General features: G+C 66.7%; 57 protein-coding genes (2 of these 57 only partly in view). 39 read left to right on the plus strand and 18 right to left on the minus strand.

Going from position 1 to position 56,619, the window contains the following annotated elements:
* On the minus strand, positions 1-1,306 hold the 5' portion of the coding sequence (locus tag HNO80_RS09600) for an MFS transporter (protein WP_175322622.1). It extends 20 nt beyond the left edge of the window; 1,306 of the gene's 1,326 nt are visible here — the first part of the coding sequence; it begins with the start codon at positions 1,304-1,306; its stop codon lies beyond the left edge, outside the window.
* 48 nt (positions 1,307-1,354) lie between these two features.
* Between HNO80_RS09600 and HNO80_RS18155 the strand changes: the two genes are divergently transcribed.
* The 4 genes from HNO80_RS18155 (at position 1,355) to HNO80_RS09620 (ending at position 5,017) form a co-directional block, all read left to right on the plus strand.
* The gene (locus HNO80_RS18155; RefSeq protein WP_175322623.1) at positions 1,355-2,176 is read left to right on the plus strand and encodes an IclR family transcriptional regulator; all 822 of its coding nucleotides are present in this window, start codon (positions 1,355-1,357) and stop codon (positions 2,174-2,176) included.
* Positions 2,177-2,304: 128 nt separating this feature from the next.
* Positions 2,305-3,438, plus strand: a complete 1,134-nt coding sequence (locus HNO80_RS09610) for a cupin domain-containing protein (RefSeq protein ID WP_175322624.1) — start codon at positions 2,305-2,307, stop codon at positions 3,436-3,438.
* Positions 3,435-4,265, plus strand: a complete 831-nt coding sequence (locus HNO80_RS09615) for a fumarylacetoacetate hydrolase family protein (protein WP_175322625.1) — start codon at positions 3,435-3,437, stop codon at positions 4,263-4,265. Before HNO80_RS09610 ends, HNO80_RS09615 begins: the two co-directional genes overlap by 4 nt.
* Positions 4,265-5,017 (plus strand): maleylpyruvate isomerase family mycothiol-dependent enzyme, encoded by a 753-nt coding sequence (locus HNO80_RS09620; RefSeq protein ID WP_175322626.1) that lies wholly within the window; start codon positions 4,265-4,267, stop codon positions 5,015-5,017. The genes HNO80_RS09615 and HNO80_RS09620 overlap by 1 nt, the downstream gene beginning before the upstream one ends.
* Positions 5,018-5,239: 222 nt before the next feature.
* On the opposite strand, the gene HNO80_RS09625 is transcribed toward HNO80_RS09620, so the two are convergent.
* Genes HNO80_RS09625 through HNO80_RS09645 form a run of 5 tightly spaced genes read right to left on the minus strand, consistent with a single transcriptional unit; the run spans position 5,240 to position 10,222 of the window.
* On the minus strand, positions 5,240-5,854 hold the full coding sequence (locus HNO80_RS09625; RefSeq protein ID WP_175322627.1) for a TetR/AcrR family transcriptional regulator: 615 nt from the start codon (positions 5,852-5,854) through the stop codon (positions 5,240-5,242).
* Between the two features lie 25 nt (positions 5,855-5,879).
* Complete coding sequence (locus HNO80_RS09630) at positions 5,880-7,091, minus strand: NAD(P)/FAD-dependent oxidoreductase (protein ID WP_249777265.1); 1,212 nt, start codon at positions 7,089-7,091, stop codon at positions 5,880-5,882.
* Complete coding sequence (locus HNO80_RS09635) at positions 7,091-7,285, minus strand: ferredoxin (protein WP_175322628.1); 195 nt, start codon at positions 7,283-7,285, stop codon at positions 7,091-7,093. The genes HNO80_RS09630 and HNO80_RS09635 overlap by 1 nt, the downstream gene beginning before the upstream one ends.
* The gene (locus HNO80_RS09640) at positions 7,282-8,454 is read right to left on the minus strand and encodes a cytochrome P450 (RefSeq protein ID WP_175322629.1); all 1,173 of its coding nucleotides are present in this window, start codon (positions 8,452-8,454) and stop codon (positions 7,282-7,284) included. The genes HNO80_RS09635 and HNO80_RS09640 overlap by 4 nt, the downstream gene beginning before the upstream one ends.
* 46 nt (positions 8,455-8,500) lie before the next feature.
* Positions 8,501-10,222 (minus strand): MFS transporter, encoded by a 1,722-nt coding sequence (locus HNO80_RS09645; protein ID WP_175322630.1) that lies wholly within the window; start codon positions 10,220-10,222, stop codon positions 8,501-8,503.
* A 260-nt stretch (positions 10,223-10,482) separates the two neighbouring features.
* On the opposite strand from HNO80_RS09645, the gene HNO80_RS09650 reads away from it, so the two are divergent.
* From HNO80_RS09650 to HNO80_RS09695, 10 genes are all read left to right on the plus strand, one after another.
* On the plus strand, positions 10,483-11,493 hold the full coding sequence (locus tag HNO80_RS09650) for a phosphotriesterase family protein (protein WP_175322631.1): 1,011 nt from the start codon (positions 10,483-10,485) through the stop codon (positions 11,491-11,493).
* 50 nt (positions 11,494-11,543) lie between these two features.
* Positions 11,544-12,497, plus strand: coding sequence for a phosphotriesterase family protein (locus HNO80_RS09655; protein ID WP_175322632.1), 954 nt, complete (start codon positions 11,544-11,546; stop codon positions 12,495-12,497).
* 92 nt (positions 12,498-12,589) lie between these two features.
* Positions 12,590-13,732, plus strand: a complete 1,143-nt coding sequence (locus tag HNO80_RS09660) for an FAD-dependent oxidoreductase (protein ID WP_175322633.1) — start codon at positions 12,590-12,592, stop codon at positions 13,730-13,732.
* A gap of 5 nt (positions 13,733-13,737) precedes the next feature.
* Positions 13,738-14,688 (plus strand): alpha/beta hydrolase, encoded by a 951-nt coding sequence (locus tag HNO80_RS09665; RefSeq protein WP_175322634.1) that lies wholly within the window; start codon positions 13,738-13,740, stop codon positions 14,686-14,688.
* Positions 14,685-15,653 carry an MBL fold metallo-hydrolase gene (locus HNO80_RS09670; RefSeq protein WP_175322635.1) on the plus strand — a complete coding sequence of 323 codons (969 nt, stop codon included), beginning with the start codon at positions 14,685-14,687 and terminating at the stop codon, positions 15,651-15,653. The genes HNO80_RS09665 and HNO80_RS09670 overlap by 4 nt, the downstream gene beginning before the upstream one ends.
* The gene (locus HNO80_RS09675; RefSeq protein WP_175322636.1) at positions 15,646-17,385 is read left to right on the plus strand and encodes a CocE/NonD family hydrolase; all 1,740 of its coding nucleotides are present in this window, start codon (positions 15,646-15,648) and stop codon (positions 17,383-17,385) included. The genes HNO80_RS09670 and HNO80_RS09675 overlap by 8 nt, the downstream gene beginning before the upstream one ends.
* Before the next feature lie 152 nt (positions 17,386-17,537).
* On the plus strand, positions 17,538-18,242 hold the full coding sequence (locus HNO80_RS09680; protein WP_175322637.1) for a TetR/AcrR family transcriptional regulator: 705 nt from the start codon (positions 17,538-17,540) through the stop codon (positions 18,240-18,242).
* A gap of 129 nt (positions 18,243-18,371) precedes the next feature.
* Positions 18,372-19,628, plus strand: coding sequence for an acyl-CoA dehydrogenase family protein (locus HNO80_RS09685; protein ID WP_175322638.1), 1,257 nt, complete (start codon positions 18,372-18,374; stop codon positions 19,626-19,628).
* 34 nt (positions 19,629-19,662) lie between these two features.
* Positions 19,663-20,859 (plus strand): acetyl-CoA C-acetyltransferase, encoded by a 1,197-nt coding sequence (locus HNO80_RS09690; RefSeq protein WP_175322639.1) that lies wholly within the window; start codon positions 19,663-19,665, stop codon positions 20,857-20,859.
* A 23-nt stretch (positions 20,860-20,882) separates the two neighbouring features.
* On the plus strand, positions 20,883-22,445 hold the full coding sequence (locus tag HNO80_RS09695) for a long-chain-fatty-acid--CoA ligase (protein ID WP_175322640.1): 1,563 nt from the start codon (positions 20,883-20,885) through the stop codon (positions 22,443-22,445).
* A 22-nt stretch (positions 22,446-22,467) separates the two neighbouring features.
* Here HNO80_RS09695 and HNO80_RS09700 read toward each other — a convergent pair whose 3' ends face one another.
* The 3 genes from HNO80_RS09700 to HNO80_RS09710 form a co-directional block, all read right to left on the minus strand.
* Entirely contained in the window at positions 22,468-22,701 is a 234-nt protein-coding gene (locus tag HNO80_RS09700; protein ID WP_175322641.1) for a hypothetical protein, read from the minus strand.
* A 76-nt stretch (positions 22,702-22,777) separates the two neighbouring features.
* Complete coding sequence (locus HNO80_RS09705; protein ID WP_349627318.1) at positions 22,778-23,302, minus strand: GNAT family N-acetyltransferase; 525 nt, start codon at positions 23,300-23,302, stop codon at positions 22,778-22,780.
* Positions 23,299-23,649 (minus strand): ArsR/SmtB family transcription factor, encoded by a 351-nt coding sequence (locus HNO80_RS09710; RefSeq protein ID WP_175322642.1) that lies wholly within the window; start codon positions 23,647-23,649, stop codon positions 23,299-23,301. Before HNO80_RS09710 ends, HNO80_RS09705 begins: the two co-directional genes overlap by 4 nt.
* 90 nt (positions 23,650-23,739) lie before the next feature.
* On the opposite strand from HNO80_RS09710, the gene arsB reads away from it, so the two are divergent.
* From arsB to HNO80_RS09770, 12 genes are all read left to right on the plus strand, one after another.
* On the plus strand, positions 23,740-24,873 hold the full coding sequence (gene arsB / locus HNO80_RS09715) for an ACR3 family arsenite efflux transporter (protein ID WP_283810478.1): 1,134 nt from the start codon (positions 23,740-23,742) through the stop codon (positions 24,871-24,873).
* A gap of 24 nt (positions 24,874-24,897) precedes the next feature.
* A complete protein-coding gene (locus HNO80_RS09720; RefSeq protein WP_175322644.1) occupies positions 24,898-25,317 on the plus strand; it encodes an arsenate reductase ArsC in 420 nt (139 codons plus the stop codon).
* A gap of 29 nt (positions 25,318-25,346) precedes the next feature.
* Positions 25,347-26,324, plus strand: a complete 978-nt coding sequence (gene trxB, locus HNO80_RS09725) for a thioredoxin-disulfide reductase (protein ID WP_175322645.1) — start codon at positions 25,347-25,349, stop codon at positions 26,322-26,324.
* Between the two features lie 120 nt (positions 26,325-26,444).
* Positions 26,445-27,830 carry an NAD(P)-binding domain-containing protein gene (locus HNO80_RS09730; protein WP_175322646.1) on the plus strand — a complete coding sequence of 462 codons (1,386 nt, stop codon included), beginning with the start codon at positions 26,445-26,447 and terminating at the stop codon, positions 27,828-27,830.
* 43 nt (positions 27,831-27,873) lie between these two features.
* Entirely contained in the window at positions 27,874-28,551 is a 678-nt protein-coding gene (locus HNO80_RS09735; RefSeq protein WP_175322647.1) for an arsenate reductase ArsC, read from the plus strand.
* On the plus strand, positions 28,548-28,970 hold the full coding sequence (locus HNO80_RS09740; RefSeq protein WP_175322648.1) for an arsenate-mycothiol transferase ArsC: 423 nt from the start codon (positions 28,548-28,550) through the stop codon (positions 28,968-28,970). The genes HNO80_RS09735 and HNO80_RS09740 overlap by 4 nt, the downstream gene beginning before the upstream one ends.
* A gap of 3 nt (positions 28,971-28,973) precedes the next feature.
* Positions 28,974-30,191, plus strand: a complete 1,218-nt coding sequence (locus HNO80_RS09745; RefSeq protein WP_175322649.1) for an MFS transporter — start codon at positions 28,974-28,976, stop codon at positions 30,189-30,191.
* A gap of 128 nt (positions 30,192-30,319) precedes the next feature.
* Entirely contained in the window at positions 30,320-30,862 is a 543-nt protein-coding gene (locus HNO80_RS09750; protein WP_175322650.1) for a DinB family protein, read from the plus strand.
* Positions 30,863-30,962: 100 nt separating this feature from the next.
* A complete protein-coding gene (locus HNO80_RS09755; protein WP_175322651.1) occupies positions 30,963-32,633 on the plus strand; it encodes a phosphodiester glycosidase family protein in 1,671 nt (556 codons plus the stop codon).
* Between the two features lie 29 nt (positions 32,634-32,662).
* A complete protein-coding gene (arfB, locus tag HNO80_RS09760; RefSeq protein ID WP_175322652.1) occupies positions 32,663-33,088 on the plus strand; it encodes an alternative ribosome rescue aminoacyl-tRNA hydrolase ArfB in 426 nt (141 codons plus the stop codon).
* A 137-nt stretch (positions 33,089-33,225) separates the two neighbouring features.
* Positions 33,226-34,392, plus strand: a complete 1,167-nt coding sequence (locus HNO80_RS09765) for a cytochrome P450 (RefSeq protein WP_175322653.1) — start codon at positions 33,226-33,228, stop codon at positions 34,390-34,392.
* A gap of 51 nt (positions 34,393-34,443) precedes the next feature.
* On the plus strand, positions 34,444-34,848 hold the full coding sequence (locus HNO80_RS09770; RefSeq protein WP_175322654.1) for a nuclear transport factor 2 family protein: 405 nt from the start codon (positions 34,444-34,446) through the stop codon (positions 34,846-34,848).
* A 57-nt stretch (positions 34,849-34,905) separates the two neighbouring features.
* On the opposite strand, the gene HNO80_RS09775 is transcribed toward HNO80_RS09770, so the two are convergent.
* Positions 34,906-35,709, minus strand: a complete 804-nt coding sequence (locus HNO80_RS09775; protein ID WP_175322655.1) for a chitosanase — start codon at positions 35,707-35,709, stop codon at positions 34,906-34,908.
* Positions 35,710-35,923: 214 nt separating this feature from the next.
* Here HNO80_RS09775 and HNO80_RS09780 point away from each other — a divergent pair, with 214 nt between their 5' ends.
* The gene (locus HNO80_RS09780; RefSeq protein ID WP_175322656.1) at positions 35,924-36,709 is read left to right on the plus strand and encodes an isocitrate lyase/PEP mutase family protein; all 786 of its coding nucleotides are present in this window, start codon (positions 35,924-35,926) and stop codon (positions 36,707-36,709) included.
* 30 nt (positions 36,710-36,739) lie between these two features.
* Here HNO80_RS09780 and HNO80_RS09785 read toward each other — a convergent pair whose 3' ends face one another.
* Both HNO80_RS09785 and HNO80_RS09790 read right to left on the minus strand, forming a co-directional pair.
* Positions 36,740-37,642, minus strand: a complete 903-nt coding sequence (locus HNO80_RS09785; protein ID WP_175322657.1) for an NAD(P)-dependent oxidoreductase — start codon at positions 37,640-37,642, stop codon at positions 36,740-36,742.
* Positions 37,643-38,082: 440 nt separating this feature from the next.
* Positions 38,083-39,003: a LysR family transcriptional regulator gene (locus tag HNO80_RS09790; RefSeq protein ID WP_175322658.1), complete on the minus strand. Its 921-nt coding sequence runs from the start codon at positions 39,001-39,003 to the stop codon at positions 38,083-38,085.
* 120 nt (positions 39,004-39,123) lie between these two features.
* On the opposite strand from HNO80_RS09790, the gene HNO80_RS09795 reads away from it, so the two are divergent.
* Both HNO80_RS09795 and HNO80_RS09800 read left to right on the plus strand, forming a co-directional pair.
* Positions 39,124-39,666, plus strand: a complete 543-nt coding sequence (locus HNO80_RS09795; RefSeq protein ID WP_175322659.1) for a PadR family transcriptional regulator — start codon at positions 39,124-39,126, stop codon at positions 39,664-39,666.
* Between the two features lie 5 nt (positions 39,667-39,671).
* Positions 39,672-41,393: an ABC1 kinase family protein gene (locus HNO80_RS09800; protein ID WP_175322660.1), complete on the plus strand. Its 1,722-nt coding sequence runs from the start codon at positions 39,672-39,674 to the stop codon at positions 41,391-41,393.
* 28 nt (positions 41,394-41,421) lie between these two features.
* On the opposite strand, the gene HNO80_RS09805 is transcribed toward HNO80_RS09800, so the two are convergent.
* Together HNO80_RS09805 and HNO80_RS09810 are read right to left on the minus strand one after the other, a co-directional pair.
* Complete coding sequence (locus HNO80_RS09805) at positions 41,422-41,949, minus strand: DUF427 domain-containing protein (protein WP_175322661.1); 528 nt, start codon at positions 41,947-41,949, stop codon at positions 41,422-41,424.
* 58 nt (positions 41,950-42,007) lie between these two features.
* On the minus strand, positions 42,008-42,472 hold the full coding sequence (locus HNO80_RS09810) for a DUF8821 family protein (RefSeq protein ID WP_175322662.1): 465 nt from the start codon (positions 42,470-42,472) through the stop codon (positions 42,008-42,010).
* A 523-nt stretch (positions 42,473-42,995) separates the two neighbouring features.
* Here HNO80_RS09810 and HNO80_RS09815 point away from each other — a divergent pair.
* Positions 42,996-43,250 carry a hypothetical protein gene (locus HNO80_RS09815; protein ID WP_175322663.1) on the plus strand — a complete coding sequence of 85 codons (255 nt, stop codon included), beginning with the start codon at positions 42,996-42,998 and terminating at the stop codon, positions 43,248-43,250.
* 387 nt (positions 43,251-43,637) lie between these two features.
* On the opposite strand, the gene HNO80_RS09820 is transcribed toward HNO80_RS09815, so the two are convergent.
* The 3 genes from HNO80_RS09820 to HNO80_RS09830 form a co-directional block, all read right to left on the minus strand.
* Positions 43,638-43,940, minus strand: coding sequence for a DUF4193 domain-containing protein (locus tag HNO80_RS09820; RefSeq protein ID WP_175322664.1), 303 nt, complete (start codon positions 43,938-43,940; stop codon positions 43,638-43,640).
* A 282-nt stretch (positions 43,941-44,222) separates the two neighbouring features.
* Positions 44,223-44,882: a dihydrofolate reductase family protein gene (locus HNO80_RS09825; RefSeq protein ID WP_175322665.1), complete on the minus strand. Its 660-nt coding sequence runs from the start codon at positions 44,880-44,882 to the stop codon at positions 44,223-44,225.
* Positions 44,883-44,940: 58 nt separating this feature from the next.
* Positions 44,941-45,690, minus strand: coding sequence for a lytic transglycosylase domain-containing protein (locus HNO80_RS09830; protein ID WP_175322666.1), 750 nt, complete (start codon positions 45,688-45,690; stop codon positions 44,941-44,943).
* 160 nt (positions 45,691-45,850) lie between these two features.
* On the opposite strand from HNO80_RS09830, the gene HNO80_RS09835 reads away from it, so the two are divergent.
* Together HNO80_RS09835 and HNO80_RS09840 are read left to right on the plus strand one after the other, a co-directional pair.
* On the plus strand, positions 45,851-46,069 hold the full coding sequence (locus tag HNO80_RS09835) for a three-helix bundle dimerization domain-containing protein (RefSeq protein WP_175322667.1): 219 nt from the start codon (positions 45,851-45,853) through the stop codon (positions 46,067-46,069).
* A 309-nt stretch (positions 46,070-46,378) separates the two neighbouring features.
* Positions 46,379-47,008 (plus strand): GNAT family N-acetyltransferase, encoded by a 630-nt coding sequence (locus tag HNO80_RS09840; protein ID WP_175322668.1) that lies wholly within the window; start codon positions 46,379-46,381, stop codon positions 47,006-47,008.
* A 746-nt stretch (positions 47,009-47,754) separates the two neighbouring features.
* On the opposite strand, the gene HNO80_RS09845 is transcribed toward HNO80_RS09840, so the two are convergent.
* A complete protein-coding gene (locus HNO80_RS09845; protein ID WP_175322669.1) occupies positions 47,755-49,305 on the minus strand; it encodes a phytoene desaturase family protein in 1,551 nt (516 codons plus the stop codon).
* Between the two features lie 993 nt (positions 49,306-50,298).
* Between HNO80_RS09845 and HNO80_RS09850 the strand changes: the two genes are divergently transcribed.
* The 7 genes from HNO80_RS09850 to fabG form a co-directional block, all read left to right on the plus strand.
* Positions 50,299-50,688, plus strand: coding sequence for a hypothetical protein (locus HNO80_RS09850; RefSeq protein WP_175322670.1), 390 nt, complete (start codon positions 50,299-50,301; stop codon positions 50,686-50,688).
* A gap of 157 nt (positions 50,689-50,845) precedes the next feature.
* Entirely contained in the window at positions 50,846-52,051 is a 1,206-nt protein-coding gene (locus HNO80_RS09855) for an acyl-CoA dehydrogenase family protein (protein ID WP_175322671.1), read from the plus strand.
* A gap of 65 nt (positions 52,052-52,116) precedes the next feature.
* Positions 52,117-53,340, plus strand: coding sequence for a thiolase family protein (locus tag HNO80_RS09860; RefSeq protein WP_175322672.1), 1,224 nt, complete (start codon positions 52,117-52,119; stop codon positions 53,338-53,340).
* A complete protein-coding gene (locus HNO80_RS09865) occupies positions 53,340-54,146 on the plus strand; it encodes an enoyl-CoA hydratase/isomerase family protein (RefSeq protein ID WP_249777266.1) in 807 nt (268 codons plus the stop codon). Before HNO80_RS09860 ends, HNO80_RS09865 begins: the two co-directional genes overlap by 1 nt.
* Positions 54,147-55,040 (plus strand): 3-hydroxyacyl-CoA dehydrogenase family protein, encoded by an 894-nt coding sequence (locus HNO80_RS09870; protein ID WP_175322673.1) that lies wholly within the window; start codon positions 54,147-54,149, stop codon positions 55,038-55,040. It begins immediately after the preceding gene.
* Positions 55,041-55,460: 420 nt separating this feature from the next.
* Complete coding sequence (locus HNO80_RS09875; RefSeq protein ID WP_175322674.1) at positions 55,461-56,228, plus strand: enoyl-CoA hydratase/isomerase family protein; 768 nt, start codon at positions 55,461-55,463, stop codon at positions 56,226-56,228.
* A gap of 27 nt (positions 56,229-56,255) precedes the next feature.
* Positions 56,256-56,619 carry the beginning of a 3-oxoacyl-ACP reductase FabG gene (gene fabG / locus HNO80_RS09880; protein WP_175322675.1) on the plus strand. 371 nt of this gene lie beyond the right edge of the window, so 364 of the gene's 735 nt are visible here — the first part of the coding sequence; the start codon lies at positions 56,256-56,258; the stop codon falls past the right edge of the window.

A 56,619-nucleotide genomic window follows, 5' to 3' on the forward strand; every position in this document is an offset into this window, starting at 1 on the left:
GCGGGATCGAGATTTTGGATTTGAGTTTGAGGCCGACGACGACCAGCAGGACCGCGGCAATGGCGGCTGCGCCGGCGAAGGCGAGGAAATTGGAATTGACGCCCAGCCCGGCGGCCAGCAGGAGGCCGCCGATCTGGGGTGCGGCGACGGCGCCGATGCGGCCCGTCCCCAGCGCCCAGCCCAGCGCGGTGCCGCGCAGGTGTCCGGGGTAGTGGCTCGCGACGGCGGCGATGATCAGGCACTGCGTGCCGTGGGTTCCGACGCCGGCGAGGACGAGCATGAGGTAGACGACGGTGACGGACGGTCCGGTGACCAGGACAACGAGGGCGCCGGCGGCGACGGCGGCCGCGGCGATCGCCGTCGGGATCGGACCGAAGCGGGTCCCGGCCCAGGCCGTGAGGACCGAGCCGGCCACCGCCCCGAGGTTGAGGGCGAGGGCGAAGGTCAGGGCGGACCCCAGGTTGTAGCCGGCCAGCTGCATCAGGTTCGGCAGCCAGGTGCCCAGCCCGTACCAGGCGAACAGGGTGGCGATCGTGGCCACGGCGAACAGCATGCTAATCCCCAGGTAGGGGGCGCGGAGCAGGGACGAGAAGCCGGCCGGCTCCTTGAGCGTGCGGCCCTTGCGGGCCGCCTTTTCGGCCGAGGTAGCCGGGGCGAGGGTCTCCGGCAGGTACTTCAGCCCCAGCGGCACGACGACCAGCAGGGCCAGCACGGCCACCAGGAACATGGATTCCCAGCCGAAGGCGGGGATCAGCTGGATTCCGACGAGGGCCGCGATGGAGCCGCCGATCGGGACGCCGGACATCATCAGGGTGGCGATGGTGGACCGCCACTTGGTGGGGACCAGCTCGGCCACGAGGGCGTTGGCCGAGGGCACCAGCCCGCCGAGGCCGATGCCGGCCAGGAGCCGAAGGGCGCCGAAGACGGGGGCGCTGGGAGCGAAGGCGCAGAGGATGGTGAAGACCGAGAAGACGATGGCGCAGCCAAGGATGGTTCGGCGGCGGCCCCAGGAATCGGCCATCCGGCCGGCGAAGATCGCGCCGATCATCATGCCGACGAAGGCCATCGAACCGATGGTGCCCGCGGTGGCCTTGCTCAGGCCCCACCCGGTCTCGGAGATCAGGGAGTACTGGACGGTGCCGTAGACGATCAGGTCGTAGCCGTCGAAGACGACGAGGAGCCAGCAGACGAGCACAGCCGCCGCCGAGGCCTTGGAAAACCGGGAGGCAGGACCGTCAGCGGCGGTGGGGCCGGGAGACACCGGCGCGGACCGTTGCGGCGCTGCAACAGATGATGTGTGATTCATGCCACTACTGTCCTAGCCGCCGCAGATGAACCACAATACAATTCTGATGTGCAGAACAAGCCATCATCCCCCTCCGCCCGGAAGCCCGTGCAGAAACGGCCTACCTATTCCATCGAGGCCGTCGACAACGCACTGCAGCTCCTGCAGCTGCTCCGCGACGGCGGGCCGCTGCGGCTCAAGGACGCCGCCGCGGAGCTCGGCGTCGCCCCTTCCACCGCCCATCGCCTGCTGGCAATGCTGGTTTACCGGGGTTTCGCCGTGCAGGATGAAACCCGCCGCTACGTCCCGGGCCCGGCGATGGGCGTCGGGCCGGCCGGGCTGGCGTGGACCAGGCTGCTCCGCACGCTCGCGCAGCCGCACATGGAACTGCTCTCCGCCCAGCTCAACGAGACAGTGAACCTGATGGTGCGGGTGGGCACGAAAGTCCGCTTCCTGGCCACGGTGGAGGGGAACAACGTCCTGCGGGTCGGCGACCGGCAGGGAACCGTCATGCCGGCCAACAAGACGTCCGGCGGCAAGGCCATGCTCGCCGAACTGGAACCCCCCATGATCGAACAGCTCTTCCGCAGCAACAATGCCGAGATTGGCGGGGACACCATCGCGGACGCGGAGTACCCGGCGTTCCTGCGCGAACTGGAGTCCATTCGCAGCAACGGCTTCGCCGCCAATTTCGAAGGCACCGAGGAAGGGGTCAGCGCCCTCGGGATGGCCCTGCACAACCGGCACGGGCACGTCGTTGGCGCGCTCAGCGTCGCGACTCCCGCCACCCGCTTCCGGCGGGTGTTCGACGCCGGCCTGGTCGCCGCCCTGCGGGAAACCTGCCGGCAGCTGGAGATCGACATCGCCGCCAATCCCGCAGAACCGGACTAAACACCCGGCACGGCACCCGGGGGACCGTCCGTCAATTCTGACTGGCAGAATATGTTGGAGGTCACACTGCGGGCTCCGTATGGTCGAACTACGCCAACGAACTGTTCTGACCTACCGAGGAGGCCCACGTGTCCATCAGCGCCGAGAACACGACCCATGAATCAGTGGCCGCGGGGCACACTGCACCGGAGCCCACGCCCGAAGAGGCCGCCCAGCTGCAGGAGCTCTACCGCGACTTTGACCGCGAGAACCTGATCCCGCTCTGGACCGAAATCGCGGACCTGATGCCGATGGTCCCGAGCCCGAAGGCGGTCCCCCACGTCTGGCGGTGGAGCGATCTCTACCCGCTGGCCGCCCGCGCCGGCGACCTCGTCCCGGTGGGCCGCGGCGGCGAACGCCGCGCCATTGCCCTGGCCAATCCCGGCCTGGCGGGCACCCCGTACGCCACGCCCACGCTGTGGGCGGCCATCCAGTACCTCGGTGCCCGGGAGACCGCCCCGGAGCACCGCCACTCGCAGAACGCCTTCCGCTTCGTCGTCGAGGGCGAAGGCGTCTGGACCGTCGTGAACGGCGACCCGGTCCGGATGTCCCGCGGCGACTTCCTGCTGACCCCGGGCTGGAACTTCCACGGCCACCACAACGACACTGACGAGCCGATGGCCTGGATCGACGGCCTGGACATCCCGTTCGTGCACTACGCCGACGCCGGTTTCTTCGAGTTCGGCACCGAGCGCGTCACCGACGAGGCCACCCCGGACATCTCCCGCTCCGAGCGGCTCTGGGCCCACCCGGGCCTGCGCCCGCTCTCCGGACTGGACGACACCACGAGCTCCCCCATCGCCGCCTACCGCTGGGAATACACGGACCGCGCGCTGCGCGAGCAGCTGCTGCTGGAGGACGAGGGCCACCCCGCCACCGTGTCCCAAGGCCACGCGGCCGTCCGCTACACCAACCCCACCACCGGCGGCGACGTGATGCCGACCATCCGCGCCGAATTCCACCGGCTGCGCGCCGGCGCCAGCACCGAAACCCTGCACGAGGTTGGCTCGAGCGTCTGGCAGGTCTTCGAAGGCCGCGGCTCCGTGGCCCTCAACGGCGAAACCCGGACCCTGGAAAAGGGCGACCTCTTCGTGGTCCCGTCCTGGGCTGCCTGGTCCCTGCAGGCGGACTCGGAATTCGATCTCTTCCGCTTCAGCGACGCCCCCATCTTCGAACGACTGAACTTCAACCGCACCTACACCGAAGGACGCAAGAACGCATGAGACTCCTCACCCTCCGCACCGGAAACGGCACTTCCACCGTGGCCGTCCGCCAGGACGGCGACACCCTGACCGAGATCGACGGCTTCGCCAACGTCGGAGAGCTGCTGAAGGATGCCGCTTGGGAGGCCAAGGCCAAGGCTGCGGCCGGCGCCACCCACCCGCTCGCCGGCGCCGACCTGGACGCCGTGGTCCCCTCCCCCGGCAAGATCATCTGCGTGGGCCACAACTACCGCAACCACATCAAGGAAATGGGCCGGGAAGTCCCCGAGTTCCCGACCCTGTTCGCCAAGTACGCCGAATCCCTGATCGGCCCGAACGATGACCTGGCCCTCCCGCAGGAATCCGACGCCGTGGACTGGGAAGCCGAACTCGCCGTCGTGATCGGCAAGGCCGGCCGCCGGATTTCCGAAGCCGACGCGAAGGACCACATCGCCGGCTACGCCGTGCTCAACGACGTGTCCATGCGCGACTACCAGTTCCGCACCATCCAGTGGCTGCAGGGCAAGACCTGGGAGAAGTCCACCCCGTTCGGTCCGGCCCTGGTCACCAGGGACGAATTCAGCGCCGGACCGCTGATGACCTCCGAGGTCGACGGCGAAGTCCAGCAGAGCACCCCCACGTCCGACCTGGTCTTCACCCCGGAGTTCCTGGTCTCCTACATCTCCACCATCATTACGCTGAACCCCGGTGACGTGATCGCTACCGGCACGCCCGGGGGCGTGGGCCATGCCCAGGATCCGAAGCGCTACCTGCAGGAGGGCCAGCTCCTGGTCACCACGATCGAGGGTCTGGGCCAGCTGAAAAACCGCGTGGTCAAGGAAGCCTGATGGTTGCCCGCCACGACCAGACGACGGACCCGGAGCTGCTGGCAGCCTTGCTGCAGGCGCGCCGGGGCACGGCGTTCTTCGCCCGCAAGCTCAACGAGCTCTCCGACGCGGAGCTCGACGGCGACTCGCTGCTGCCCGGCTGGACCCGCCGTCACATCACGGCGCACATCGGCTACAACGCCCGGGCCATCGCCCGGCTCATCGAGTGGGCGGCCACCGGGGTGGAAACCCCGATGTACCCCTCCACCGAGGTCCGCGACCACGAGATCGACTTCGGCGCCACGCTGAGCCCGATCGCGCTGCGGCACCTGTTCGACCACTCGGCCGTGCACCTTAATGTCGAATGGCGGGACCTCCCGGAGGACGCCTGGCACCACAAAGTGCGCACCATCCAGGGCCGGGAAGTGCCGGCCACGGAAACGGTCTGGATGCGCAGCCGGGAAGTCTGGATGCACGCCGTGGATCTGGACAACGGGGCCGTCTTCCGGGACATCCCCGTTCCCGTCCTGGAGCGGCTGCTCAAGGACATAACCGGCGCATGGAAGACCCGCGGCACCGACGCGGGACTGGTGGTCAAGGCCACGGACCGCGACCTCACCTTCGGGGACACGGCGTCGGCGACGCCCACGGTGGTCTCGGGGCCGCTACCCGCCGTCGTCGAATGGGCCGCCGGCCGCGGAAATGGCGGCGTCACCGCCACCGGGCCGCGTGCCGGGGACGGGACGGTTCCTGCCGCGCCGAAGTGGATCTGAGCGCCGGCTAAGCGGACGTAAAAGCTGTAGGCCCGCTCAGCGAGGGGGCCTACAGCTTCTCCGACGACCTGGCCTGACCGGCCGAATCGACGACGACGGGCGCGCTCCTGCCCAGTTGCAGGCCGGAAAGTCCCAACCGAGCAGGCGACACGCCGGCCGATTGCGCGTGGCGGGTCTGGTAACTGGGCTGGAGCGCAGCAGAGACGGCGGGCGGCAGCCGCTTCAGCCTTCGTCGCAGAGCAGGTGGTACCAGTTGTCGGCCAGTATCTCCAGTGCGTGTTCGCGGTTGGGTTCAAACTTGCGTCGTGTCCAGAGCGTGGCCACGTAGTCCAGGGAGGTGAAGGCGAGGGTCCCGCGGATGTGGCGCGTCTCCTCCGGGAAACGCCCGGCCAGCTCCATTCCCCGAACCAGGTCGGAAATGACCTCCTCGTGCCACCCCTCAACCATGGCGCGCACCTCACGGTCGACTGCGGCGGCCTCGTCGAGGACGTCGAGGTAGGGCCGGAAAACCGGCCAGAGCGCCGCCCGCGACTCGAGCCAGGCCAGGATGCCCGGCAACTTGCCTGCACGCACCACGTCAACCAGGTCGGCCGCGGTGGAACCGCTCTCCGGTCCGTCGGCACGGTCCAGCACAGCGTTGACGCGCGCCATGAAGTCCCGCATCAAATCGGCCCGTGAGGGGTAGTAGGCGTAGAAGGTCACCCTGGTGGTGCCGGCCGCCGCCGCGATCTCGTCGATGGTGGTCGCGGCGTAGCCCTTTTCGGTGAAGAGCTCAAGCGCCCGTTCCACGATCATGTCGCGGGTGAGCTTCTTCTGGGCTTCTCGCAACGACGACATGGATCAATCCTAACGGTGGCGGGCGTCAAACCCGGGCGGGCGACGCGGGTCGCAGCGCCGCCGGACCCGCGTCGGCCAGCCGGCGCAGTTTGGGGACCGGGATCCGGTAATTGAGCGCCGCGGCGGTCCCCGAACCGTCCGGGTTGTCCCAGCGCATCAGCGCCGAGCCGGGCTCCTGGCCGGGATCGCTATAGTCGGGAGCGCCTACTACCGGCGTGAAGCCGACCGCCTTGAGCGAGAGCCCAAAGCCCTCCGTCCAGAAATACGGCTGAAAGTTGAACTCGGGGGCGGCGTCGCCGTGCAGCAGGCCGACGGCGGCGACCTTGGCCTGGTCGATGGCACTCGTCCAAAGGGGAACGCGCTGCAGGCCGCGAAGGGTGGGGAAGAACGCCACGTCGCCGGCGGCCACGATCTCCGGCCGGAGCCGGCCGCGCGAGTCGACGCGCAGCGACCCCTCGCTGAGCAGACCAGAGCCGGCCAGCCAGTCAATGTTCGGCTCATCGCCGACGGCGGTCACCACGAGATCCGCTTCGAGTTCCGTGCCGTCGGCCAGGACAACCGTTGCCCCGGCGCCGTGATCGACCAGACGGGCCTTTCCGCCGCGGACCACCCGCAGGCCGCGCAGGATGGCGGTGGAGGTGAAAATGCCGGAGAGATGGTCGCCAAGCTGGCGCGACAGCGGCCTGACATCTGAGACGAGGGTGACCTCGCAGCCCATATGCAGGCAACCGGACGCGACCTCCATGCCGAGCGGTCCGCCGCCGATCACGATGACCGAGGGGCGCGAGGCGACACGCTCCCTGAGCAGGACCGCATCCTCGATGGTGCGCAGGGTCAGCTCGCGGACGGGGCCGTCCTGGTCCGGCCCTGCAGGTCCGTGCCCGACGGCGAGGCGCTTCGCCCGGGAGCCGGAGGCGATGACCAGGCCGTCGTACGGCAGCTCGCCGCCCCCGTCCAGGCGGACCAGGCGGGCGTCGACGTCGAGGCCGGTGGCGCCCACGCCGAGCAGCTCGGTGGCTTCGTGGCTCGGCGCGGGGAGCTCGTGCGCACGGAGCGCATCGTCGCTCTTCCCATCAGCACCGTGCAACAGCGCCTTGGACAGGGCCGGCCGGCTGTAGGGATGGTGGCGCTCGGCGCCAACGACAGTAAGTTCACCGTCGAAGCCGGCCGAGCGCAGCGAGTCGCAGGCCGTCAACCCTGCAATGCCGTTGCCGACCACCACAATCCTGCGCATCATCAGGCCGCGGCCAGACGCAGGGCGGCAACCGGACAAACCCGCACCGCTGCTTTGGCGGCGTCGAGCGCGGCCCCGTCCACCTCAGCGACATCAATGACCAGTTCGCCGTCGTCGTCGAGGTGCATCAGCTTCGGTGCGGCTTCCTCGCACAGGCCGTGCCCCTCGCAGCGCGGCCGGTCCAGTTCGATCCTCATGCTGCCACCACCTTTTCGACCTGGAGCAGTTCGAAGCTCCGGGTGATGTTGCTTGGCTCCCGGACCCCCTCGCAGACCGTCAGCGTTTTCACTCGGCGGGCAAGTGCCTCGATGATCGCATGTGCTTCAAGTTTCGCCAGGCCCTGTCCGGCGCAGCCGTGCGGCCCGTAGCCGAAGGAGAGGTGGTCCACCGGGTTGCGCAGGACATCGAAGGCGTCCGGGTTCTCATAATGCCGCGGGTCCCTGTTGCCGGCGCCAAAGAGGATGCCCACCTGGGCGCCGGCCGGAATGGTGACTCCGTCGATTTCGACGTCGCGGGTTGCCTTGCGGCCCCAGATGTGGACCGGTGCCCAGTAGCGCAGCACTTCGGCGAAGGCTGCGGGAACGAGTTCCGGGTTCTCCCGGACCAGCTCGAACTGTTCCGGGTGGTGGCCGAACAGCGCAATGATGTTGCCGATCGAGGCGATGGTGGTATCGACACCCGCTCCGAGGTACTGGTGGATGATGTGCCCGGCGGAGCCCTGCGGGATGTCCCCGCGGGTCTCGGCGTCGAAGATTCCGCGGCCGATGGAGCCGGGCGTGAGGTCCTCGGCGGTGACCGACGAGCACCAGCCATAGAGCTCCCCGGCGATCGGGAAACTCTCCTGGGTGCGCTGGTTCAGCGGGCCGATGACCTGCATGGCGGCCTGGCCCCAGCGCAGCATGTTGTCCTTGACGTTGCCGCTGAAGCCAATGAGGTCGGCAACGATTTCGATCGGGAAGGCCCGGGCCAGCGCATCGATGGCCTCGAAGCTGCCGTTCGCGGCGAGCTCCGCGACGAGCTTGTCCGCCTTTTCGTCGATGACGACTTTCAGCCCACGGAGGGCGCGGGGGGTGAGGTTCTGTGACAGCGTGGCGCGGAGCTGGGTGTGGATAGGTGGGTCCGAGGCAAGCGAGGTGCCCTGCAGCGCCTCGTTCACCATCGGGTTGAAGCCGATGCTGGTGGATGAGAAAGTTTCCGGATCGCCGAGTGCGTCGCGGATGACGTCGTAGCGGGTCAGGACGTAGAGCTCGTTCTTGGGCAGGTGGACCACGGCCCCCTGCTCGCGGAGCGCGGCATAAGTGGGATAGGGGTCGACCAGGATGTCGTCATCCCAGATGTCGACGTCGGATTCGATGGGTGCAGTCATGGTGTTCTCCTTGTGGAATGGTCGGTTGCCGGATGGGACGTCAGACTCAGACGACGGCCTCGGCGTTGGCTTCGGTGGTCTCCGCGATCGCGTCAGGCGTGGGCGCCGAGGACCGTGCGGAGATGAAGAGGGTGAGAATGGCGGAAAGGGTCGCCGCGATGCCCGCGGCAAGGTACACAGTCTGGAAACCCTGGCCCAGGGAGGTCCCCGCTACGCCCTGGATCTGCTGTTGTGCGGAGCCGAGGGCCTTGACCATGCCGTCGACCGCCTGGGCGGGTGCGCCGCCGGCCGCAGCCTGGCCGGAGAACTGGGCGATGACGCCGTCCCAGCCGGAGAGGTAGCCCAGCGGCGGCACGTTCGACAGCCCGGCGACGGCGTCGGCGGGCAGGCCTGCCCCGCCAAGGATTCCGGCGAGGGGTCCGGCGAAGACGCTGGCCCCGACTCCGAAGGCGATGGCCGAGCCGATCACGGGGCCCAGGGCGAAGCCGAGGTCGCGCAGCAGGTTGGTGGTGGCCGAGGCCATGCCGATGTGCTGCGGCGGGACGGTGTTGATCGCGACGGCGGTGATGGAGCCGACCGTGAGCGCGAACCCGATGCCGAGCAGCAGCAGCGGGGTAATGAATGCGGTCCAGGGAGTTCCGCCGAAGGCCTCCGGAGTGCCTAGGGCGAACGTCGAGAGCCAGAAGGCGGAGACGGCCATGAAGGCGAAGCCCGCCGTGAGCACCCAGCGCGGGGCCACGTGGTGGATCAGCCAGCCGACCACCGGGATGAAGGCGAAGGCCGGGCCCTGGATGAACACGAACAGTACGCCGACCTTCCAGGCTTCGGCGAGGGCGAGTCCGCCGACGGCGACGCTGGTGCTGAAGCAGACCGCGAGGAAGGCGAACATGCCGGTGACGGCAACAATGCCGGTGATGGAGTAAGCGCTGTTCCGGAACAGGGACAGGTGGATCAGCGGCTGGCTGGTGCGCATTTCGATGACGACGAAGGCAACCAGGAGGAGGCCGCCGACCACATAGCTGGCGATCACCTCGGCGCTGCCGAAGCCGGCGTCGACCGCCTGCACGGTGGCGAAGAGGACAGCGATCAGGCCGAGCGCGAGCGTCACCTGGCCGGGGAGGTCCATCTTGCGCCCGTCGGCCGCTGCGGAGTCCTTCGCACGGACCGCAACGATGAGGACGGCGACGGCGATCGCGGCGGCGATGTAGTAGGCAACGCGCCAACCACTAAAGGCGTTGGGCGCGCCTGCCCCGGCACCCGGAACGGTGAACGCTGCAGCCGTCAGGCCTGCCAGCGTGGGAGAGATGACCGCCCCGAGCGAGAGGAATCCGGCCCAGGTGGCGATGACTTTCGCCCGGGCGCGGTGGTCCGGGGTGATCGCCGCGATCATGGAAAGCGAGATGGGGAACAGAATGCCGGCCCCGATGCCGCCGACCGCCTGCGCCGCGATCATCATTTCGGTGGTGGACGCCAGTGCCGCCAGGACCGAGCCGATGACGCTGACCACGGCGCCGGCGTACAGCAGCTTCTTGCGCCCGAACATGTCGCCCAGGAGCCCCCAGCTGAGCTCAAACACCACGATGCCCATCATGAACATGCCGGCGATCCAGGTCAGCCCGGCGCCGGAGGTGCGGAATTCCACGGCGAAGGTGCCGTTGAGGGCGCCCGGCAGCGCGTTGGTGATCTGGGCCAACGTGACCGCACTGTAGGCGGCGACGAACGTGGCCCGCACCGAGCCGCGGCTCGATACGGAGGTGGTCTGACTCATCGATGAAACTCCTTTGTTTCAAAAGTTGGTGTGGCGTTCACCACAGTTTGGAGCCAAGCTTTACAGACTGTCAAGAGGGCATACGCAACGTTGGCTTCATAAACGCTTCGATCGATATGCGCCTCAACGTACACTTCGACTATTTCCTTGACACCGTGTAAAGCGTTGTGTGATGCTGGCTACACCGCAACGGAGCGACGGCCTGGCCGGGCTCCGCGGCGCTCCTGCACTTAGCACCCGAACTTCAAGGGAGAAGCCACGTGAGTTACCCCCCACCCCCCGGCTCCGGCAAGGCGATTGCCGCCGCCTCCGGGCAAACCGTCAACACGGTCCTGGGTCCCATCCCTGCTGCCGAACTGGGCGTTGTCGCGGTCCATGAAGCCTTGTTGTCCGTACTCCCCGGCGCCCAGTACGCCCCGGACATCTCCATGGACCGGGCCGAGATTTTCGAGGTCCTGGCAGGCAAGCTCGCCGACTTCCGCGACCACGGCGGCAGCACCATCGTCGATAGCACCGGCATGTTCCACGGCCGCGACCTCAAGCTCTACGAGGCACTGTCCCGCTCCACGGGCATCCACATCGTCGCTTCCACGGGCCTGGGTCCGGAGGAAGAACTCGGCGGGTACTTCCTGACGCCGCAGACCAACCCGCCCACGCCGTGGCCGGCGGAGAAGTTCGGCGAACTCTTCGGCAAGGAGGTCACCGAGGGGATGGTGGTGCCCCGGGTTGAGCGCCGCGCCGCCGCCGGCATCGTCGCCACCATCGCGGACCGCGCCGGCATGACTCCGACCGAGGAGAGCCTGTTCAGAGGCTCCGCCCGCGCCGCTAAGGCCACCGGCGTCCCGGTCTCCATCCGTTTTGGCGACGACGCCCTGCACGACCTGGACATTGTCCTCGATGAGCAGCTCGCGGCCGACCGGGTGCTGGTCGGCGACCTGGACCGCAGTGACGCAAAGGGTGCCGCCGTCGAGGTCGCCGGCCGCGGAGCCCTCGTCGGCCTCGACCACGTGGGCCTGAACGACCATGCGGACTACCTCACCGACCACGAGCGCGCCGAACTCGTCCTCGAGCTCGTCGAGGCCGGCCACGCGGACAAGATCATCCTTTCGGGCAATTCGATCGGCGTGGCCAAGGGCCTGCCGGAGTACAACCTGCCCTACAGCCACGTCCTGACCACGTTCGTGCCGTTCCTCAAGTCCCGCGGCCTGAGCGAAGACGACACCCGGCGGATCCTCGTGGACAACCCGCGCCGGCTGCTGACCGTGCGCTAAGCACGCGTCCGCTCACAGACAACAACCTTTCGAACCCCCGAGGTGAACGCATGACCAAGGTCAACACAGTGCTGGGAACCATCCCGGCCGAAGAACTGGAAATCGTGGCGGTCCACGAACACATCGGCTACGGCATGCCCGGCTCCGAACTGGACACCAAGTGGTGGAAGTCGCCGGAACAGGCCTACGAGGAAACCGTGCCCAAGCTGCGCAAATTCCGCGAATACGGCGGCGGCACCTTCGTGGACGCCACCGGCATCTGCAACGGCCGCGACGTGGACTACTACCAGTCCCTGTCCCGGAAAACGGGCGTGCACATCGTGGCCTGCACCGGCTTCGTCGGCGGAGACACCGCCCTGCCGCACTTCTCCCGCGCCACGGTGGACTACCTCGCGAAGGTGTTCATCCACGAGATCACCGTCGGCATCGGCAACACCGGAGCCAAGGCCGGCGTCATCAAGGTCGGCGTGAGCCGGGGCGGACGCATGACGGCCCTGGACAAGCGCATCTACCGGGCCGCAGCCCGTGCCGCCGTCGTCACCGGCGCGCCGATCCTGACCCATCTGGCCATCGACCCGGAACCGGCCGTGACCATCTTCAACGAAGAGAGCCTGCCGCTGGACCGGGTGTTGTTCGGCCACGCCGACGACGGCCTGAACGCACCGATCACTCCGCATGACTGGATCTACCAGCAGGGCGGCCGGATCGGCTTCGACACCTTCGGCTACGACCTGGAGCTGCCGGACCCGCCGTTTTGGGGCCGCAAGCGCGCCGAACGGATGGAGCACTTCGTCAAGCTCGTCAACAAGGGCTACGCGGACAAGCTCCTCGTCTCGGCCGACGCGAACTGCAGCCCCCTGGGCTGGCCGGGTGTGAAGGGCCACACCATCAACTACATCTTCGAGGACATGATCCCCGACATGCGGGCCGCCGGCATCGACGACGTCACCCTCAAACTCCTGCTCGAGGACAACCCGGCAGACTTCCTGTCGCTGCACGCCTGAGCCGCGGACAGACCCGCGGGGAAACCCCCACAACTTGCCCGTTCAGCCGGACCTGGCCCGGGCCACCAAAGACTCAAGAAAGAGATGAAACCATGAAGGCTGAAGACCTCAAAAACCTCAAGATCGCCGTCGTCGGCGCAGGCTACGGCGGGGCCGCGGCGGCCAAGGCCCTGAGCCTGCTCGGCGCGGACGTCAAAGTCTACGAGCAGGCTCCCCAGATGGGCGAGGTCGGCGCCGGCATCGGCCTGCGTCCCGCGACCATGGCCCGGTTCCGTCAGTGGGGGATCTTCGACGCCGTCGCCAAGGTGAGCTCGGCGAGCGACTACTTCGAAATCCTCACGGCCACCGGCGAACCGATCATGAAGGACACCTGGCCGGAGTTCGGCGACGAGAAGCAGACGTACCTCATCCACCGCCGCGACTTCATCGAGGCCCTGCTCGGCGTGCTTCCCGAAGGCATGGTGCAGCTTGGCCACAGGTTGGAAACCATCGAGGACAAGGGCGGCCGCTCCGTCCTGACCTTTGCCAACGGCGAGAGCGTCGAGGCCGACCTGGTGGTCGGCGCCGACGGCATCAAGTCGGCAGTGCGCGAGCAGCTCTTTTCCGACAAGGGCCCGGTGTTCTCCGGCGAGCACGCCTACCGGGTGGTGATCTCCGCCGACGACGCCCACGGCCTGGTGGTGGACGACAACCTGCGGATGTACATCGGCAAGGGCACCAAGGCCTACCTGCTGCCGCTGCGCCACCGCAACCAGATGTCCTTCGACATCACCGCCCTGAACCCGGACGGGACCTGGGCCCCGGCCATCACGAAGGAAGAGCTCCTGAAGACCGTGGAAGGGTTCGACGAGCGGATCGTGGCGATTGCCCGCGGGCTGGACATGGACACCGTCAACATCCGCGCGGTCTACGACATCGACCCCGTCGACACCTGGCACACCGACTCGGTTGTCCTGATGGGCGATGCGGCCCACTCCATGCTGCACCACCAGGGACAGGGCGCGAACTCCGCCATCGAGGACGCCGGAGCGCTGGCCGACGCGCTCGCCGAGGCCGGCTCGGTCAAGGAGGCACTCGCCCTGTTCCAGGCCACCCGCAAGCCGGTGACGGATGAGCTGCAGCGCATCTCCCGCCAGGGCTGGAGCGAGGAAGAGGTCAACGACGTGTTCCCAGGCCAGAAGCCCGCCTCCCAGAAGCCCGCCTCCCTCAGCGCAGCGGCACCGGCGAAGGCCTGAACGCCATGGCCATCCACCCCGAAATCGCCAAGATCCTGTCCACCCTGCCGGCACCCGACGGTTCGCCTCTGGACCCCGGCGCCATGCGGGCCGGCGAGGCCGCGCAGGTCCCCCCGCTGGAGGAGCGCCTCCCGCTGCACGCTGTCGATGACGCCACGGCCGTGACGCCGTTCGGCGAGGTGCCGGTCCGGATCTACACGCCGGCCGAGGCCGACGCCTACGGCCTGGTGGTCTACTTCCACGGCGGCGCCTTCTTCCTGGGCAGCCTTGACACGCACGACCACGTCGCACGGGCCCTCGCTAAGGAAACCGGCTACAAGGTCATCTCCGTCGGCTATCGGCTGGCGCCCGAGGCCGCGTTCCCGTCCGGCCTCGAGGACTGCTACGGCGTGGTCCGTTGGGCCGCTGAACTGGGTGCCGGCCTGGGCTGGGACGGGAAGAACCTCGCCATTGCGGGCGACAGCTCCGGGGCCAACTTCGTCGCCGCCGTCGCCGCCCGGGCCCACGACGACGGGTTCAACCGGATCGCCCATCAGGTCCTGTTCTACCCGTCGCTGGACCTGGATTTCGACGTCGAACGCTATGCGTCGCTGCGGGAGAACGCCGAAGGGTACGGGCTGGAGACCGCGGGCCTGCTGCCGTTCAACTCCTTCTACCTCAACAGCGGGGCAGACCCCGCGGATCCCCTCGTCTCCCCCATCAAGCGCCAGGACCTCTCCGGCCTGCCGCCGGCCCTGATCATCACCGCCGAGTATGACCCCCTGCGGGACGAGGGCGAGCTCTACGGCCGGCGCCTCAGGGAAGCCGGTGTGGAAGCGTCGGTCAGCCGCTATGCGGGCGCCAACCACGGCTTTGTCGCCAATTTCTCCTGGATTCCGGAGTTCTACGGCGCGATCGAGGAAACCGCCGCCTTCCTGGGCAGCGGCACTGCGCCGCAGAGGAGTGGAGCGCAATGACGACGCCGGTAGCCGTCCATCCCCTGGTCTCCCCGTGGGGGCGGTTCGGTCTCTACAGCTTCTTCATCGACGCCCCGGAGCCCGCGATCGTCGACACGGGGATCTCCTCCTCGCCGGCCGAAGGCATGGTGCCGGCGCTGGAGGCGATCGGCCGCCGGATCGAGGACGTCCGCTGGATCCTGCTGACCCACGGCCACATCGACCACATCGGCGGCGCCTACGCCCTGTGGGAGCTCACCGGACGGCGTGCGCAGGTGGTCATCCACGAAGCGGACGCCCCGATGCTGCGCTCGCGCCGCGCCCACGTGGACGAATACCTTGCCGGACGGGCGCGGTACCTGCACGACCCCGACGGCGAGGCGAAGCTGACCGGGGCCACGAACGCCGTCATCTCGGGCGAGCTGGAGCCGGACCTGCTGGTGCGCGGCGGCGAGACCATATCACTGGGCGGCGACGTCACCGTCTCCGTCCACTCGATTCCGGGCCACACCCCCGGATCCGTGGCATACGTCATTGACGGGCAAAACGACGTCTTCGTCGGCGACGCCGTGCAGGTCCACGGCGCGGCCAACGGATTCCCCGGCTTCGTGGATCCGGCCGGTTACCGCGCCAGCCTGCAGTACCTTCGCGATGAGATCCGTCCGCAACACCTCTACCTGGGGCACCCGTACCGACGCGCGGACGGCACACCCTACGGCGTGCAACTCGACGCCGGACAGGCGGCGGAAGCGCTCCAGGGCAGCCTCGATATCGAGGCCCGCGTCAACAGTGCGGCCTGCGGCTGCCTGGCTGCCGGACTGCGGGATTCAGACTCGCCGTACTCGCCCTTCGCCCGCGTGGCCGAGGACCTTGGCTACGAGGGAGACCCCACCCTGGAGCCGTCCCCGTTCTTCACGACGCTCCACGGCTACCGCGCGGCGTTCGACCATTTGACCGAAGATGAGGAGATAAGCACTCATGGATGACTTTCAGCTACTGAACGCCGGCGGCGAAAAAATCGCCGTCCGCAAGGACCTCCGGGTCCCGATGCGGGACGGCGTCGAGCTCGCCGCCGACGCGTATCAGTGCCCGGAGGACAAGCCGCGGCCCGCGCTGGTGGCCTTGAGCCCCTACGGCAAGGAGCTGCAGGCCCTCGCCTTGACCACCCCGCCGCAGCGGCGCCCCAGCCCGATGTGGGACGGCTGCATCGAGGCCGGCGACATTGCCCGCATCGTCAAGGAGGACTACGTCCACGTCATCGGCGACCTGCGCGGCTCCGGCCATTCCGGCGGCGAGCACATCGGCAACTACAACGCCGGCGGCGTATCCCTGGGCGAGGACGCCTACGACTTCATCGAGTGGGTCGCCGCGCAGCCATGGTGCGACGGGAACGTCGGCATGGTGGGCATCTCCTACTTCGGGTCCATGCAGGTGCTGGCCGCGGCCGAACGGCCGCCGCACCTGAAGGCGATCTTCGTCTCCGGCGGACACTACGACTTCTACGAGACGACCTACCACGGCGGCATCATGTGGTTCATGCCGCGCGCCGCCCGGGAGGGCCGCGGCGGTGATTCCGGCTGGGCGTTCACCGATAACGTCAAGTCCCGCATGATCGAGAAGTACTCCCCCGGGGAACTGAAGGAGCTCGTCGCCAAGCGTCTTCAGGATCCCGACGTCGCCGCCTGGCCGAACCTGGTCCATGTCCTGCACTACCCGAAGAACCACGAAGCCTGGTTCGACATCGTCATGAACGAGCTGGACGGGGACTGGTACGAGGAGCGCAACCCCATCACGCTGGCCCCCAACATCGACATCCCGGTCTGGCTGCAGATCGACCAGGGCCGCGGCTGGACCATGGACGGCACGATCGAGCTGTTCAACGAGCTGAAGGGGCCCAAGAAGCTGGACATCGGCCCCTACCCGCCGATGCAGTCGCGGCCCTTCATCGAGGAACACGACAAGATGTTCCGCTGGTACGACTACTGGATCAAGGGCATCGACAACGGCGTCATGGACGAGCCGGCCGTGAGCGTCTTCGTGGAGGGTTCCCGCGAGCTCGTGACCGCCGAGGCGTGGCCGCCGAAGGACATCGAGTACAAGTCCCTTTACCTGCGCCCGCGGCACAAACTGTCGACCGAGCCGGAACCGATGGGATCGGAATACGCGGCGCCGGACGGTTTCTACCAGGCGCCGCTGACGGTGACAGACAAGGTGGAGATCATCAGCTGGTCCACCCCGCCGTTCGAGGAGGACACGGAGATGATCGGCACCGGCGCCGCGCACATTTTCGCGGAGATCGACCAGCCGGACACCAACTTCATCCTCCGCCTGTGGGACTACGCGCCCAACGGCAAGCGCCAGCTCATCACGAGCGGCTACCTCAAGGCCTCACACCGCGAGCTCGACGAACGGAGCACCGAGGGCAGCCCGGTCCACCCGCACACCCGCTCCGTTCCGGTTGAACCCGGGGCGATCGAGGAATACGTGCTGCGCCTGTACCCGTTCGCGAACACCTTCACGCCCGGCCACACGCTGACCGTAGAGCTGTCGAACGACGAGCCGCTGGCCGACGAGCACAACGCGCTGCTGCCGCCGGACGCCTTCCACCTGCCGGTGGGCCGGCCCGTCACGCACAAAATCTACCGAGACGCAGCCCACCCGTCCCGGCTGGTGCTGCCATTCACCACGCAGCCGTCGCTCAAGGACACGGCGGAGTGAGCTGAAAGGGCTGCGCTCCTGCCCAGTTACCTTCCTCGAATCCGCTTCCGTGCCGGGGACACACCGGCCGGCTGCGCGTGTCGGACCTGGTAACTGGGCTGGAGCGCACGGTCCGAGAGAAGGCACCGGCGGGTTGTGCTAGATTTCGGCCCATGACCTCGCATCCGCCAAGCCACCATGCCGACGCGCCCGCCGCCGCCGCTATCGGGCTGTTGGCGAGGCAGGGCTATGACGCAACGTCCGTAGAAGACCTTGCGGACGCCGCGGGCATGAGCCGCAGCACCTTCTTCCGGAAGTTCGGCTCCAAGGAGGATGTCGTCTTCGCCGACCACGAGCGGATCCTGCGGCAAGTGACGGACAGCCTGGCGGAAACGATGCAGGAACCACTGGCAGCCATCGGGGACGCGGCGCTGCTGGTTTTCAACCACCACTTGCGGAACGGGGAAACGTCCCGGGCGCGCTATGAGCTGATGCAGGCCGTTCCCGCGCTCCGGGACCGGGAGCTGGTCACCTCGCACCGGTACGAGCGGGCGTTCCTCCAGCACCTGCTGGACAGGCTGCCCGACGCCGAGCACCGCGAGTACAAGGCCGTCTCCTTCGCCGCGGCTGTCGTCGCGGTCCACAACGCCTTCCTCCGGCGGTGGCTTCGCAGCGGGGCGGCCCAGGAAACGGAGACGGCCGCCCGGGACAGAGCAACGGCGCTGGCGAACGAGCTTCACGCCCTCTCCGAGATCTTCCGGCCGGCCTTGCTGGGCTCCGGCCCGGCGCACCCGTCCCCGGCCGTCGTCGTGACCGTCCTCGCGGCGGGCGCAGATAAGGACGCGATAGTGCAGGCTGTCCGGGATGCCCTGCCCTAGGCCCGCCACAGCCCTTCTGACACTTAGTTCCTTGACGTGAGACTCCGTTTCAATGCATCCTTAGTCGGTGTGGCCTGAGCCACACTACGCGGGCCGTTGAACCCCGCGCCCCAGACAGAGGACTTACTCATGACGACGACGTCGCCCGGCTCCGGGCTCACCGCCACAGCGGCCACGGACCAATTTCCGCTCGGCACGGTCGAACCCGACTACGTGCTCACCGAAGCCTTGGGCACGGATCCCGCCTCCGTGTTCGCCAAGATCAGCGACGAGGACCGCGGCTACTGGGAACGCGCCCGCAACTTCGTCCAGGATGAGGTCATTCCCGTCATAGACGGGTACTGGGAGCGCGCCGAGTATCCGCTGCACCTGCTGCGCCGCCTCGGCGAGCTGGACTTGCTGCGCGACGGCGTCCCCGTGGAAGGGTTCCCCGCGATGAGCAGCATGGCCGCCGGCCTGGTGAACATGGAGATCAGCCGCGGCGACGGCTCCGTGGCAACCATGATCGCCGTGCAGGGCGGTCTCGCCCTGCGGTCCATCGCGGAGTGCGGGTCTGCCGAGCAGAAGGAACGCTGGCTGCCGGCGATTGCCGCAGGCAAGGAATACGCCGCGTTTGCGCTTACGGAACCGACCCACGGCTCGGATTCGGTGGCCCTTGAATCCACGGCCACCAGCACGGAGGGCGGCTTCCTTCTCAACGGCGAGAAGAAGTGGATCGGCAACGGCTCGGTCGGCGGCGTCAGCGTGGTGTGGGCCAGGGGTGAGGACGGCCAGGTTCACGGCTATCTGGTACCGCAGGACTCCCCCGGCTACTCCGCTACGAAGATCGAAGGCAAGCTGGCCTTGCGTGCCATCTGGCAGGCCCACATCCGGCTCGAAAGCGTCTTCGTCCCGCAAGAGAACGTACTGCCGGGGGCGCGGACCTTCAAGGACACGGCCCGCGTGCTGCTGGCGACCCGGCTCGGAGTCGCTTGGTCCGCCGTCGGACACGCCACCGCCTGCTACGAAACCGCCGTTCAGTACGCCAAGCAGCGCGTGCAGTTCGGCCGGCCGCTGGCGGCTTCCCAGATCGTGCAGGAAAGACTGGCCCGGATGCTCAGCGAACTGGCCACCATGCAGCTGATGGTCGTCCAGATGACCCGCCTCGATGAAGAAGGGTCGCTCACCCCCGAACAAGCCTCACTGGCCAAATACACCTGCACCCGCACGGCCCGCGGCATTGCCTCCAATGCCCGGGATCTCCTCGGCGGCAACGGCATCCTGCTGGCCAACCGCGTCGCCCGGCACCTCGCCGACATCGAAGCCATCCACACCTACGAAGGCACCGAGACCATGCAGGCCCTCATCATCGGGCGCGGGATCACTGGCTCCTCCGCCTTCGCCTGATCAGCACTGCGCCTGCCAACCCGAAAGGACTTTCATGAACCAGAACGCCAACATCCCCGTCATCCTCGGCGGTGCCCGGACACCCTTCGGCCGATTCCGCGGCGGCCTGACGGCCTTCTCGTCCAGCGAGCTCGGCGCCCACGCCATCCGCGCCGCGCTGGAGCGCACCGGTGTCTCCCCGGAACAGGTCGGCGCGGTCATCGTCGGCCAGGTCATCCAGGCCGGCGCCGGCCAGGGCCCCGCGCGCCAGGCCAGTCTGGCCGCCGGCATCGGCCGGGACGTCCCCACCGTCACGATCAACAAACTCTGCCTCTCCGGGCTCACGGCCGTCATCGACGCCGCCCGGATGATCCGGGCCGGGGAGGCCGACTTCATCGTCGCCGCCGGCCAGGAATCCATGACCAACGCCCCGCACCTGGTCCCGGGGCTGCGCGCAGGTGTCGTCATCGGTGACGCACCCATGCTCGACTCCCTGAACCACGACGGCCTGCAGGACCCCGTCAGTGGCAAACTGATGGGCGAAGCCACCGACGCAGGAAACGCCGAGCGGGGCATCACCCGGGCCGAGCAGGACGCCGTCGCGGCCCGCTCCCACCAGCGCGCCGAGGCGGCACGCGCCGCCGGGGTGCTTGCGGAGGAAATTGCCCCCATCCAGGTGCCGCAACGCAAGGGCCCCGCCCTGACGCTGGAACACGACGAGGGAATCCGGCCGGAGACCACCGCCGAATCCCTGGCCCAGCTCCGGCCCGCCTTCTCGAAGGACGAGGCGGCCACCATCACCGCCGGTTCGGCTTCCCCGCTCTCCGATGGTGCCGCAGCCCTGGTGATCGCGAGCAAGGCCGCGGCCGAAGCGGCGGGCCTGGACTGGATCGCCGAAATCGGCGCCCACGGCCAAACCGCGGGACCGGACGGATCCCTGCACTCCCAGCCGGCCCGTGCCATTGGACGCGCCTTGTCTCAGGAGGGGCTCACCGCCGAGGACCTCGACCTCGTCGAAATCAACGAAGCATTCGCCTCGGTCCTCATCCAGTCAGCCAACGACCTCGGCATCGAGACCGACCTCGTCAACGCCGACGGCGGCGCCATCGCCCTCGGCCACCCGGTGGGGGCTTCGGGCGCCCGCCTGGTCCTGCACCAGGCGCTGGCCCTGAAGCGCCGCGGCGGAGGAACCGGCGTCGTCGCCCTCTGTGGCGGCGGCGGCCAGGGCGATGCCCTGATCCTCAAAGCTTAATCAACCCTACGAAGAGGCAGGCCATGACCAACACCACCACCGGCGACGGATTCGCCACCATTTCCGTTGCGGCGATCCTGGCGGAATCCGCCAAGCGGACGCCGGACAGCGTCGCCCTGATCGTCGGTGAGGACGAGACCAGCTACGCCGAGCTGTGGCGCCAGACCAAGGCGTATGCCGGCGCGCTCCGGGACCGCGGCGTCGGCCCGGGCGACGCCGTCGCCGTCCTGATCCCCAACGTCCCGGACTTCGCCCGCGTCTATTACGCCATCCTGTCGCTGGGAGCCATCGTGGTGCCGGTGCACGCCCTGCTCAAGGCCCGTGAAATCGAGTACGTGCTTCAGGACAGCGGCGCACGCCTGATGATCTGCGCCGCCGCGCTGCTCAAGGAAGGTGCCGCCGGCGCCGCCAGCACCGGCGTCGATGTCCTGACCGTCATGGCGCCCGACGACGACGGCCTGCCCCGGCTCGAAGCCGAGGCCGCCGCGGCCGAGCCCATCCGCAGCTACGTCCCCTGCCGGCCCTCGGACACCGCGACCATCCTCTACACCTCCGGCACCACCGGCAAGCCCAAGGGCGCGCTCGGAACGCACTTCGCCCTGGTGGAACAGACCTCCGTGCTGCTGACCAGCGTGATGGACTTCAAGCCCGGCGACGTGCTGTTCGGCGGCCTGCCGCTCTTCCACACCTTCGGCCAGACCGTCGTGCTCAACGCTGGGCTGCGTGCGGGCGCCACCGTAGTTCTGATGCCGCGCTTCAGCGGCGAGGGCGCCCTGGCGCTGCTGGACCGGCACAAGGTCAACATCTTCGTCGGGGTACCGACGATGTACGTGGCGCTCCTGGAAGCGGCCAAGACGACGGCGGTCCGCCCGGCCGCACTGCGCTACGGCATCTCCGGCGGGGCGTCGCTGCCGTTGGCGGTGATGGACAAGTTCCGCGATGTGTTCGGCGTCGAGATCCACGAAGGCTACGGCCTCACCGAGACGTCCCCGGTGGCGGCCTTCAACCACGTCGGCATGGTTCCACGGCCCGGCACCATCGGGATCCCGATCTGGGGCGTCGACATCGAAATCGCGCGCGCCGAAACTGTCGAAAGCATCGAGCTGCTGCCCAACGGCGAGCTGGGCGAGCTCGTCATCCGCGGCCACCTGCTGATGAAGGGGTACTTGAACCGGCCCGAGGCCACCGCCGAGGCCGTCGTCGACGGCTGGTTCCGCACCGGGGACCTTGGCACCAAGGACGACGACGGCTACCTCACCATCGTCGACCGCAAGAAGGACATGATCATCCGGAACGGCTACAACGTCTACCCCCGTGAGGTCGAGGAAATTCTCCTCTCCCACCCGCAGGTTGTCAGCGCCGCCGTCTATGGAATCCCGCACGACGTGCACGGCCAGGAAATTGCGGCCGCGATTGTGCTCGATGCGGGAGCTGCCACCACCGAGACCGAGCTAATCGACTTCGCAAGCGCGCAGCTGGCTGCGTACAAGTATCCGCGCGTCATCAGGCTGCTCACGGAGCTCCCCCTCGGCCCCAGCGGGAAAATCCTCAAACGAAGCCTGGCCGCCGAGTCCACCGGGGCATAGGCAGCCACCAGCCGGGGTCCGTTCAGCCGGCCGGGCCCCAGGCCAGCAGCGCTTCGAGGTCGCGGGCCGTGGAGTCCAGCCTGGCGATCGTGTCCCGTTGGATCGACCGCAGGTACTCGGCGTCCGACTCGCCGTCCTGCACCCAGTCCTCGTCTCCCGGTGCATCCATCGCCTGGCGCGTGTTGGCTGTCGCGATCCTGACGTTTTCCAGCATCGCGCGCAACCGGTCCTCAGTGGTGGGGGTCTCGGCATTCATGTGTCCTCCTTGCTTTCGGCCCTGTTGCCAGGTCCCAAGGACTACCCTTGCCGCCGCGGAACGGACAGCACAAGAACTAAAGGACCTGTGTGCGCCGTTCGATCAGGACGGTGTCCCGCCATTGCCCTGCTGCAGGGCCGTGGCCCATCCGGGCAATCTTTTCCCGTCGGCCGACCACCCTGAACCCGTGGGCAAGGTGCAGCCTCAGGCTCTGCTCGTTCTCAGGGAACACGCTCGCCTGGATGGTCCAGATGCCGTCCTGTTCCGTCGAGGCGATCAAGGACCGGAGGAGGACGGATCCAATCCGCCGGCCCCGCGCTGCCTCGGCAATGTAGATGGAGTGTTCTACCACGCCGGAGTACACCGGGCGGCCGGAGACGGCGGAGACAGCCGCCCAGCCGAGAATCCCGACGTCGGGCGCGTCCGCCACCAGGCGGTGGGAAGCAAGCCGCGCGCCGTCAAACCGGGCCCAGTCCGGCGCCTCAACCTCGAACGTCGCCTGCCCGGTCGCGATTCCCTCGCTGTAGATCCGCTGGACATCGGGCCAGTCCGATTCCCGCATCGGTCGGACAGTGACGTCCGGCGCGGCGGCCAGGCTCACAGGGAAGCCAGCAGGCCGGCCGTCTGCTCAAGGGCGCCGGGAACGAGGGAGTAATAAGCCCAGGTGCCGCGCTTTTCACGGTGCAGCAGGCCGGCGTCGACCAGAATCTTGAGGTGGTGTGACACGGTGGGCTGGCCCAGGTCAAGCGGCTCGGTGAGATCGCAGACACACGCTTCCCCGTCACCGGTGCCCTTGACGATGGAGAGCAGCCGGAGCCTGTTGGGGTCGGAGAGGGCCTTGAAGACGAGGGCCTTTCGCTGCGCGTCCTCTGCACTGAGGACCGGCTGACCGGACGGTGCACAGCAGGCCTCGTCGAGGGCCGGTTCAAGGGTTTGCAGGGAATTCATGTGTCTATTATGCACATGGATTGACATTCATCGATATAGTTGGCAATACTTCATATCGACAAGCATCAATCTTTCGCAGAACAGCGGAACATGAGCAGGGCCGCGCCAGCGCAGCATAGGAGTTCAGTGAGCATCCAGACCGACCCGTCGCCCACCCTTGAAGATGAGGCTGCCGTAGTTGGCAAACTCTCCACCCTGGACCGTTTCCTCCCCGTGTGGATCATTGCCGCCATGGGCCTCGGCCTGCTCTTGGGCAGCTTCGTACCGGGCCTGAACACCGCGCTTGAGGCGGTCAAGGTCGGCGAAGTCTCGCTGCCGATCGCCGTCGGCCTCCTGGTGATGATGTACCCGGTGCTCGCGAAGGTCCGCTACGACCAGGCGCACCGCGTGATCGGCGACCGCAAACTGATGGTCACCTCGCTGGCCTTGAACTGGGTGCTGGCTCCGGCGTTCATGTTCGTCCTGGCCTGGATCTTCATCCCGGACCTGCCCGAGTACCGCACCGGACTGATCATTGTCGGGCTGGCGCGCTGCATCGCGATGGTGATGATCTGGAACGACCTTGCCTGCGGCGACCGGGAAGCCGCCGCCGTGCTGGTGGCCATCAACTCCGTCTTCCAGGTCATCGCCTTCGGTGCGCTGGGCTGGTTCTACCTCCAGCTCCTGCCGTCCTGGCTTGGCCTGCCGACCACCAGCGCGGACTTCTCCTTCTGGTCCATCACCGCCTCCGTGCTGGTGTTCCTGGGGATCCCGTTGCTGGCCGGCTTCCTGACCCGCACCATCGGCGAAAAAGCCAAGGGCCGCGACTGGTACGAAGGCACTTTCCTCCCCCGGCTCGGCCCGTGGGCGCTGTACGGTCTGCTCTTCACCATCACCTTGCTCTTCGCCCTGCAGGGCGGGACCATCACGTCCCGACCCTTGGACGTCGCCCGGATCGCCTTGCCGCTGCTGGTCTACTTCCTGGTCGTGTTCGGCGCCGGGATGCTGGTCGGCAAGTGGTTGGACCTCGGCTACGCCAAGACCACCACGTTGGCGTTCACGGCTGCCGGCAACAACTTCGAGCTCGCCATCGCCGTGGCGATCGGTACCTTCGGCGTCACCTCGGGGCAGGCCCTGGCCGGCGTCGTCGGGCCGTTGATCGAAGTCCCCGTCCTTGTTGCACTGGTTTACGTGGCCCTCTGGGCCCGCAAGCGCTTCTTCGCCTCCCGCCCCCTTTCCGTCTAACCCCACAAACTTCAGGAGAACACCATGAGCACCGAAACCGCCAAGAAGCCGTCCGTCCTGTTCGTCTGTGTCCACAACGCCGGCCGCTCCCAGATGGCCGCCGCGTTCCTTACCACCCTCGGCGAAGGCCGGATCGAGGTCCGCTCCGCCGGCTCGCAGCCCGCTGAGAAGGTGAACCCCGCCGCCGTCGAAGCCATGGCCGAACTCGGCATCGACATGTCCGCCGAGATCCCCAAGGTCCTCACCACCGAGGCCGTGAAAGAGTCCGACGTCGTCATCACCATGGGCTGCGGCGACACCTGCCCGATCTTCCCGGGCAAGCGCTACGAGGACTGGGAACTCGAAGACCCGGCCGGTCAGGGCGTCGACGCCGTCCGGCCGATCCGGGACGAGATCAAGGCCCGCATCGAGGACCTCATCGCCTCCCTCACCCCCGCCAAGTGAGCGCCTAGAACCGATATCAGGAGCCTCTCGTGAGCACCCAACAGCTGATCATCATTGGATCCGGCCCTGCCGGCTACACTGCGGCGATCTACGCCGCCCGGGCCGGCCTGGCTCCGCTCGTCATCGCCGGAGCCGTCACCGCGGGCGGCGCCCTAATGAACACCACCGAGGTGGAAAACTTCCCGGGCTTCCCCGCCGGCGTGCAGGGACCGGAACTGATGGACGGACTGCAGCAGCAGGCCGAAAAATTCGGCGCACAGGTGGTGTTCGACGACGTCACCGAAGTGACGCTCACCGGGCACCTCAAGCGGGTGGTCACCGGAGCCGGCGAGACGCATGAGGCACCCGCGGTGATCCTGGCCACCGGCTCCGCCTACAAGGAGCTCGGCCTGCCGGAGGAGAAGAAGTTCAGCGGCCACGGCGTCTCCTGGTGCGCTACCTGCGACGGCTTCTTCTTCCGCGACCAGGACATCATCGTGGTCGGCGGCGGGGACTCGGCCATGGAGGAGGCGACGTTCCTCACCCGCTTCGGGAAGACCGTGACCGTCGTCGTACGCAAGAGCGAGCTCCGGGCCTCCCGGATCATGGCCCAGCGCGCCAAGGACAACCCCAAGATCCGGTTCGCCTGGAACTCGGCCGTCACTGCCATCCACGGCGACGGCAAGGTCACCGGCGTCAAGCTGACGGACACCGTCACCGGCGAAACCCGCGAGCAGGCTGCCACCGGCATCTTCGTCGCGATCGGACATGTCCCGCGCACCGAACTGCTGCACGGCCAGGTGGACCTCGACGCCGAGGGCTACATCAAGGTCGATTCCCCCACCACCCTCACCAACCTCTCGGGCGTCTTCGCCTGCGGCGACGCAGTGGACCACCGCTACCGCCAGGCCATCACCGCCGCCGGGACCGGCTGCGCGGCCGCCCTCGACGCCGAACGCTACCTGGCAGCCCTGGACGACGCGGACAGCATCGCGACCGCCCTGGTCGAGGAACCCACCCACGCCTGAGCGCCACCCACCCGCCCAACTAACTCGCAGCAGGGGCCGTTTTGAGCCCTCAAAACGGCCTTAAGTGCCAGCTAGTTGGGCACGGATCCACCCGCCCCACCGGATGAAACAGAGGACACCATGGCTGTACACAACACCCTTCCCGTAGCTGTCATCGGAGCCGGCCCCATCGGCCTCGCCGCGGCAGCACACCTGCTCGAGCGCGGCCTGGAGCCGCTCATCCTCGAGGCCGGCACGACCCCGGCGGCGGCCGTCGGGCAGTGGCGCCACATCCGGCTGTTCTCGCCATGGCAGTTCAACACCGACGCCGCCGCCGTCCGCCTGCTCGCCGCGACCGGCTGGGAAGCTCCGGAGCCGACGGAGCTGCCCACCGGCGCTGACCTCATCGGCCAGTACCTCACTCCGCTGGCTGCACTTCCCGCGATCTCGTCCTGCCTGCACACCGGCGCCCGCGTCGTCGCAGTCACCCGGCAGGGCATGGACAAGACCCACAGCCGGAACCGCGACACCACCCCCTTTGTGGTCCGGGTCGAACACGCCGACGGCGAGGTCCGCGACTACCAGGCCGCCGCTGTCATCGACGCGTCCGGCACCTGGTCCACCCGCAACCCGCTCGGCACCTCCGGCCTGCCTGCTGTTGGCGAAGCCGCAGCGGCGGCCCACATCTCCTCTCCCCTGCCGGACGTCCTGAACCGCGACCGTGAAGCTTTCGCCGGGCGCACCGCCGTCGTGGTCGGCGCCGGCCATTCCGCCGCCAACACCCTGATCAACCTCTCCGAGCTCGCAAGCCAGGTACCCGGCACGAAGATCATGTGGGCGATCCGCGGCGCCTCGGCGGCCAAGGTCTACGGCGGCGGTGACGCCGATGGGCTTGCCGCCCGCGGCCAGCTGGGAAGCCGGCTCCGCGCCCTGGTAGAGGACGGCACGGTGGAATTGCATACCGGCTTCGGGATCGCTGCCCTCGCCTCGGCCGACGGCGCCGTGACCCTGTCCGCCGCGGACGGCCGGACCCTCGAGGCCGACGTCGTGGTTCCAGCCACCGGCTTCCGCCCCGATCTGGACATCCTCAGGGAACTCCGGCTCGAACTCGACCCCGGCGTCGAAGCCCCGCGTGAGCTCGGCCCGCTGATCGACCCCGAATTCCACTCCTGCGGCACCGTCGAACCGCACGGCGCCAAAATGCTTGCCCACCCGGAGCAGGACTTCTACATCGTCGGCATGAAGTCCTACGGCCGGGCCCCCACCTTCCTGCTGGCCACCGGCTACGAACAGGTCCGTTCCGTCGCCGCAGCCCTGGCCGGAGACCACGAAGCAGCCGACACCGTCCAGCTCGAACTCCCCGAGACCGGCGTCTGCTCCTCCGACATCGGCACCAGCTGCGACGTCCCCGCCGCCGTACCGGCAGGTTTCGTGGCGGAAACCTCCGGCGGCTGCTGCGGAGCGCCCGAACCGGTCCTCGTCGGGTTCCCCACCGGACTGGCCCACGGCCGCTCCGGCGGGAACTGAATTCCTTCCCCGGATCCCGTCAACCGACCATTGGAGTGCAGCCATGACTGACCACCCCGAACACGGCCTGGGCCTGCAGGACAACACCGAAGTTCTGCACCGGATCAGCGCGCGCCTAGCCGACCGGTTTGCCGGTGTTTTCGCCGCCGAGACTGTGGAACGCTACGTGTTCGAGTCCTACACGGCCCTGGCCCGGACGGCGAAGATCACCGCATACCTGCCATCGACAACAGAACACTTTGCCGGCGACAGGCTCAATGCCCTGGCCAAGTCCAAGGGCGCGGTCACCAGCGACGTCCCGGAGGTGCTGTTTGTCTGCGTGCAAAACGCCGGCCGCTCCCAGATGGCTGCCGCCCTCCTCACGGTCGAGGCCCAGGGCAGGATCCGGGTCCGCTCTGCCGGCTCCCAGCCAGCCGCCGAACTAGACCCCGCCGTCGTCGCGGCAATGTCCGAGCTGGGCCTGGACCTGACGAAGGATTACCCCAAGCCCCTCACCGACGATGTGGTGCGCGCCTCCGATGTGGTGATCACGATGGGCTGCGGCGATTCCTGCCCGATCTACCCCGGCAAACGCTACGAGGACTGGGAGCTGGCAGACCCGGCCGGACTGCCCGTTGCGGCCGTGCGGATCATCCGCGATGAAATCCACGGCCGGGTCAAAGCACTGGCAGCATCACTGCTCCCCAGCCCCGGCTCAGGCAAGGAAGAATCAAACCCATGACCCAAACCACGAAAACGCCCGGTGTCCTGTTCGTCTGCAGCAAGAACGGCGGCAAATCCCAGCTCGCCGCCGGACTGATGAACCAGCTCGCGAACGGGACCGTCACGGTGCACTCCGCCGGGACCAAACCCGGCAAGTCGCTGAACCCCCAGTCCGTGGAATCCCTGGCCGAGCTCGGCATCGATATCACCGGCGAACACCCCAAGCCCATCACCGAAGCAGTCCTGGACGCGGTCGACGTCGTCATCGTCGTGGGCAAGGAGGCCAAAGTAGACGCCCCCGAGGGCAAGCGGCTTGAGGTCTGGGATACGGACGAGCCCTCCGAGCGCGGCATCGAGGGCATGGAACGCATGCGCCTGGTACGGGACGACATCAAGGCCCGTGTCCAGAAGCTGTATGCGGAGCTCACCGGGAACTAGGCCATGCCCGCCCCGGCGTTATCCCGAACACTGGTCGCAGAGGGTGCACCGCGCGGCGGCCTCGCCGCGCTGTGCATCACCCAGACCACCGGGTGGGGCGTGCTCTACTACGCGCTGATAGCCGCGGTCCGGCCCATCAGCGAGGACACCGGCTGGGACCCTGCCGCGGTCACCGGGGCCTTCTCCGCCGGGCTGCTGGTCTCCGCAGTGGCCGGAATATTCGTGGGCAGGATCTTGGACAGGACCGGGCCGCGGACACTGATGATCACCGGATCCCTCTTGGGAGTGCTGGCACTGACTATCGTGGCGATGGCACCGACCCTGCCCGTGTTCTTTGCGGCGTGGCTCCTGGCGGGGGCCGCGCAGTCCGCGGTCCTCTATCAGCCGGCCTTCACCGTGATCACCCGCTGGTATGGACCCGCCCGTATCCGGCCCCTGACCGTCCTGACCCTCGCCGCCGGGTTCGCGTCTACCATCTTCGCCCCGGTCACCGCCGCCTTGACGGCGGCATTCGGCTGGAGGGGTGCGTTTCTCATGCTCGCCGGAATCCTGGGCCTGATCACTGTCCCACTGCACGCCCGCTACCTTAACGGTCAATGGGCACCGCCCGCGCCCGGCACCCCTGCGACAGACCACCGCGCCAGGCTGCGGACCGTCCGGCGCAGTCTGGAATTCCTCGGCCTGCAAGCCCTTATGGTGCTTCTCGGGCTCGGGCTTTACACCGTGACACTGAACATCATTCCCTTGCTGGTTGAAAAGGGAGCCGACTATCCCACGGCCGCTCTGGGGCTTGGCCTCGTGGGCGGCGGGCAGGTGGCTGGCCGGCTGCTGTTCGCCGCGATCCCGTCCGGCGCCCGGCTGGCCAGCATCACCGGCACGGCAGCGGGTGCCCTCCTCATCCTGGCGGCGCTGCCCGGCCCGGTGCCGGTACTGATCGCGGCCGGGATGCTCGCCGGCGCGGTCCGCGGGTGCCAGACCCTGCTGCAGGCCACGATCGTGGGTGACCGCTGGGGCACCCGGAGCCTGGGCACGCTGCAGGGGATCTTCTCGGCCCCGCTCACAGCAGTCACCGCCATCGCCCCGGCGGCGGGACCCGTGCTGGCGGCCGTGCTGGGCACTTACACTGCCATGACCTACACCATGGCCGCTGCGGCCGGCACGGCAGCCATCCTCGCCGCCGTCGTGAGCCTGCGCAAGGTCCGGCCGCACGCGATCAACTGAGCGCCGACCTCCCCGCGGAAACCTTCAACCGCGGTAATGAGGCCATGGACATGGAATCCCTCCGTACCGCGATCCGGGACCGCGGGCCCCTCGGGCGGCCGCGGGCCTGAGGCATCGGAGCGCAGGCCATGGATCCGACGGGAGACCAGATCACAGCCGGGTACCGCCGAGCCATCGACGACTTCGCCGCCCGGCTGGGGAGCGCCACGCCCGCGGAACTTCGCCGGAAAACCGCCGCCACCCGGTGGACCAACGAAGAATTGCTGTTCCACATGGTGTTCGGCTACATGGTCGTCCGCGCCCTGCTTCCCCTCGTCCGAGTGGTCAGCCGCCTCCCCGGACCAGCCGGCACCACCTTCGCCGCAGCATTGAACGCCGCCACGGGACCCTTCGATGTGGTGAACTACTGGGGCTCGCGCGCCGCCGCCCTCGTCTACAACAGGCGCCGGATGGGCAGGAAACTGGAAAGAACTGTCAACGAGCTGATGCGGCAACTGGAACGTGAGAGCCCTGCCTCCCTCGCCAGGACCATGCCGTTTCCGGACAGATGGGACCCGTTCTTCAAGCCGGCCATGACCCTCAACGACGTCTACGCCTATCCCAACCTTCACTTCGATTTCCACGCCAGGCAACTGAGCCTTCGGCCGCCGGACGGACCAGGGCAGCACTGACGGCGGGGCCGTGAAACGCGGCGTGAACAGTCGGCAAAGGCCTGCCCAACTGCGGCGGATGTGGGGCTTCGGCGGCGGACGGAGGACGTAGCGTCGAAGCATGACGACTCCCCCTCTACGCCTGGGCCGGGCAACGATCGCTGCCGTTGCCATCGGACTCCCGACCGCCTTCCTTGCCCCGACCGGCCCCTCGTATGCAGACACTGCGCCCCCAGCCGCCGCAACGGACAGCAGCCATGACGGACGGACCCTGGCGCTGGGCGCCCCCGGCCTTCCCGAAACGCGTACCGTCACCACGTTGGCGCCAGGATTGACGCGGACCTCCATCACCCGCGGAGCGCCGGACGCCACCTTGGTCTGGACCGCTGAAGTCGCCATCCCCTCCACCTCGCCCGACCCCGATGCCCCGGCCAGCGCGTTGTCCGATGAAGCCACGGCCAAGGCGGTCGCAGTCAAACTCCAGAATGCAGGAGTCACAGCCCGAGTGGAGCATGTCCAGTCCCCCAAGCTCGCCGACTCCGGCGGAGACCTCGGATACCGAGTTCGCGCCGGCGCGTTTCAATCCAAGGCCGACGGCGCAGCAACGGTCGACCGGATCAAGGCAGCCGGCTATGCCGCCTCGGTTATCTACACCGGCTGGGACGGGGACTCCGAGACCATCAACAAAACGCGCGGGCCTTGGAAGTTGGAAGTGCTCACTATTGATCCGAAGAAGTTCAAGGGTGAACTTGCCTCCGGGTTCGGCCCGGACCTGCAGGACAGGGAGACTACGAGCCAGCTCGCGGCGGCCGAAGGCGCCCTGGCCGCGGTGAACGGCGGATTCTTCGTGATGGACCCGAAGGCCGGCGCCCCGGGCGACCCTGCCGGAACCGCCGTCGTCGGTGGCAAACTGCTCAGCGAGCCGGTCGGGGACCGGCCCTCACTGGTCATCAACGGCAAGACCAACGCGGCTGCGATCGAGCGGCTGAAATGGAGCGGGCACGTGTCGTCACCGGGGCACGGCGCGAACATAGCGTTGGACGGTCTCAACCGCGTCCCGGGGCTTATCCGCAACTGTGGAGGTACCGGCGACTCTCCCACCAACCTGCCGCTGCATGACTTCACCTGCACGGACCCGGACGAGACCGTGGCGTTCACCGGCGAGTTCGGGCCCTCCACCCCGTCCGGCCCCGGGCTGGAAGTCGTCCTGGACCAACACGGGACCGTGACCGCGGTCAACAGCGCCCGGGGCTCGGCCGTTCCGGCCGGCGGGACCACCGTGCAGGCTACCGGCACGGACGTGCCGCGTCTCAAGAGCATGGTAACGGTGGGCAAGCGGCTCGACGTCGAGTCCCACCTCGTCAATGCTGTGGGAAGGCCGGCGCGGTCAAACAGTGACACGTCCGTCATCAACGGCGGCCCGCTGCTGGTGAAGGGCGGCGCCGAGAACATCACTGCCCGGCGGGACGGCATGGTCCACACCGACGACAGCAACAGCTTCTATTACGGCTGGGTCCACAAGCGAAACCCCCGAACCATCGTGGGCATCGACGCCGAAGGCCGCACCCTGCTGGTCACCGCCGACGGCCGCCAGACCACCTCGCTCGGGCTGAGCATCAAGGAAGCTGCGGACGTCGCCCGGTCACTGGGAATGGTTGACGCCATCAACCTCGACGGCGGAGGCTCGACCACCATGATTGCGGGCGGCCGGGTCGTGAATACCCCGTCCGACGCAACCGGTCAGCGCCCGGTGGGCGATGCAGTGCTCGTGCTTCCGCGCCGCAAGGACTGATCCCGCGCATCGTGTGCGACGCTGGTTGCATGGACCTTGAGGTGTCGCCCGCGCTCACGATTCCTTCGTCCGAACTCCGCTGGCGGTTCTCGCGTTCCTCCGGGCCGGGAGGGCAGCACGTCAACACTTCCGACAGCCGCGCCGAACTGTCCTGGAACATCGCCGGCTCGGCGGCGCTCACGGATGCCCAACGGCTGCTGCTGCTCGAACGGCTCGGACGACGGCGCCTCATCGGCGGGGTGGTCACCGTGACCGCATCGGAGCAACGGTCCCAGCTGCGCAATCGCGAGATCGCGCTGGCGAAGCTGTCCGAGCTCGTGGCAGCCGGCCTCGCACCGGAAGCTGCTCCCCGCCGACCGACCAAACCCACGCGGGGCTCGAACCGCCGCCGCCTCGCCGCAAAGGAACAACGGTCAGCGACGAAACGGCAGCGAAGGCGGCCATCCGAGGAGTAGCGCGGCCGGTCGTCCGCATGCGCCCCCTGTCGCCACAACCGGGCATTGGATAAAATCGGGGTTCCGGGTCAATCGACCCGGAGCCCCGGCGGCTCGGCCCGGCCGAAAGCCCGCCGGGCTGAGCAGAGAGGCCAGCCATGGACTTCGCCCCGGCCAATGAGCATCCGCTGGATCCCTTTCCTCATTACCAACGAATGCGGGAGGCCGCGCCCGTCTTTCACGACGAGCAGTCGGGCAGCTGGCATGTCTTCCGGTACGACGACGTACAGCGGGTACTCTCCGAACATGCCACGTTTTCGTCGCGGATGCGTGGCGACGATCCATCCGAGTCGGGGCACCTGTTCGAGGCCAGCCTCATCACCACCGACCCTCCAAGGCACCGGCAGTTACGCTCCCTGGTGACGCAGGCGTTCACGCCGAAAGCCGTGGACGCGCTTGCTCCCCGCATCACACAGCTCACCACCGAACTCCTCGACGGGATCGCTTCCCTCGGGACGGCGGACCTGATCCAGGCCTTGGCGGTTCCGCTGCCGGTGATCGTGATCTCGGAACTGATGGGCGTGCCCGCCGAGGACCGTGACCGATTCAAGCAGTGGTCCGACGTCATTGTCAGCCAAACGCGGACCGGTGCGATGAATGAGGACCACCACGCCACCAATCTTGAGATGACGGCGTACTTCCTGGACCTGATCGAACAGCGTCGCAGCCAGCCCGGCAATGATCTGATCAGCAACCTGCTATCTGCCGAGATTGACGGGCAGAAACTAAGCGTGGTCGAACTGCTGGGGTTCTGCAGTCTGCTGCTCGTCGCCGGCAATGAAACAACCACCAATCTCATCGGCAACGCGGTTCTCTGCTTCACTGAAGCGCCCGGCACCATCGATCGGCTACTGCAGGACCCGTCGCTCCTCCCCCAGGCCATAGAAGAAGTGCTCCGCTTTCGGTCGCCGGTTCAGTCCATGTACCGGATTGCTGTCGCCGACACCACCCTGGGCGAGGTTCAGATTCCGGCCGGCGCCCCGCTCGTGGCCTGGATCGGCTCCGCGAACCGCGACGAGCGGCAATTCCAGCGGGCAGCCGAGTTCGACGTCGACCGGGGCCAGATCCGGCATCTGGCGTTCGGCCACGGCGTTCACTTCTGCCTCGGTGCCCCGCTGGCCCGGTTGGAGGCAAGGATCGCGCTGGAGGGCATCCTGTCCCGGCTGCCCGGGCTGACGCTGGCCCCGGGAGCCACCCTTGAACGGATGGACAGCACCATCGTCTACGGGCTGAAGGCGCTGCCGGCCAGCTGGCAGGCAGCCTGAACGCAGGGGCGGGCAGTGCTCACCCCGCTGGGCCCGGAGCATACTGAGGGCATGAGTGAGCGTGACGACTTTCTAGCCTGGGTCAAGACAGCGCTGTACCAGGCGGAACTGGCCCTCCACAATGGCGACTCTGCGCCCCGCCGGGCGCTCTGGTCACGCAACGAGCCCGTAAGCGTTTTGGGGGCATGGCGCAACGCGCACGGCCAGCAAGAACTGGATGAGCTGTTCACTGGGCTGGCGAAGAGTTTCTCCGACTGCACGTCCTACGCCTTCGAACTGCTGGCGTATGACGTGGCGGGCGGCATGGCCTACACCGCCGGCCTGGAGCACACCTCCGCCTCCGTCAACGGCGAGCCGCGGACCTACACCCTGCGCGCCACCCAGGTGTACCGTCGCGAAGACGGCGAGTGGAGAGTTGCCCACCGGCACGGCGACACGGTGAACGAGGATCTGTAGGGGCGTTTACTGGCACCCCGGTGAGCGGATCCGTTTCTGGCCGGAGTGGTGGGCTGCCTACCGTACTTGGGGATACGATCCGAGCTCGTACGGGTCGTCGTAGACGGACCAGCGGATCGGTGGCATGAGGTTCAGGTTGCCGGCCTCCAAAAGCCCGTTGTGGATGTCCTGGCGCCCGTGCTTCTGATAGTCGCCCCAGGCCTTCAGGATCTTTACCCGGTCCTTCACGACGGCGGCGAGGTACTTGGACTCGTCCCCGCCCTGAGCCGGCGGGCGTTCGGCCTTACGGGCCGCGGCCAAAATGCCGCCGAAAGACTCGTCGTCGTCCCCGGGACCGTGGTTGACCGAGACGTCGTAGTAGATCGCAAGCCCCAGCGGTCCGACGCCGTCCCGGACTGCCTCTTCAAAAGCCGGCTGCCAGTAAACCCTGTCCCGTTCCTCCAGTTGGGCCCGCTGGAAAGCCGGGTCACTCGCGGCCGTCTTCCAGTCGGCCGGGAAGCCAGGATCAAGCAGTCGATGGCTCAAGGCAGGGCGTTGCTTGTAGGGCGCATCCATGATCTGCTCCAACTGCGGCAGGTACCGCGCCAGCGGATTTCCCGGGGCAGCCTTTGCGTAGGCCCGGACAAGCTCGAGCATGTCGCCGGTGCCACTGCACCAGCCCACCAGCCCGCCGGTGTAGCCGCGTCCGTCATCGATGTCCTCGATGTAGCCGAAGGAAGTGGTCCAGTCAGGCGTGGAGTTCTCGGCGGTGGAGGTGAGCTGGAGGGCTATCTCCTTGTACACCGGATTGGCGATATCGGCCCGGGACTGGGTCTCGCTTCCTTGCTGCTGGTCTTTTCGTCCCCAAAGTCGATCAAACATCAGGCCTCCCGAAGTTATCGTGCCGCCGAGCCTAGCAGTCCGCCAGCCGACGAAATAGGGCCTGTCCGGCACTGTGCAACGAGGCCGGGGGCCGCGTGTTGAGTCCTGCTGCCCGGCACCTGGTTTACCGTGCCGTGGTCCCCTTGCGGCGGCCGGCCGCGTTTGTAGACTGAACGGGGATCCATCTCTTCGCTTGGCAGGGACGGGAATATCGATGGCTACTTTTCAGAACCTCCACCAGAGCATGTTGCCGCTGCTGTTGCCCAATGCGTGGGACGTCGGATCCGCCTTGGCCTTTGCGACAGCGGGATTCCCGGCCGTCGGCACCACCAGCTTTGGCATTGCGGCCAGTGCCGGCCTCCCGGACGGAGGGCGATCCAGCAAGGCGGCAACGACCGCCCTGGTTGCCCAGCTGTGCCGCCTGCCGGTCCACATCACGGCGGACATCGAGGACGGCTACTCCGATGACCCGGCCGAGGTTGCCGAATTTGTGGCCCAACTGGCTGCCTTTGGCGTGGCCGGCGTCAATCTGGAGGACAGCACGGCCGGGCACCTGGTCGATCCGGCAGCCTTCGCCGAGAAGGTTGCCGCCGTCAAACGACGCAGCCCGGCCGTGTTCATCAACGCCCGGGTGGACAATATCTGGTTCGGCGAAGAAGCCACTGTAGATGCGGTGCTGCTCCGGGCCGGTCTCTACGCCGAGGCCGGGGCGGACGGAATCTTCGTGCCCGGACTTGCGGTCCCGGAGGACATCCGGGCCATCACCGCCGGCATTGCTCTGCCGGTCAACGTGCTGGCACATCCCTCGCTGACTGTCGCCGAGCTGGGTGAGTTGGGGGTACGGCGGGTGAGTTCCGGCTCCCTGCCGTACCGCGCAGCAGTTGACGCGGCGGTCAACGTGGTCAGCGCGCTGCGCGATGGCAAGCAGGTGCCGGCCGCCACCTCGTACTGGGAGATGCAAGCGCGTCTGGCGTCCTTTAGCCAACACCTCATGGATTGAGGGCGCAGGGGCGGCTGATTGCCGCCGCGGTCATAGCTCGGCGCGCGATCCGGGCTCTTGCTGAGTACCTGCGTGGTAAGCGGCGGCCATGTCCTGCTTGGAGCGGCCCTGGGACGCGACCCGTTCGAGGCGCACGGCGGACGCCTCGACACCGTCGAGCCGAAGACCCTGTTCGCGGGCGGCGTCGAGGATGAGGCGGGCGTCTTTCAGCGAGGTGTCGACCGCAAAGGACGCCGGTTCCAGCCGATCATCGAGGATAAGGCCAGCTTTGGTACGCAGGAAGGGCAGATCGAGGCCGCCGCCGTCGATCAAGTTAAAGAATTGCTGCGGGTCCACCCCGAGCGCCTCGGACAGGGCCAGGATCTCTCCCGCGGCGTTCGAGGCGGCGATGACCCAGCTGTTCACGACGAGCTTCAGCCGCGTTGCCGAGCCCGCGGCTGGGTCCTGACCAGTCCAGACCGTGCGCGCCCCGATGGCGTCCAGTACCGGTGCCACGCGCTCGCGCACAGCTTCCGGTCCCGCCGCGATCACCAGGAGCTGGCCGGCCTCAGCAGGCTCGCGGGTGCCGGAAACGGGCGCTTCGACCAAGTCGAGACCCACCTCGCGGGCCAGGTCCGCAAGGTCTGCGGCGTCGTGCACTCCGACGGTCGTGGACTGCACCCACGCGGTGCCCGGCCGGACTCCCGCGGCTGCCTGTTGGATCACGTCGGTTACGGCGGCAGCATCAAAGAGCATGGTCACCACCACGTCCACGCCGGCGACAGCCTGGGCTGGGGACGAGGCTACCTGTGCCCCGGCGTCGGCGAGCGGGACGGTCTTGGCCTGGTCTCGGTTCCACACGCGGACCTCGTGTCCGGCCCGCAGCAGATTGCGGGCCATCGCGGCCCCCATGATGCCGGCGCCCAGCACCGCCACCTTGCGATTCGTGTCCATCCCGTCGTCCTCTCGATCGTTGTACAGGCGGCGTTAGCGATCCACGTCTGTGTAACGCCCCTGGCTACCCCAAGCAGACATCCTACCGATCACGGTGTGGACGTCCGCGTAGCTGCCTGGGCGTCCCGCGGACGCGGTATTACCTTTGGTCAGGACATCGACGTCGGTGTAACTGCCCGGCAGGTTCTTCTTCACGGACGCCGAGCGCTGAAGCGTGTCTGTGTCGGTGTAAGCGGCCTTCCTGGCCTGCCCGCGGAGGGGCTGGGGAACAGTTGAAGTACTCAAGAAAATCTCCATTAGTTAGGCGGGCGTCCAAAGAGGCCGCGCTTGGTGGTTGCCGCCTCCGGGCTCTACCGGAGCTCCGCGGCTGATACCCACTCTTCGCCGACTTGCGATAGCTTTCAAAGAGGGAAAGCGCATCGTCCAATAGGGGATCTTTATCAGAGCTGGTCAGCCAGCGGATTCTCCAGGAATGTGAGATCGGCCGCGCGCGCCACCGCGGTCAGCGCCCGGGCAAGGACAGTTTCCGGCTCGCGAGAGAGTGTGACAAGCCCTACTTCCCCTTGCCGCTCCGGCCCCACCAACCGGAGGGCGCGCACGCCACGCGGGAGCTGGAACACGTGCAACCACGCCGCCGGGACGATCGTTGACCACGGCCCGGCCGTCATCTGGGCCAGCAGCGAAGCAACCGAGTCCGTTTCAAGCCGCGGTGCGGCCGTCAGGCCCACGTCCCGGAGAGCATCATCCACTTGCCGGCGCCCCTGCATCGACCGGTCCAACAGGCACAGAGGCAGTGCTGCCGCGTCGGCCCAGCCGACCGTGCTGCCCGTGAATGCCCCGCGCTCCTCCGCCGTGAGCAGCACATACTTTTCGAAGTACAACCTGGCCACCCGAAAGCCATCCGGGACGGGGTCATCGACGTAGGTGATCCCGGCGTCGATCTCATAGGCTGCCAGCAGTCGCAGCACGTCCTCGGACCGGAGATCGGACGCGACATGGACGCTGGCCAAAGGATGCGCCGCGCAAAAGGCGGCGGTCAGCACGGTCACGGCTGGTGACGCGGTCGGAATCGAGCCGATCCGCAGCTGCCCGGTCACGCCGGACCGCATGGCACTGATCTGTTCGGTCAGGGCCTTACGGTCCGCCAAAATGCGTCGCGCCCACACCACAATCTGTTCACCCTCGGCCGTCAGACCCTCGAACCTATTGCCCCGCCGGATCAACGGAACGTCCAACTCAACTTCAAGTTTCCTGATCCCCTCCGACAAGGCCGGTTGGGAAACCGAGCAACTCTCGGCCGCCCGAGCGAAATGACGCTCCCGGGCCAAGGCGACCATGTATTCGAGTTGGCTGAAGATCATAGACTCTGGTCTACCGCACGCAGACACCGAATTCACCACCCCGGCTGCTGAAACGTCTAGTTTTCGCGTATATCGGAATGTATCGTTGAGTATCGTTCGCGATCCACTAAGGAGACCAGCATGCGTAATTCATACCCGGCCGGCGGATTTGGCACCCCAAACATCGACGGCATGTGGCAGGCGGTTGAGGAGCTGCGTTCAAGGTTTGAGAAGCGCTCGGGCAGCCGCGCGGGACGAGGCGAAGTGCGGTCCGCGGTGCTTGCCCTGCTCGCCGAACGGCCGATGCACGGTTATCAGATCATCCGTGAAATCGAGGAGCGCAGCAGTGGCAGCTGGAAGCCGAGTGCCGGCTCCGTCTACCCCACGCTGCAGCTACTGGCCGACGAGGGACTCATCCGCGCCGAGGAGTCCAACGGCCGCAAGATCTACTCGCTGACCGAGGCAGGCCGGGAGGTGGTCGCGGGTGCGGATGCGTCGGCGCCGTGGGAGTCGACGGGCCCGGCAGCCGGCCCCGGATTCGCGGCGCTGCCCAAGGCCGGCGTCGAGCTCGCGCAGGCCGCAGCCCAGGTTGGTCGCACCGGCTCCCCGGAGCAGGTGAAGCAGGCCGTTTCGGTGCTCGACGAGGCACGCCGTCGCCTGTATTCGATCCTCGCCCAGGACTGACGCGGGTGACGTCGGTTCGTCGGGTCCGGGCAGATCCGGTACCCGGCGTCGGGGACACCCGCGCCCGCTACCGCCGCATCCTGCGCTTCGCCGCGTGGCATCTCGCGGTGACCTGGTGGTTTGAGTTGTTCCTCCCCCGCGTCGGGCTGGGCAGAGTTGCCGAGCGCACCCGGGGGAAGAGGATGCAGCGCTTCGCGCAGCACTTCCACGTGCTCGCCGTGGAGCTGGGCGGCCTGATGATCAAGGTCGGTCAGTTCCTCTCATCCAGGCTCGACGTGCTTCCGCCGGAGATCACCCGCGAGCTTGAGGGACTGCAGGACGAGGTGCCCGCCGTACCGTTCCCCGCAATCCGTGCACTTGCCGAGGCGGAGCTGGGCGCGCCGCTGGACCAGGTTTTCGCCTCGGTCGAGGAGACGCCAATCGCCGCGGCGTCCCTCGGGCAGGCGCACCGCGCACAACTCCTTCCCTCCCATGGTGCCGACGCCGGGCTGAAAACCGTGGTGTTGAAGGTGCAGCGCCCGGGAATCGATGCGATTGTCGACGTCGACCTGGCGGCACTGCGCAGAGTGGGCGGCTGGCTCAGCCGGGTGCGGCTGGTGTCCGATCGTGCGGACATGCCGGCCCTGGTGGAGGAGTTTGCCCAGATTAGTCTCGAGGAAATCGACTACCTGCACGAGGCAGGGAATGCAGAGCGCTTTGCGGCTGATTTCGCCGACGACGACCGGGTAGGGGTGCCCGATGTCGCATGGGAGTGGAGCACCCGCCGCGTGCTCGTGCTGGAAGATGTCGCGGCGATCAAGATCACTGACTCGGAGGCACTTTTGGCGGCTGGCATCGATCCGGCGCAGGTTGCCCCGGTTTTTGCCTCGGTCATGTTCGACCAGCTGTTCACCCGCGGGTTTTTCCACGCCGATCCGCACCCCGGCAACATCTTTGTCACTCCGGTCGCCGATTCACCTGCTTCAGCTGCAGGACGCCCGTGGAAGCTGACGTTCATCGATTTCGGCATGATGGGCGAGGTTCCGCCCAACACTCGGAGCGGCCTGCGGAAGCTTCTGATCGCGGCCGCCTCGCGTGACGGCAAGGGACTGGTGAGCGCGATCAGCGACGTGGGAGTGCTGGTGCCCTCGGCCGACCGGGCCGAGCTTGAACGGGGGATGACGCACCTCTTCGCCCGGTTTGGCGGGATGGGCTTCGCGGAGCTTCGCGAGGTGGACCAGCGGGAGTTCCTTGATTTTGCGGTGGAATTCCGCGACCTGGTCCGCTCGCTGCCGTTCCAGTTGCCGGAGAATTTCCTGCTCATCATCCGGGCGATGTCACTGACCTCGGGAGTGTGCAGCTCGCTGGACGCCCGGTTTAATCTGTGGGACGCGGTCGAACCCTACGCGGCGCAGCTGCTGCGCGACGAACGGGGCAACATCGTCCAGGACGTGGCGCAGCAGGCGCTCGACGCCGCCGGGCTGGCGCTGGGTCTGCCGAAACGACTGGACGGGCTAGTCACCCGGATCGAGGACGGTTCACTATCGGTGGCCAATCCGCGGCTCGAACGGCAGCTGGCGCGACTGGACCGCACGGCCCAGCGAGCTGCATCGGCGCTGGCGTTCGGCGCGCTGCTCATCGCAGGTTCCGTGGTCCGGGCGGACGACGTGGTGCTCGGCAACGTGCTGATGATTGCGTCGGTCGTTCCGCTGCTCCACGGGCTGTGGGCGGGGCGCCGCGGCCTCTGATTGCGCTGAAAAGCCGGGACCGGGCTGCTCACCACCCGGCCGTGCCCGGGCCGCCCTTGAACGGACCGACGATCTGCGAGGTGATCCACCCGCCGTAGAAGTCTCCATCCTGGGAGGTCACCCGCTCGCCGTCGACCTCGCAGGAGTCCATGTGGCCCGGGTAGAGGGCCACCCGGGTGGTGAGCGCCTCAAACCCCCGGGTGGGTTTGGGATAGGTCCACGCCCCGCGGGGAACGACGGTTCCGCCGTCGACGACGTCGAAGTAGTGCGCCTCTCCCTTGAACTCGCAGAAGCTGGTGCCCTCAACCGGGACAAGTACTCCGGCAGGGAACGCGTCCAGGGGCAGGTAATAGACAGGCGGATGACTCGTCTCCAGGACGCGCACAGTGTCGGTGGTGTCGGCGATAACCTGCCCGCCAAGCCGCACGATGACCCGTTCCGACCGTGGCTCGACCCTTGGCGGCCGAGGATAGTCCCACACCGATTCTTGACCGGCCTTGGGTTTGATGGGCTGGGGGCGCCGGAAGAAGCCAGGAAAACCGTGGGCAGTGGTCATATGCCTATGGTGCCACGCTCCGCTGGGACGCCGCTGTGAACGCCGGAACGCCGGCGGCTCAGTACTCCCCCTTGATGACGAAATACGAGCCGCGGATAACGCCTGCCAGTTTTGACTTCTGGCGGGCGAACTTGAAACGCGATGCCAGTTCCTCCGGAATCTCCATGCCTTGGGCCAGCTTGAATCCGACCGCCCGCTTCCCGCCGTCGTCGATGCTATACATGACGTTGATCGACAATCCCGACTCGTAGAACACGTAGTCCATCCGCAAACCATCAACTTCGAAGGTGGTTGCCTCGAGCGGCCGCGAGCCGATGACAATGTCACGTTCGTTCTGCAAGATACGCCGCACCCGCTCCCGAACCTCCGGAACCTCGTTGGCAGGGCTCACGGTGAAGACGTGCTCGTACTTGTTGCGGTAGTACCGGGCCTCGTTCGCACGTAAGCCGGCGAGCGCTTCGGCGACCGGTGAGGACTCCAGGCCGACAGTAGAAACGTCCTTAAAGTCGACAACGTACGGCATGCGCTCTCCTGACTGGTTGTGTTGGACCCACGATAGCTTGAGGACGGTACTACGGCCGGTCCGCTGGCTATTGCGCCGACGAAGGCGCATGCTGGTCGGGAGGGCCGCCGTGACCTTCAAGACGAAGCGTGACCGGCGGTGTCTTGTAGTAGAAGGCCCCCTGGCCACCTAAACACCGGTCCGGGCTCCGTTGGAGCCGTCAAGCAGCCGGCGGTTTCGATGGCGGGGCCGGACTGCTGTTGCGGGCACACGAGGTTAGGGCCGAACGTAAGGTTTGGAGGATGCGAACCCTGACCCCACCCGAAACGTCATCCGCCTTTCCCTATTACCCTTGTCGCCTTGATCGCCGCGGGCCGGTCACGCCTGGCGCGCACTCTGGACACGCTTTCGAAGGCGACGTAAATTGGGAGATTCCAAAAGACCTTCGGGGATTTGGTCCTTCCCGGCCCGGTGCATGGCCGCGATGAGAGCCGCTGAAGCAGCACGGCGGCACGAAGGATGCACCCGCGGAACGGAGCCCGGAATGGCTACCTCGCACATCACTCGATTCCTCCTGGACGCCACAGTCCCCGATGAGACGCACGACCCGTTGGGGCCGGACTGTCTCTACGGCCTGTATACAAGCTGGTGCATACTGCACCGCATCAAGCCGCTGGAAGACTTCGAGTTCCGGTCCGCCATCCGGCGCCACGGGATCGATCCCAGTGGCAGCCGACGCCGAATGGCCGGTCCGTCTGCCGGCAACTACATCCTGGCCAGCTACCCGGACACGGCCTGATACAGCCCCCCACAGCGCAGGCGGCCGGTGCCTCTCTACAGCGGAGGCCAGTGTTCGCGCTCGTATCCGAACAGGTTGATGGTCCGGGCTGGAAGGGGCTGGCTGGCCCTGTTCGCAGGTTCGTTCCCTTCCGGCGGCTCTGCTGTGCTTCCTGCCGTGTCCCCGGAAATGCCTGTTACGCCTGAGTCACTGGACATGCGACATCCCTTGGTTGGCCGAACTGATGGGACACCGGCTCGAATTACGGACCGCCATGCCCCTCTAACGAGGCTACGCAACCCGCCGGGGTGCCCACAGGGCCTTTGGACCGTACCCACCCCGCCTTTTGCGCGGCATGCACCAGACACTGCCGGTGTCCGCCCCCAGCGGGAAAGCCTGGGGGTCGTCCTAGCTTTCGCACTCGATGCAGTACGAACGGCCGTTCTTTTGGCGCGCAAGCTGTGAGCGATGCCGGACCAGGAAACAGGAGTGGCAGGTGAACTCGTCCTCGGCCTGAGGGATGACTTCAACGATGAGTTCCTCGGCGACAAACTCCCCGCCGGGGGTCATGGCCTCATCCAGTGCATCGGACTCGTCCAGCTCCCGAACGACGCTGCGGGCATCCGGAGCGTTGGCGGACTGCAGCGCCTCCAGGGAGCGGTCCTGGGATTCCTTGACGTCGGAACGTACTTCGTCGTAATCGGTTGCCACGTTGGTCATTCTCATTTCTGGCGTTGTTGTCTGACGCAACTGCAACGTACACCATGGCCGCGGAATTCCCTGTCGCGCGGACCGGCCGGCCCGGGCCCCGGTCTAGGCCCATTCCGCCCTAGCCTGTCTGCGTCCGGCAGATTTTTTCACCTCGGCGGGCACCCCGCCGTAAGTGTGGGAGGCCTTGGTGAAGGATGAGGTGGCACGGCCGACGCTGGGGCGATGGTGCGGGCTGCACTCGCACCGCCGAGTCGGAGCCCGGCGTCCCACTCCCGAGTCGGGTTACCGGGCCGCTCGACGAGTGAAGATCATGTGGACAACTCCGGATGGAGAAGGGGTCGCTTCGATCTCGAAGCGTTGTTCGAGTTCCTCGAGTCCGTCCCAGAGCCGCTCGCCACGGCCCAGGACGATCGGCACGAGGACGACGTGCATGTGGTCGATCAGATCGGCCTCGAGGAACTGACGAACCGTGCTGACGCCGCCACCGATCCGGACGTCGAGGTCGCCGGCCAAGGCGCGGGCCTGCTTGAGCGCGGAGACGGGGTCGGCGTCGACGAAATGGAAGGTTGTTCCGCCTTCCAACTCGAGTACCGGCCGGGGATGGTGCGTAAGTACAACGACGGGGGTGTGGAAGACAGGGTTATCGCCCCACCACCCCTTCCATTCCTCGTCCTGCCAGGGACCGCGTTGAGGGCCGAACTTATTGCGCCCCATGATCTCCGCGCCGATCCCGGGCTTCCACGCGCTGGCGAACGCCTCGTCGACGCCGAAGGATCCCTCCGATTCCCCGTGGAAGCCCATCTCGCGGAAGGTGCGCGTCTCGAAAGCCCACTCCATTAGCCGTGAGCCCGCATGACCGAACGGAGCGTCGAGTCGCTGGCCCTCGCCGGTGCCGAAGCCGTCGAGGGAGACCGAGAAGTTATGCACGCGGACTAGGGACATGTCATCTCCTGAGGTGCTTGTCGTTCGCCATCACCTTATGGTGATCGAACCCCACCACTCAAGAGGTGCCCGACTTCGCGGCATAGGCGGTGGCCTCGGCCCGCACCTGGCGAATGTAAGGATCGGACTGGTTGTAGGAGTAGATGGCGTCGGTCCACCCTTGGGCCGTTGAGAGGTCGCGGCCGTGGGCGCACAGATAGCTCGCCGCGCTGAGGGCGGCGTCGTCGATATTGAACGGGTCTGCTTTTCCGTCCCCGTTCCCGTCCCGCCCTGCAAGCTGCCAGGTCGAGGGAATGAACTGCATGGGTCCGACGGCGTGGTCCCAGCGGGAGTCGCCGTCCAGGGCACCGCCGTCGGTGTCGGCGATGGCGGCGAATCCGGCCCCGTTGAGGCTGGGGCCCACAATCGGGCCGCTCGCCTCCCCTGCGGTGTTAAGGCTGCCGCCGCCGTAGGTTCCGTGCGCGGATTCGACGAAGCCGACGGCGGCCACGGTATTCCAGCCGATCCCGCACGCCGGAGCGGCAGCGTTGGCCGTGGCTGCCGCAGCAACGTAGGCCCGGAGCGCGCGGGCAGGGATCCCGGTCTGCGCGGCAGCCCGGGCGAGCCACTGGGCATCAGGGTTCCGGGTCACGTTCACAGCGGTGGCGATGCCGGTGGAGAACGGATCAAGCTTCGCTACCGCTCGGGGCGGCGGAGCAAGGGCCCCGCGGGCGTCAACCCCGGACTGCCGGACTGCCCAGAACGAAAATGCGGCGATGGCGCACACCGCGAGCAGGCTGAAAACCAGAAGGCGTTTTAGACGGAGCACGGACTAATCAAACCATCCAAGCTCAGCGGCCGGTGACCAAGGTCCTCGTCCGGGATCCCGGCAGGGCAGAAGGCGCTGCGGCCACCGACGGGCCGAGCGGGCAGGCGCCTGCGTAAATAGCCCGTTGACCCCGCCCACGACTGCGCCCGACACTGGTTGAATGAGCGATGAAGAGAACGAAGCAACCATGCGCAAGGTTGTTGACCGGCTGCTCGCGAGGTTTCCGGATGCTCCTAAACCGCGCGTCGCGGAGATCGTCCGAGAAGAATTTGCGTCGCTGGCGTCGGGCAGGATTCGGATCTACATCCCCACACTTGTCGAGAACGCCGCCAGGGACCGGCTCCACCAAGAGTTCAACATCGTGGCCATTCTGGACTGAAAAGACTTCCGGGCTCCGCCCCCGGCCGGCTGCGGCCGCCAGCCTTTCTACCGGGGTGACCTCGGCGCGGCAGCGTCTGAGGGCCGTCCTCGGGATAGCCGGCGGGGCAATGAACAGCGGTGCCCTAACCCTGGACTACCCATGGTGTCCTATTCGTGCATGGTTTGCGGACTTGGTGCCCCCTGTTTGCGCCGTAGTTGCCCAGACTTTACCGGCGGTCGTGATGATTTCCGGAACAGCTGCACGCAAATGGATTGAACGGCCAACCGGCCGGCCCCAAGTTGCCTCTCCCAGCACCGAAAGGCCACCATGGCACTGCGTCTCCCCCACACCCTGCCGACTCTTCGCACTGCCACCGGGCGTTTCGTCCTCAGTCCGTTCACGGACGCGCACGTCGAGCCGCTGGCGCACATCCTGGCCAATGACGACATCTGGGCCCAGGGTTTTGGCGACGGTGATCACCGCCCGGGAACGCACGCCGAGATCGTCGCGTACATCCGGCGCCGGTATGACGGACTGCGGGTCTTCGCCATCCACTACACCGGCCTGACCGGAGGTCCGCTGTTCGTCGGGACGACCGGCGTCACCGAATCCCACGCCCGCACCGAACGTGCAAAGATTGGCCGCACCGTCATCAGCCCCGCGTTCTGGGGCATGAAAACAAACCACGAGGTGAAGACCGCACTGTTGGACTGGCTGTTCGCCCGCGGCGCCGGCCGGATCGAGTGCGACGTCGACCCCAGAAATCACCGCTCGCTGACCTCGCTGACCCGCTTCGGGTTCACCGTCGAAGGCACTCGCCGGCGCTCCTCGCAGCGCGTCGACGGGACCTGGCGGGACATCGTTATCCTGTCTCTGCTGACCGAAGAGTGGCCCGCAGCCCGGGAACGAACGCTTCGTGCACTGGCCGCCCTCGCCCCCGTCGAATTCGCTGTCTGAGCTGCCGCCCGGCTTCAAGGACCGCTCACCCCGCCCGGCAGAAAGGGCCCCGAGGGTCCCCAACTCAACATCTGTCCAGGCTCAGAGGCCCAAAAAGACCGTGACCTGCGGAAACACTGTGCCCGAGGTGGGACTCGAAGCGGGTTCCGGCCCTTCAAAATCCGCCACTCCCCCGAGAACCTCCGCAATCCGGCCCAGTCCGGCACCAGTACGACCCGATCCGAAGCCCCGGGTGTGCACAATGTGCACACCCCCTTTTGCGCCCATTAGAGACCCCACGCCAACCGGCCGCACCCCGCGTCAACCGGGCACAACAGTTCTTTCCCGCGACAAGATCGGTCCTGTTGAGGGTGAACGCTACATTTCGCCGCAACCGGGTCATGCCCTCGTTACGGACTGCCCGGCATGCCGCGCGGCATGCTCAGTCTCTAAGCTCTCCATCACGATTCACCTCCGTTCAAACCATTCACGATCCGATCTGCGGACCACAGCATGACCGGGAAGCTCCCCAGACCCTGTCCACGGACACAACACAGACACACGAGAACAAGGAAGCCATGGCGACGGCAATAGCCCCCGTCAGAACGCGGCCCCGATGATCAGGGCCCCGCCACCAACACGGCATGAGCTGGCCGGCGACCGCGGAGCCTTGAATGGCCAAGAGTCAATACCGAAAGACCACGTCATCCGGGCCGACGTAGCGGACTGCCCTGCCGGCAAAGCCCTCTCGCTTCCGGGGCCGGGTGTCACGTTCTGCTGCTGGCTGCCGATTGGGCGCTCAGGCCCTGTAGCGCGGCGGCCATGCCGGAGCTGAGGGCGGGGTTCATTCCGGCGGCTCCCGTCCAAGCGCCCGCGAGGAAAAGGTTACGGACGGGTGTTGCGGCGGTCAGCGCCCCAGTGCCTGTGTTGGCGGGGGTGTTCTCGGGGCCGACGCTCGCTCCCTTGGGGTTGCGGGTATAACGGAAGTTGGTCAACGGCGTCGAGACCTCCCGTGTCCGGATGGCGTCGCGAAGTCCGGGCACTTCATTAGCCAACCTGTCCACGAGCATGTCCGCCACGCGTTCCTTGACCCGCCGGTACTGGGGCTGGTCTTGATAATCGGCGACGCGGCCGCCGGTGCCCCAGGTGTCCTCGGCGTCCCATTTCGCCCAGACTGAGATCACGACGACGCCGTGCCCTGCAGGGGCGCAGCCAGGGTCAATACGTGCGTAGTCGGTGGCTGTCAGCGGAACATTCGCCCAGTCGCCCTCCAGCACCGCCTGGAACGAGCGATCAGAGTCACCCATTCGATCGATAAACAGGTCGTGGGGAAGCCCATTCTCAGCGAAAACGTCCCGGTCCAGGCCCAGGTAGACGGCGAAAGTTGAGAGCGACGGTTCGACCCGTTCGATTCTGGCGATGTAATCGGCCGGGAGTGCGTCACGGCCGACCAGCTCAAGCAAGGCTGGCGCGCTGGCGTTAGAGATGAACAGATCAGCCTCGACTCGCCCACCGTCAGCGGTGGTTGCCGCGATGGCCCGGCTGTCGTCGAGGTCAAGTCCGGTTACCAGCTGCCCACAGCGAATTTCGCCGCCGCGTTTCACCAACTCCCGGACTAGCGCGTCGCCGATAGCTTTCGCTCCGCCCTCGGGAAACCACATGCCGTACTCCTGATACGCCGCACACATGGCAGCAGCGCCAACCGCCGAGCACTGTGAGGGCGGCAGCCCGATGAAGTTCCAAAGCGGTGAAAGCGCCTCACGTACTGCCGGGTCGGCAACGTGGCGAGCCATCATTTGTTCCCACGTCTCAGCCAACGCCCGCACCATCACCGGGTAGCGAACTGCCATCTCCGGCGGACTGGGAACGAGACCCGCCACCATGTCGGTCTGGAATCGCCGAGTGTCACGGTAAACGGCAAGCGCCTCGTCCAAATAGGACCTGATCCCGATTGCTTGTCCAGGGAAAGCGTGAATGAGGTGGGCCTCGTGGCGGTAAGGATCGGCATAAGCCATGATCTCGGCCCCAGCAGACCGGAAGAGGAAGTGCGGATCGATACGCCGCATCGTCAACCGGTCAGCAATCCCAAGAGCACGAAAGACCTCATCAGCTCCCCCGCCGGGGGTCGGCCCCCCATTCAAGGCGTGAAGTGCCGTTTCGAATCGGTACGGGCCGCTTTCAAAAGAGGTGGCATAACCACCGGGGGCGGAATGCTGCTCAAAAACGACGGTCCGCACGCCGGTGCCGGCGAGTGTCACCGCAGCGGCCAGGCCTCCGAATCCAGCGCCAATGACAACTGCGTCTGCGTGTTCAACCATGGCGGTTCCCTTCTCGCGTTGTTCCGTCCATTACGGACGCATTCTGCGGAACCTACATAGAGCCGGAAGGCCCGCGTGCAATCAGGGAATCTACCTGGGATCGCTGTCGATGTTTCACCGGATGGCCCGCTGACACCGATCAGCACCTTGCCGACGGTGCCCTCTTCCACCGCTGCGTGGGCCGCAGCAGTGTCAGCCAGATCAAAGCGGTGCAGCGGCAGGCCCGCGGCCTCTCCCACCGGAAGGGCGCCATCGGCATGGCCGAATTGATATGTTCCGCAGGAGCGTGCACCGCCGCCATACCAACCGTGTGAAGCGACACGAACTGGTAGCGGACGTGGAGGCTGAAATCCCTGCGCACGTCCAAGCTCACCTGATCGCCGCCGTGTTGGCATAAACCGCATCACTGTCAGGTCGAGTTCCGCGTTCTGCGCGGGTGGCACCTCCAGATAACTGCGATCAAACACCCACCGAGGTGGCATTGCACAGTTTGGGAGTCGACATGGGTCATGGCTGTTCGTTCCTCTTTTCCGAACATCTCATAGGCAAAAAGGTACGTAGCGGCATGACCGGCACTCACTGGCCACCTTCGTAGAATTGTGGCACCCAGGCTCTGAGGTGAGGAGTTACTCAAACTTGGGATGACCATTCCGGGTGTTTCGCCTGACGCCACGGGGTGAGGTTACACCACTATGGATACGCAGTTAGCGACCACGCGCGCCGTCGTCAGCGGCTCCCCCCCAGGGGCGAGTTCGAGGTCGGCAATATCAGAGCCGCCTCCAGACGGCGGACACGCTGGCTCAGGTGCAGTTGGACGACGTCCAGCCGCCAGCGGCACGGTCGAAGTGAAATCCCCCGCGGAGCACAGGAAGGCCGCCAGATGGTGGCGTTTCTTGATCCGATTTATATGTCTTACCAATATGTGAAGGACTAATTATGTATTGGACGGTACTGAAAAGGACATGAGAACTTAGACGTAATCTCCATGACAAGTTGCAATGGCTGTCACGGGAGACAACCGCGAGCACCGCACGGGCAAAACCGAATTTCGAAAGGACAGAGAACGTGGTTATCAGCAAACGGAACTGGCCCACGCGGCCGGAAAGCTCCAGCTGGGGCGAATTCGGCGCGGACGAAAACCGTGGCCGGTTGAATCTGCTCACCCCCGAAAAAGTCCGCCGAGGTCCGGCCTTCGCGCTGAGCCTGCCCTTGGACCTCGGCGGCAACAGACTGAAAGCCAACCGCCTGCGTCCGGCGATCCGGCCGAACCTCCCCCAAGGGCATGTGAACTTCAACGGCAGCGTGGGCGCATTGAACGACACCCCCGCCGTGTTGAAGCTGCAGTACTCCACCCCGCGTCATTCGCTTGCCCACGCCTGTTAGACGGCGACGAGACGGCAGACCTCGTGCCGCCAGGCATCGACGCAGAACGGGGGACATTCTCCAGTGGCTGCAGTCGGTGCCGGAACGCTAGCCCGCTCCCGAACCAGCCACCCAGTAGTAACCAGCACCCGTCCGCGGAAACCGTAAAGGACCTGTCATGACCACCACGACAACTACCCCCACCACTGTTAACTCCGACTACTTCAGCCTCGATGAGGAGCTGGCGCCCGAGGAGCTGGCAATCCGCGACAAAGTCCGCCAGTTCGCTGAAGAACGCGTCCTTCCCGTCATCAACGACTACTGGGAGCGGGCGGAATTCCCCGACGAGCTGCTGCCCGGTCTCGCGGAGCTCGGCATTATCGGAACCTATATCCAGGGATACGGATGCCCGGGGATGAGCCGCAAGGGTGCAGGAATGGTCGCGCGCGAGATGGCGCGGGCCGACGGAAGCATCAACACGTTCCTGGGGGTCCACTCGAACCTCTGCATGGGCGCGTTGTACATGCTTGGCAATGACGAACAGCGGCAGCGCTGGCTGCCCGCCATGGCCCGGCTGGAGAAGACGGGGGCGTTTGCCTTAACTGAGCCGGACCATGGGTCCGACACGGTGGCGCTGGAAACGAGCGCGCGCCGCGAGGGAGACACCTGGATCATTGACGGCCATAAGCGCTGGATCGGCAACGGACACGCGGCCGACGTCGTGGTCCTGTTCGCCCGCAACACAGAAGACGGCAAGGTCAACGCCTTCGTCGTGGAGAAGGATGCGGAGGGCAACCACCCGGCCGGCTACGGCCCCACCGTCATCACCGGCAAGATCGGCAAGCGAGCCATCCTCCAGGCCGACATCGTCATCGAGGGCATGCGGATTCCCGAGACCAACCGGCTGGAGAACTGCAGGTCCTTCGCCGACGTCTCCCGCGTCCTGCAGGCAACCCGCGGCGGCGCCGCCTGGGAAGCCGTCGGCCACGCAATGGCATGCTTCGAAATCGCAGCCGACTACGCCGCCAAGCGGGTCCAGTTCGGCAACCCGATCGCCAGCTACCAGCTGGTCCAGCACCGGCTCGCCAACATGCTCAGCGAGCTGACCGCGATGCAACTCATGGTCAACCGCATGGCGGAACTCGCCGAGAAGGGCACGCTGACCAACGCCATGGCATCCATGGTCAAGATGGCCACCGCGCAAAAAGGCAAATGGATCTGCAACGAGGCACGGGAACTGCTCGCCGGCAACGGCCTGCTGCTCGAAAACCATGTCGCCCGCCACCTGACCGACATGGAGGTGGTGTCCACCTACGAGGGCACGGACTCCATCCAGGCACTGCTGGTCGGCCGCGACATCACGGGCATCTCCGCCTTCCGCTGACCACGGCTGCGCGCCCTGCCCCGGCGCACCCTCTCCCCCACCAAGATTCACCAAGGAGCTTTTCCATGACCGAAGCATTCCTCATCGGCGGGGCCCGCACCCCTGTCGGCCGCTACGGCGGAGCCCTGAGCTCCGTCCGACCGGATGACCTGGCTGCAATCGCGGTCCGGGCCGCAGTCGAACGCGCAGGGCTTGACCCGGCCGCCGTTGACGAGGTGATCCTCGGCAACGCCAACGGTGCCGGTGAGGAAAACCGCAACGTTGCCCGCATGGCCTGGTTGCTCGCCGGCTTCCCCGACACGGTCCCCGGCGTCACCGTCAACCGGCTCTGCGCCTCGGGGCTGAGCGCCATCATCATGGCCTCCCACATGGTCAAAGCCGGGGCCGCGGACATCGTGGTTGCAGGCGGTGTGGAGTCCATGTCCCGGGCTCCGTGGGTCATGGAGAAACCGGAAAAACCCTTCGCCAAGCCCGGCGCCGTCGTGGACACCTCCATCGGCTGGCGCTTCCCCAACCCGTCCTTCCTGTCCGGAGAACTCTCACGTGATGGTAAGGCAACCTATTCCATGCCGGAAACAGCAGAGGAAGTTGCCCGGGTGTACAACATCTCCCGTGAGGACTGCGACGAATTTGCCGTCCTCTCCCATGAACGCGCCCTCGCTGCCATCGAATCCGGGCGCTTTGCCGACGAGATCGTCCCCGTGACAGTCAGGGGCCGCAAAGGCGCCGAAACCATTGTGTACACCGATGAAGGTCCGCGCCCCGGAACTTCCCTGGACGTCCTCGCCGGCCTGCGACCGGTGGTCAAGGGCGGTCACGTCGTCACGGCCGGCAACGCATCGACGCTCAACGACGGCGCCTCGGCAATCATCGTCGCATCCGAGGTCGCCGTGCAGAAGTATGGCCTCACTCCCCGCGCACGCATCCTCGACGGCGCATCCGCCGGTGTCGCCCAGGAGATTATGGGCATCGGCCCGGTTCCGGCCACCCGCAAGGTCCTGGACCGGACCGGCCTCGCGGTAGGCGACCTTGCCGCCGTCGAACTGAACGAGGCCTTTGCGTCCCAGGCCTTGGCCTGCATGCGCGAACTGAAGCTGGAACCCGGCATCGTCAATAACGACGGCGGCGCGATCGCCCTCGGGCACCCGCTCGGCTCTTCCGGGTCCCGCCTGGTCATCACCCTGCTCGGGCGCCTCGAACGCGAAGCCACGCAGGGCCGCAAGCTCGGCCTCGCCACCATGTGCGTCGGTGTCGGGCAGGGCACTGCACTGCTGCTGGAAGGCATCTGATGACAGAGGTAATGGACGACGCCGGTACGCGCCTGGGTACCTCGGGTTTCGTGACGCTGCTGGTTGAGGAGCGCGAGGACCGCTTGGCGGTCCGGCTGCACCGGCCCGCCGTGAAAAACGCCATCGACCAGACGATGGTGGATGAGCTGCACGCGGTGTGCACGCACCTCGAGCGCGCACCGAAGATCCTGATCCTCTCCGGCACGCCCGCCAGTTCGGTAACCGGATCCAAGGCGGTCGTCGCGTCAGGTGCCGACATCGCCCAACTGCGGGAACGGCGCCGTGACGACGCGCTGGCGGGAATCAACTCCGGGGTCTTTGACCGGATCGCGAAGCTGCCGATGCCCGTCATCGCCGCGCTGGACGGTTATGCACTTGGCGGTGGCGCGGAACTGGCGTACGCGGCCGATTTCCGCGTCGGCACCCCTGCGCTGCGGATGGGCAATCCCGAGGCAAACCTGGGCATCCTGGCCGCGGCCGGTGCCACCTGGCGGCTGAAGGAGCTTGTCGGAGAACCCATGGCCAAGCGGATCCTGCTGGCAGGAAAAGTCCTGACCGGTGAGGAGTGCCTCGCCGTTGGGCTGATTACCGACATCGTGGAACCGGGCGTGTTGATGGACTCAGCCCACGCCTTGGCGGATGCCATCGCGGCGCAGGATCCACTGGCAGTACGCCTGACCAAGACAGTGTTCCACGCCCCGCGGGAGGTCCATCCCGTCATTGACACTATGGCCCAGGGCATGCTCTTCGAGTCTCAGGCCAAGTTCGACCGCATGCAGGCGTTCCTCGACAGGAAGAAGAAGTAAATGAATATCCCAGTAGCGCCATCCGGTCGTTCCGGCCGGCTGCCCTCCGGCTTGCCCTCGCGCGTTGGCGTCCTCGGTGGGGGCCGGATGGGTGCGGGCATCGCCCACGCGTTCCTCATCGAGGGGGCAGACGTCGTGGTCGTTGAACGTGACGAGGCGTCCGCACAGGCAGGCCGTGAGCGGGTCGCATCCTCCGCGGCAAGGTCGGTCGAACGTGACCCCCACAGTGGCAATCTCGAAGAGATGCTTGCCCGACTGGCCGTTTCGGTGGACTACACGGACTTTGGCGACCGTGAGCTGGTCGTGGAAGCTGTACCCGAGGATTGGGCTTTGAAGGTGGCAGCGCTCCGCAGAGTGGAGGAGCAACTCAGCCCGGGCTCGGTGCTGGCCTCGAACACGTCCTCGCTCTCGGTGTCCGGGCTGGCGGAGGAGCTGGAGCGTCCGCAGGACTTCCTGGGACTGCACTTCTTCAACCCGGTTCCGGCCTCCACCCTGATCGAGGTGGTCGTCGGCAAGCAGACCCGCCCCGACCTCGTAGATCGGGCCCGCGACTGGGTCCACGGACTGGGCAAGGCCGCCGTCGTCGTCAGTGACGCCCCGGGCTTCGCCTCGTCCCGGCTGGGGGTAGGGATTGCCTTGGAGGCGATGCGCATGGTCGAGGAAGGCGTTGCCTCAGCAGATGACATCGACAACGCGATGGTCCTTGGGTACAAGCACCCCACCGGCCCGCTGCGCACCACTGACATCGTGGGCCTGGACGTTCGCCTAGGCATCGCCGAATACCTCCATGAAACCCTCGGTGAGCGGTTTGCACCCCCACAGATACTGCGCGACAAGGTGGCCCGCGGCGAACTCGGCCGCAAAACCGGCAAGGGCTTCTTCGACTGGAAGTGATTGAGCAGAACACAGGAAATGCTCTTCGCAGGCAGGGGTTTTCCGTCTTCTGCGAATCACTCGTTTCGCTGAAGATCCGCTCAGCAGCGCCCGAGCCTCGAGGATCGCCTGTCCGACATCATTGAGCCGCCGTGAGGGCACGCCGTCCGGCAGGGACCGTGGTGCATTCGGACGGCGGGTCCCAGTTCCGGTCTGGCCGCTTCGTTTGATCCAACCACTACCTTGCCCGGGCCTTGGGCGCCTCCACCGGTCGTACCGGAAAAACCCATGCCGTCGTGGGCGTGATAGATAAAAATATCATTCTAATGAGATAACGAATTAGTATTTGAAAATTCTAAATCGCGATGGAAGGGTGGAGGAAGCAAGAGTCTTGCGGTTACGACGCTGGGTCCCTAAACGACTATGAGAGGAGTTGTCCTGTTGTTCATCGAATCCGCATTGGACGACTGCGTCCTGACGATCGTCCTCAATGACCCGGCACGCCGAAACGCCATGGGCGCTGGCATGCGCGATGAACTCGCCACTGCACTGGACCGTGTCAACGCTGATGGATCAGTGCGTGCACTGGTGGTGCGGGGTGCGGCGGGCAACTTTTGCTCTGGGGGCGACCTGACGGCCATGCCTCCGGAGAATATGTCCACAGCCCGTGATCGTCTGGCTCAAGTGGCTTGCCTCGTCCGGCAGCTCTGCGGTCTTCCCATACCGACTTTTGCCGTTGTCGAGGGTGCGGCCGCCGGTCTGGGGGCTAGTCTCGCCCTCGCCTGCGACTACGTCTACATGGCGGACGACGCCCGGCTCATGTTCCCGTTTAGCCGCCTAGGGCTCCTTCCGGACGGGGGTATTCTGCACAGCCTGGCTGCGCGAATTGGCATCTCAAAGGCGAGGCAGCTGCTACTCGAGGGCAGGACCGTTGGCGCGGAAGAGTGCCTTCGCCTCGGACTGGCGGATTACTGCCATCCCCCGGATCAGCTTGCAAAGGAAGCCGCCGCCAGCGCCGGCAATCTGGCCACACGGGCGCCACTCTCCGTTGAGGGCGTTAAAAGGGCCCTGGCCGGAGGACTGCCTTCTCTGGAAGACGCTTTTGTCTTCGAGCACCGTGACCAGCCTGCGTGCTATTTTTCCAGCGATTTCGCTGAAGGTAAGCGGGCGTTTGCCCAGCGTGGGATCCCCGCCTTCACGGGACTATAGACAGCACTAATGGAGTTGAGGAGCGCAATGCTTTTGCAGAACATGACCAGCGTGATCACTGGAGGTGCGCGGGGAATCGGGCTTGCCACAGCTCGGGCGTTCTTGGCGCAGGGCAGCAACATTGTTCTTGCCGACATGGACACCGCGGCGCTGGACCGAGCGGCTGAAACTCTGGGGCAAGGCGTTGTGAAAGTTGTCTGCGACGTGACCTCTGCCGAGGATATGAGCGCCCTGGTGAACACCGCGGTCGATCACTTCGGGTCTCTGGATGTCATGGTAAACAATGCCGGATTCGCGCGTGATGCCACGATGCGCAAGATGAGTGAATTCGATTTCGACGCAGTTGTCTCCGTACACCTGAAGGGTGCGTGGCTGGGTACCCGGGCTGCCG

Source organism: Arthrobacter sp. C9C5 (genome assembly GCF_013359735.1).
Taxonomy (GTDB): Bacteria; Actinomycetota; Actinomycetes; order Actinomycetales; family Micrococcaceae; genus Arthrobacter.

Coding starts and splice junctions, on each gene's coding strand:
- HNO80_RS09615 (WP_175322625.1), top strand. CDS start 3,435: ATGAGACTCCTCACCCTCCGCACCGGAAACGGCACTTCCACCGTGGCC.
- HNO80_RS09620 (WP_175322626.1), top strand. CDS start 4,265: ATGGTTGCCCGCCACGACCAGACGACGGACCCGGAGCTGCTGGCAGCC.
- HNO80_RS09625 (WP_175322627.1), bottom strand. CDS start 5,854: ATGTCGTCGTTGCGAGAAGCCCAGAAGAAGCTCACCCGCGACATGATC.
- HNO80_RS09630 (WP_249777265.1), bottom strand. CDS start 7,091: ATGATGCGCAGGATTGTGGTGGTCGGCAACGGCATTGCAGGGTTGACG.
- HNO80_RS09635 (WP_175322628.1), bottom strand. CDS start 7,285: ATGAGGATCGAACTGGACCGGCCGCGCTGCGAGGGGCACGGCCTGTGC.
- HNO80_RS09640 (WP_175322629.1), bottom strand. CDS start 8,454: ATGACTGCACCCATCGAATCCGACGTCGACATCTGGGATGACGACATC.
- HNO80_RS09645 (WP_175322630.1), bottom strand. CDS start 10,222: ATGAGTCAGACCACCTCCGTATCGAGCCGCGGCTCGGTGCGGGCCACG.
- HNO80_RS09655 (WP_175322632.1), top strand. CDS start 11,544: ATGACCAAGGTCAACACAGTGCTGGGAACCATCCCGGCCGAAGAACTG.
- HNO80_RS09660 (WP_175322633.1), top strand. CDS start 12,590: ATGAAGGCTGAAGACCTCAAAAACCTCAAGATCGCCGTCGTCGGCGCA.
- HNO80_RS09665 (WP_175322634.1), top strand. CDS start 13,738: ATGGCCATCCACCCCGAAATCGCCAAGATCCTGTCCACCCTGCCGGCA.
- HNO80_RS09670 (WP_175322635.1), top strand. CDS start 14,685: ATGACGACGCCGGTAGCCGTCCATCCCCTGGTCTCCCCGTGGGGGCGG.
- HNO80_RS09675 (WP_175322636.1), top strand. CDS start 15,646: ATGGATGACTTTCAGCTACTGAACGCCGGCGGCGAAAAAATCGCCGTC.
- HNO80_RS09680 (WP_175322637.1), top strand. CDS start 17,538: ATGACCTCGCATCCGCCAAGCCACCATGCCGACGCGCCCGCCGCCGCC.
- HNO80_RS09685 (WP_175322638.1), top strand. CDS start 18,372: ATGACGACGACGTCGCCCGGCTCCGGGCTCACCGCCACAGCGGCCACG.
- HNO80_RS09690 (WP_175322639.1), top strand. CDS start 19,663: ATGAACCAGAACGCCAACATCCCCGTCATCCTCGGCGGTGCCCGGACA.
- HNO80_RS09695 (WP_175322640.1), top strand. CDS start 20,883: ATGACCAACACCACCACCGGCGACGGATTCGCCACCATTTCCGTTGCG.
- HNO80_RS09700 (WP_175322641.1), bottom strand. CDS start 22,701: ATGAATGCCGAGACCCCCACCACTGAGGACCGGTTGCGCGCGATGCTG.
- HNO80_RS09710 (WP_175322642.1), bottom strand. CDS start 23,649: ATGAATTCCCTGCAAACCCTTGAACCGGCCCTCGACGAGGCCTGCTGT.
- arsB (WP_283810478.1), top strand. CDS start 23,740: ATGAGCAGGGCCGCGCCAGCGCAGCATAGGAGTTCAGTGAGCATCCAG.
- HNO80_RS09720 (WP_175322644.1), top strand. CDS start 24,898: ATGAGCACCGAAACCGCCAAGAAGCCGTCCGTCCTGTTCGTCTGTGTC.
- HNO80_RS09730 (WP_175322646.1), top strand. CDS start 26,445: ATGGCTGTACACAACACCCTTCCCGTAGCTGTCATCGGAGCCGGCCCC.
- HNO80_RS09735 (WP_175322647.1), top strand. CDS start 27,874: ATGACTGACCACCCCGAACACGGCCTGGGCCTGCAGGACAACACCGAA.
- HNO80_RS09740 (WP_175322648.1), top strand. CDS start 28,548: ATGACCCAAACCACGAAAACGCCCGGTGTCCTGTTCGTCTGCAGCAAG.
- HNO80_RS09745 (WP_175322649.1), top strand. CDS start 28,974: ATGCCCGCCCCGGCGTTATCCCGAACACTGGTCGCAGAGGGTGCACCG.
- HNO80_RS09750 (WP_175322650.1), top strand. CDS start 30,320: ATGGATCCGACGGGAGACCAGATCACAGCCGGGTACCGCCGAGCCATC.
- HNO80_RS09755 (WP_175322651.1), top strand. CDS start 30,963: ATGACGACTCCCCCTCTACGCCTGGGCCGGGCAACGATCGCTGCCGTT.
- arfB (WP_175322652.1), top strand. CDS start 32,663: ATGGACCTTGAGGTGTCGCCCGCGCTCACGATTCCTTCGTCCGAACTC.
- HNO80_RS09765 (WP_175322653.1), top strand. CDS start 33,226: ATGGACTTCGCCCCGGCCAATGAGCATCCGCTGGATCCCTTTCCTCAT.
- HNO80_RS09770 (WP_175322654.1), top strand. CDS start 34,444: ATGAGTGAGCGTGACGACTTTCTAGCCTGGGTCAAGACAGCGCTGTAC.
- HNO80_RS09775 (WP_175322655.1), bottom strand. CDS start 35,709: ATGTTTGATCGACTTTGGGGACGAAAAGACCAGCAGCAAGGAAGCGAG.
- HNO80_RS09780 (WP_175322656.1), top strand. CDS start 35,924: ATGGCTACTTTTCAGAACCTCCACCAGAGCATGTTGCCGCTGCTGTTG.
- HNO80_RS09785 (WP_175322657.1), bottom strand. CDS start 37,642: ATGGACACGAATCGCAAGGTGGCGGTGCTGGGCGCCGGCATCATGGGG.
- HNO80_RS09790 (WP_175322658.1), bottom strand. CDS start 39,003: ATGATCTTCAGCCAACTCGAATACATGGTCGCCTTGGCCCGGGAGCGT.
- HNO80_RS09795 (WP_175322659.1), top strand. CDS start 39,124: ATGCGTAATTCATACCCGGCCGGCGGATTTGGCACCCCAAACATCGAC.
- HNO80_RS09805 (WP_175322661.1), bottom strand. CDS start 41,949: ATGACCACTGCCCACGGTTTTCCTGGCTTCTTCCGGCGCCCCCAGCCC.
- HNO80_RS09810 (WP_175322662.1), bottom strand. CDS start 42,472: ATGCCGTACGTTGTCGACTTTAAGGACGTTTCTACTGTCGGCCTGGAG.
- HNO80_RS09815 (WP_175322663.1), top strand. CDS start 42,996: ATGGCTACCTCGCACATCACTCGATTCCTCCTGGACGCCACAGTCCCC.
- HNO80_RS09825 (WP_175322665.1), bottom strand. CDS start 44,882: ATGTCCCTAGTCCGCGTGCATAACTTCTCGGTCTCCCTCGACGGCTTC.
- HNO80_RS09835 (WP_175322667.1), top strand. CDS start 45,851: ATGAGCGATGAAGAGAACGAAGCAACCATGCGCAAGGTTGTTGACCGG.
- HNO80_RS09840 (WP_175322668.1), top strand. CDS start 46,379: ATGGCACTGCGTCTCCCCCACACCCTGCCGACTCTTCGCACTGCCACC.
- HNO80_RS09845 (WP_175322669.1), bottom strand. CDS start 49,305: ATGGTTGAACACGCAGACGCAGTTGTCATTGGCGCTGGATTCGGAGGC.
- HNO80_RS09855 (WP_175322671.1), top strand. CDS start 50,846: ATGACCACCACGACAACTACCCCCACCACTGTTAACTCCGACTACTTC.
- HNO80_RS09860 (WP_175322672.1), top strand. CDS start 52,117: ATGACCGAAGCATTCCTCATCGGCGGGGCCCGCACCCCTGTCGGCCGC.
- HNO80_RS09865 (WP_249777266.1), top strand. CDS start 53,340: ATGACAGAGGTAATGGACGACGCCGGTACGCGCCTGGGTACCTCGGGT.
- HNO80_RS09870 (WP_175322673.1), top strand. CDS start 54,147: ATGAATATCCCAGTAGCGCCATCCGGTCGTTCCGGCCGGCTGCCCTCC.